This window comes from Azospirillum ramasamyi (assembly GCF_003233655.1).
GTDB classification, from domain to species: domain Bacteria; phylum Pseudomonadota; class Alphaproteobacteria; order Azospirillales; family Azospirillaceae; genus Azospirillum; species Azospirillum ramasamyi.
Genome location: NZ_CP029830.1, coordinates 480,172 through 535,969, shown reverse-complemented (window position 1 = coordinate 535,969; position 55,798 = coordinate 480,172). Strand labels below are relative to the sequence as shown.

Below are 55,798 nucleotides of genomic sequence, written 5' to 3'. Positions count from 1 at the left end.
GGCGCGGATGGCGGCCACCACGTCGGCGGTCGAGGATCCCATGCCAAGGCCAACGGGGATGGTGCTCTCCACCGTCAGGTGGCCACCCTGGTCATGCAGGCCCAGGCTGTCCAGCGTCAGCCGCGCGGCCTCGGCCGCCTTGAGCTTGTCGTCCGGGACGGTGACCAGATTTCCCGGTGCCGGGCGGAAGACGGCGGTGGATGAAACGATGTTGCACGGGAGCGTGACGAGACCGCGGTGCAGGCGGCCTGCATCGTCCGGGAAGATTCCCTGGAGGATCTCGCCGTGATGGCCGTTGACTTGGCCGAGACCGTGTTCTTTTCGCTGATTTCCCCTGGTGCCAAGGCGCACGGAGGAAAACCGAGAGATCACATCTCCGGGCATTCGAAACCTCTTCGCTGAATGGGTCAGTTTCTATTGTTGATGTTTAGGCGAGTGTCCCCGGCCTAACGGGGATAATTAGCTACTATTGGGAGGCTGTTTGCGCCGCGGCGCAGTTCATTGCGTCGTGATGAGCAGACTGTAGCGCCATCTTGACGGCATGAAATTTCTAATTCTGCCACCCGGTTTGTCACGATGGAAAAATTGACGGCGCAAGGCGCGACACTCATAAGTGTGAAATCGCCTTAAACGAGCAGTTGCCCATGCCTGACATCGAACTCGACCAAATCGACCGGAAGATCATCAACCTGCTTCAGGGGAACAGCCAGATCACCAACCTGGAGCTCGCCGACGCGGTTGCGGTGTCGCCGCCGACCTGTCTGCGCCGGGTCCGCCGGTTGCGCGAGGCCGGGGTCATCGCCAAGGATGTCGCGATCGTCGATCCCAGCAAGCTCGGCAGCCACATCCAGCTGATCGTGACCGTCGAGCTCAAGGGCGACGACCGGGTGCTGATGGATGCCTTCGAGAAGACCATCCACGCCCAGGACTGCGTGATGCAGTGCTATCTGGTCACCGGGTCTACCGACTATGTCCTGGTGGTCTGCGTCAGGAACATGAGCGAATTCGAGAAATTCGCCCGGGCGACCCTCTACACCAACCCATTGATCAAACGCTTCATCACCCTGACGGTGATTAGTCGGGTCAAGTACGAGACCAGGATCCCAATCGACGGCTGACCGGGTGCTGGCCTCACCGGTACTTCCACATTCCCACCCGTTCGGTTCGCGCTGCCTGTTCCTGGAGTTCGTAGAACCCTGCGCTCTCGGCCCGGTCGTCCGTCGCCCATCCCGAGGTGATCATCAGGTTGCCGAGGTCAGCGCCGTCGACCGAGCATTGGGCGCTGACCGGCTTGTCCGGCCCGCTGTCCTTCACGATGCAGATGACCTCGTCCTTGCCGATCAGCGCCTCGAGCAGGCGGTGGGACACCCTGGCGCACGGTTCCCCTTGGCCATTTCCATAGCATAGGGCATCGGCCTCCGGCGCCCGGACGCCCCAGAGATGGATGTCCCGTCCTTCCACTTCGATCCGGTCTCCGGCGATCACGGAGATCTCGGCCGCGAGGGTTGCGTGACCGGCCAAAGGCATCATCATGGCGGCAAGAGCAATTAGGTGAAATCCGCGGAGCGCTGCGGATGGCAGGTTCATGCGCCTACTCATGAGGGAACGGCTGTAGCTTAATGCTACCGAACAGCCACGTCTTCGTCATGCAGGAATTTCCCCTTCCCGCCAAGCGCCCGCCGAAAGGTCGCTTGCTTGGCTGCCGGGGCCTGTTCATTGTCCAGGCGTGCATTTTCGCGGGGTCTGCTGGTGTTCGTCGTGAGCAAGGAGATGGCTGAAGCCGTGCAGATGGTCTTCCACGAGCAGGGCGAATGGCCCGCCGTGGCGGAACTGCGCCGCCACGTCCACATCGCCGACAACGCCAGCGCCTTGCAGGCGGTCAGGGCCATCGCCTCTTGGCGCACCCTTCCCGCCGATCCACCGGCCCGGCACCATGAGGCGAAGGACGTCCGGGCAGACACGTAAAGCAGCTATCGTGTCAAAGCCCCCTCGGCATGCAAAACGACGGGGGCTGGGTGATGGATTGTGTGAGTATCCCTGTATGCATTCGACCTAAATGCGCTCTTAAACACAGATTTTCGCCGTTTTTCCCGGGATTTTGCGCCAAGGCCACCGGGTTCCGACCGCTTCGTTGTGTTCCATTGGACTCCCATACGCTTTATCCGACGCCAAACCTGCTTGAGTGCCTTGTTGGCGGTCTATCGGAGCGTAACTCATCAGCTGCTTTGGCCTGACAAGGTGGTGTGCGTCGTCCTCGGTTAGGCCTGTCAACTCATGGGCGACTTTCCATGGCCAGGAATGTCAGGAGCTCCCGGGCAAGCTCCTCCGGCGCCTCCTCGGCCATATGGTGCCCGCAGTCGAGACCACGACCGCGCAGGTCTGGCGCCCATGGCTGCCAGACGGAAAGGACATCGCCATAGAGCGCTTCGAGGTCATCGCGCAGTGACCATAGAGCCAGGGTCGGGCAGGCGAGGGTCCGCCCCGCCTGCCGGTCCGCTTCGTCATGCTCCCGGTCGATGCCGAGGCCAGCGCGGTAATCCTCCATCATGCCGTGGATCGTTTCCGGGTCATGGATGGCCGCCCGGTAGTCGACGTAGACTTCGGCCCCCATTGCGTCAGGCGAGCCGCCGTACCAAGCGTCTGGATCGGCAAGGATCGCCCGCTCTGGCTTGTCCGGCTGGCCATAGAAGAACCAATGCCACCAAGCCTGAGCGAAGCGGGCATCGCAACGTCCGAGGGCCTCTGCGATGGGAACACCGTCCAGCACCGCCAAATGCGTGATCGCCAGGGGATGGTCCATCGCCGTGCGGAAGGCCGTGTAGGAACCCCGGTCATGCCCGACGATGGCGAAGCGGTCGAAGCCGAGATGACGCATCAGCGCGACGCAGTCACGGGCCTTGGCACGCTTGGATGATCCTTCATGATCCGGCGTATCGGCGGGCTTCGACGACTGGCCGAAGCCACGAAGGTCCGGGCAGACGACGGTGTGATTCGCCGTAAGCAGAGGGGCGACACGGTACCATGTGGCATGGGTGCGGGGATGTCCATGGAGAAGCAGCACAGGCGGGCCATTCCCACCATGGCGCACCCGTAAGGTCGCCTCCGGCAGATCCACCATCTCGAGACGGAAGCCTTCGAACATCGACGTCTCCGATGGCATGCAGCGTGGGGGTCAAAGGATGCTGTTTCCCAGAACAAGCACCAAGCTGGCCCGTTCCGGTTTGGGACTGACTCGCGAGCAGCCAATACGTCCAGGTGGACAGGTTCATCGAAACTCGGTGAGTGGTTTGCGGTGAACAGGATGTCTATGGCCGAGAGGAGGGCGAGGGCGATCCGTCCCGGTCTATTTTCCTCGGACCAACCGCTTATCAGTGAGCAGCCAAACGCAGCCGCAATCGATCTCCAGCTAGCCAGGAGCTTTTCAGACCGTTCTTGCGGATCAGGGAGTGGGCAGCCAAGATGTTATGGGACTCCGGAACTTCAAGGATGTGATGCGGTGGCGGACGAACCGATCAAGGGACCTGCGTCTTACTTTCCATCCATCGAGAAAAAGTATGGTCGCCCCATTGCCGAGTGGCAGGACATTGTCCGAAAGCACCTTCCGGCAAAGCACATGGAATTGGTTGCCATGTTGAAGAATGACCATGGGATGGGGCATGGCCACGCGAATGCGGTGGTTGCACACACTCTAGCCGCAGATAAGGGGTAAGAGCCCGCCCGGTTGTGGTCCATCGTCCGTGCTGAAGCCGTTCATCGTCTGAGGGGAGCGACCGCTGTCCAGGGATCGAGTGTGGAGGCCAACCCGGGCTTGATGGCCTCGACCGATGGCACTTCGCACCACCACGGCCGCCCGACGTTTGGCCACCTCGGGCAGGATTAGCAGCCGCTACCGGCAGGGATGCGGCCGTCTTCGAAGCACTTGATTTTATCAGCCTTGCGATGGGAACGGACTCTCCGCTTCAAGCATATTGCGCGACGCCGTTCCCGAGCGACCAATTTTCCTTTGCCACTTCGACGATGTTCACGAATACATCCTGTGGCCGGATGCCGGGGTTCTCGCCGAGCAGTTCCATAATCCGCTGGAACAGCGCCTTCTTCTGCTCCGCGGTCCGGGTGTTGTTCGCGGTGATCTGGATGTAGACGAGGTCATCGCCTCGGTTGACCCCAAGATAAGATGCACCGTAACGGAAGTTCGCTGCGTCGTGCTCAGTGATGGTCATGAACTGATCGTCTTCGGGCACGTTGAAGGTCTCGTGCATGGCGCGGTACAGACCATCGAAGATTGCCTGCCGATACGCTTCCGGTTTTCCAGCGCGCAGTGAGATGTGAACGAGCGGCATTGTAAGTCCTTTCCGTTATGTCCGCCTTGACAATAGCTATGGGTCAGTCATTTTCATATGCTATGAGTTTCAATATCTGAGATAACATCCTGAAATGATTCAGCCGCCTCTCGACCTTGATGCGGTGCGGGCTTTCGTACGCATCGCCGAACTTGAGAGCTTCACGCGCGCGGCCGAGGCCATTGGGACGACGCAGGCAGCTGTCAGCTTGAAGCTGAAGCGCCTTGAGGATCGGCTTGGCTGCCGTCTGTTCGAGCGGACGCCACGCTATGTGCAGTTGTCAGCACGCGGCGCCGCTTTCCTGGATCATGCCCGCGACCTGTTGGAGGCGCATGATCGCGCGCTGGCGTCGCTGACACGGGGGCGGCAGCGCATCGCCATCGGCATCAGCGACCATGTGGCGGGACCGGAGCTCCCCGCGCTGATCGCCCGGATGAACGCACAGGATCCGCAGTTGGTGATCGAGATCCGGATTGGATCATCGGGTGACCTGCTCCAGAGCTTCGACCGACGGGAGCTCGACACGGTGATCGTCCGCTTGCACGCCGAGCGTGATGACGGGGAGCTCATTACCGAAGAGCAGTTCGGCTGGTTCGCGGCACCAAGCTGGCAGCATCGAGCGGACGAACCGCTGCCGATCGCCACCATGGCCGAACCTTGTGGAGTGCGGGCGTTGGCGGGACAACTCCTCGACGCCGCAGGCATGCCGTGGACGGAGATTTTCGTCGGTGGCGGCGTGACCGCAGTGGCGGCAGCCGTCATGGCCGGACTTGGCGTCGCGGCATTGTCGCCACGCATGATACCGTTCGGCGCCGTCGACGTCGGCCTGCGGCTGGGGCTTCCAGTCCTTCCGCGCCTGCCCGTGGTTCTGCACACCAGGGTCAGAGATGGACAACCGCGTGCCGCGCTCGCTGCCCTGTCGGCAGCCTTCAAGAGCGCTGTTCGAGGCTGATGGGCTCCTTCAGCAGCGCACGTTCCATTAAAAGGCCCGCCAGTCGTTCGATCATACGGTCAGCTATGGGCTGCGATACTCGCTGATGTGGGGGCGGTTCACATCCGAGGCGGGAGCCCTCTCGAGAGGGTACAATCTGCCTGTACGGCGGCGAGGAAGCTGCTACCCTTTGACGTCCGATCTGATGCTCCTGGGCCGATGAACGATCCTGACGCCTCTATCCGGCTTGCAGCCTTCGAGCGCCTGCGCCTCTTGGCGCCGCTCCACGGGAACGCATTGCCTTGGAGCGCCATTCAGCAGGGGTTCTCCTGCGGCCAGGAGCACATCCTGTTCGCCAGCGCCGCGCAAGGAATCTTCAAACCGCGCCAGATGCAGGGTGTGCTGAGTGTGAAGACGGTCGTTCCGAAGCCCGGCGGCCGGGTCTGGTATCATGACCAGTTGGAGTCTGATTCTAAGCTGCGGACGGCCACCGATACGCTCGACTATGCCTTCAAGGGATCGAACCCGGACGATACCCAGAATCGGCTGCTTCGGGGCGCCATGGAGCAGCAGCTTCCGCTCATCTATTTCTACGGCGTCTCCCCAGGCTCCTACGAGCCGATCTTCCCGGCCTACGTCGTGGAGTGGGACCACAGATCGCTGTCCGTAAAGCTGGCTCCGAAGCCTCTCGCGGAAACTGCCACCCTCTGGACGCCGCCAAATCCGGACGAGCGCCGGTACGCGCTGAGGCAGGTCAAGCAGCGGCTGCACCAGTCAGCGTTCCGCGAGCGCGTGGTCGCGGCCTATGGCGGCCGGTGTGCGCTGACCGGCTTGCCCGAAGTGAGGCTGGTGGACGCCGCCCACATCATTCCCGACGGCGACGTCGAGCGTGGGCAGCCGGACATCCGCAATGGCATTTGCATGTCGAAACTGCATCACGCCGCCTACGATGCGGATTTGATCGGCATCGACCCCGACCATCGCATCCACATCTCCGAACGCCTGCTCGAGCAGCATGACGGGCCGATGCTGGAGCTCGGGCTGAAAGCACTCAAGGGACAGGTGATCCGGATGCCGCGCGAGGACCTGATGAAGCCCGATCCTGACCGGCTTGCGGTCCGGTTTGAGCGGTTCAGGAAGGCAGCCTAGCCATGACATCTGCCCGCCAGCGTTCCACGGCGACCGTCCAGTGAATCGGTTTCCATCCTCAGTTCCCGCCAACCCAGATGGCCGCTCGCAAATGGGCTTGGCGGCCACGGCCCGGATGGCGCGTCGAATGATGGTCGCCGGGCTTTCGGTCGCCATAGTCGTGACGCCGTTTACCGTCTCGCTGACCGATACCGTTCCGACCGATGCCGATGTACGGGACGCTCTCATCACTATGCTGAAGCAGGTCGCTCCCAAGGAGCGCCTCGAGCAGCAGATCGTGTCGGCGTTGGACCGTGACGCACCCGAGGAGGCCGAAGACTATCTCGACGTCGCCGAGCTCCTCCAGGTGCCGGTCGACCCCGCGCTGCGCACCCGTTTCGCGGACGAGAACTCGGGCCTGCGGGCTGCGGAAAGGAACATCTGGCGGGCCGCAACGGGGTTCGTAACCGGCGAAGGGGAGGGGACCGTTGGAATGGCCGCAGCGATCGCCTCGGATTTGACGGTGGTCGGCGACATTCGTGACCTGACGGAACAGGCGTCCCGCATCGTGCGGGACGAGCCGGTCGATGATTTGGTGCTGGGGCTGTCGATAGCCGGGGTGTCGATGTCAGCGGCGACCGTGGTCACGGCGGGAGGCGCCTTGCCGATCAAGACGGGCCTCTCCCTGGCTAAGCTGGCAAGGAAGACCGGCAAGCTGACCGCCCGGTTCCAGGATGAGCTTTCCTGGATTGTCGCCCGGGCCGTCAAAACGTCGGCGTTCCGCCAATCGGTGGCTGGGATCCCCTGGTACCGCGTCGACGATCTGGCGAGAGCCGCCCGCAGCCACGCCGCCCGTGTCGATACGAGGGAGGTGCAGAGCGTACTCGCCTCGGTGGCTCAGGTCAGCAGGGTGACGTCGCCCTCCCGAACCCTTGCCATCCTGCGCCATGTCGACGACGTCAAGGAATTGCAAGATGCAGAGCGTGCGGCAAAAGCCCTGGGAAAGCCGGTAAGCGGCGCGTTCCGCCTTGCCGGGAAGCGTGTGTTTTCTGCGATGGCCCATATCGTGAAGATCACCGCAAAGCTGATATTGGCCCTGATCGCCGCCATCCTCGGCGCGATATCGCTCTTGATCGGCCTCTTCATCAAGGTGAGATCGGCGATGCGCCTATGGCGGGGGCTCCGCTCGAGGCAATCTTCGGCGAGGGCTAAGGCGGCATGATCCGGCACCTGCTTTCCGTCGGCCGCGGCGAGCCGGATGGTTCCGCGTCTCGGCAATGGTGTCGAGGCGACTCCCACTTTCCTTGCCAGCACGGCAGTGTTTGGTCATGACCGATCCTCACCCGACAGCACCGGAGCATCTCGATACGACGCCGAACGGGGACACCGTGGCGGCATACTCGCGGCGCGCCCAGGAGTTCGTCGCCCAGTACGAGACCGTCGCCTTCGAGGAGCTCTACGCCGACGTCCTCGACCTGATGCCGTCCCAGCCTTCAGCCGTGCTGGATGTCGGCGCCGGGTCCGGCCGCGATGCGGCTTGGCTGGCGGGCCGCGGCCATTCCGTTGTCGCCGTCGAACCGGCGGCTGGAATGCGTGAGGAGGCCGCCCGCAGGCACACGGCAACCGGGATCCAGTGGATGGATGACCGGCTGCCGGGACTGGAGCGGGTCCACCGCACCGGCATGGTGTTCGACCTAATCCTGCTGGCTGCCGTCTGGATGCACGTGCTCCCGGCCGACCGGCGGCGCGCGTTCCGGAAACTGGTGACGCTGCTGAAGCCGGGTGGCCGGATGATCGTCAGCTTGCGGCATGGGCCGAGCGATCCGGAACGGCCGATGCTCCCCGTCAACCGCGCCGAGATCGAGCGCCTCGCGGCCGAGCATGGCGCAATGGTCAGCCGGGTCATCAAGACGCCAGACCGCCTCGGCCGGTCGGACGTCAGCTGGGAAACCGTCGTTGTCCAATTGGCGGATGACGGCACCAGCGCGTTGCCGCTGATCCGGCATATCGTCCTCAATGACGCGAAATCCAGCAGCTACAAGCTGGCCCTGCTGCGCGTGGTCGCGCGGGCGGCCGATGCCTCCCCCGGTCTCGCCATGGCCGACGGCGATGATGGTGTGGTTCTCCCGCTCGGGCTGATCGCCCTCTACTGGATCAGGATGTTCCTGCCGCTGGTCGCGGCTGATCTGCCGCAGACGCCGACCAGCCGGAACGGGGGCGGGCTCGGCTTCGTCAAGGAACCCTTCCGACGGCTTGCTGGCGCCGCGCCGCCCGAACTCCGGGTCGGCGCAGAGTTCCTGGGAGATGCTGGCCAAGCGCTGGCGGGGGCCATTCGGGACGCGGCGAGAACGATCGCCGAGATGCCTGCGCACTACATCACGTACCCGGGCAGCGATCGGCAGGTGTTCGGCGCCGTGACCCGGCGCGGCCCCCGGATCGGCGAACGGCTGGTGCTGGACGCGCCCTATCTGTGGTCGGTTGGCGACTTCCGGATCCCGCTGAACGTCTGGTTCGCCTTGACGCGCCTGAACACTTGGATCGAACCCGCGCTCACCATGGAGTGGACTCGGCTGATGCAGCAGTACCTTGCCCGTCAAGGTCGCTCCGTGGCTGAAGGCCATATCGCCGAGGCTCTCGCTTGGCTCGATCCCCAGCGCGGCACGGCCGAGGTCCGGCGCCTCACCGCCGCCATGTTCGATGCCGGGCAGCCGGTCTACTGCGTGTGGACCGGCCGGAAGCTGCGCCAGGAGGGTCTGGACATCGACCATTGCCTGCCGTTCTCCGCATGGCCCAATGCCGACCTGTGGAATCTGATGCCTGCCGACGCCCGCGTGAACAGACACCGAAAGGCGGACCGTCTCATCACGGCCGATCTGCTGGACCGGTGCGGCGACCGGATTACGGACTGGTGGGAGCGGGCATATCTTCGGGACGGCGATGTCCTGGCGCGCCGGTTCGGTCGGGAAGCGGCCGCGTCGTTGCCGGTAGAAGCGGTACTTGATGGCGTGGTTCGCTCGGGGCCAGTCCTGGAGGCCGTAGCCGCGAAGCGGTTGATGCTCAGGGCGACACAGCAGCTGCTGGAGTGGAATGGCCAGCTGACTCCTCGGCAGGGCGTCGAGGAACCGCCAGCGTCGTTTCCTGCCTGACGGAGTCCGCTAGGGGGAGAATCTTCGGATTGAGGCTCGAAAGCAGCATCAAGGCGTTCAGGCGCTGCTTCGGGGACATGCCATTGCCGCTCCCGGCGGAGGCGAGATGGCAGGCGGCGTCGAAGGAGATTGCGTCCGCCGCATCCTGGGACAGCGTGGACCAGAACGTCGTATCCGATCTCACTGCCTGATAGGCCAACCAGCAGGTCCCACCTTCCAAGACGCCGCCATACACCTCTTCCGCCATCAACCCTGTGCCCGGCAACTCCGCGGCCAGCGCCGCGAAGCGCGGAGGAAGCCCTCCAGTCCTTCAGGGACCGCATCGGCATGAAGGACTTACGCGGAGATCTCGTGCCGGTTCAGCGACAGGCACTCGATTCCGTCGGCTGTGAGGAAACCACCGGCCGCGAAATCGAAAGGGGCGTCAACCCTGTGGATGGCCCGGTGATGGTTTGGGCAGATCAGCACCATGTTGGTCAGCGCATCATCTCCCCCGCGGCTGAGCCAGCGCACGTGGTGCCCCTCGCAGATGTCGGCACCGTACCGCGCCCGGGGCGCCCACTCGCAGATCTGGCACCTGCCATCATACAGGTCGCGCAGGGCCTCCACATGCTGCCGATCGCGCCGGACGGCCTCCGTTGTCAGGTAACGTCGCCGCTCCTCGGCCAGGCCAGGCTCCTCGTCGCGTATGAGGACAGCCACGGCCTCCTCATCCCCGGCGAGCAGAAGGGCTTCAAGTCGTTCCTCGGGGACCAGCCGCGCACGTGGCTCGCGTGGGAGCTTGGTTGCATACGCAGCCAGCAGCTGGTGATCGGCTTCTGAAATCCGGCGAACGGCGGAATGTCCTTGGAAAGCCCGGCCGAGCACGTCACCACCGGCCCGGATGGACAGACTGCGGATCTGCATCGTGACATCCGGCTGGCCGTCGGCCTGGAAATACCGGGATCGCCGCAGGTCGCCCCAGAGCCGGTAGGGACCATACCGGTAGCCCTTGGGGTTCAGCGTCTTCGCGGACGCGACCAGTTCGGCCACCAGCACGTAGACGCCGTCCCGTCGCCGGGTGAAGGCCCAAAGACTGTCGCCGAGATCAATCTCGTGGAGCAGTGGGTTTGCTTGGTTCAAGTGATAGGCGGTGCCAAAGTCTAGATCGCGAGCGTAGTTGTCGCCACGCCAATAATAGAGAAGCGGCATATGTTTTCCGTTAGCCCTTATTGTTTCCTACCGTCTTCCGTGAAAACACTCTCAATTGAATCCGAGTATTAGGGAACAAGAAACATCCCCCATAAGCCATGCACCGGAAACATACTGCGACCGGCCTGGGCATCGCTAGAGCATCGGCTCCTTTTGGCGACCTCGAAGTTAAAAGGCTGTCTGAGATCCAAGGCACAATTATGCACGCCGTATGCAGAAGCCGGGCAACCAAAATGCCTCAGGTCCATGGGTGACCCCGAGGGCCGCCTGCAAAGAAGCGTATGGATGGGCAACCCCATAGAGTGGGCTCCTGCTCGTCCCCATCTGTCTTCGACGGGCAATGGAGACATGATATGCGGTTCTTGCCGTCGGCGCAGTTCATCGAGCAGTCGCAGGTGGCTGACGAATTCGTCGCACCTGCGGCTGCGCTGGCCAACCGCCTGTTGAAGGCCAAGGGCTTGGGCGGCCTGCCACCGTGCAGCGTCAGCTATTTCATTGAGGAGCTTCATCGGCCGGGCGCTGCGATCGGTCTGCACAGCAAGGGCACGGCAAACGTCCGACTGAACTTGGCTTGGCTCGTGTAAAGGCCGAATGAAGTTTCCTCAGAACGGTCGGTTGAAAAATCCCCAGATGGTTTGAAGGGCTATGGATTGGCTTCGGTGTCGGCGCTCCTCGCTTTCGGTGGCCGGCCTCGGCGTCGTGGTGCCGGCGGTGGGGCGGTGATCGGCCTGCTGCGGTTGTTGTCCGGCATCAGTTCGGCGTGGCGGCGCAGGCGGTAGCTGGCGCCTTCGATTTGCACCACCACGGCATGGTGCAGCAGGCGGTCCAGCAGGGCGGAAGCGACGACGGTGCCGCCGAAGACATCGCCCCATTCGGAAAAGCCGCGGTTGGAGGTCAGGATCATGGCGCCGCGTTCATAGCGGGCGTTGACGAGCTGGAAGAACAGGTTGCCGCCGCCGGGGATCACCGGCAGGTAGCCGATCTCGTCGACGATCAGCAGCTGTGGCCGACACAAGAAGCGCAGGCGTTCCCGCAAGGTCCCCTCGCGCTCGGCCTTGGCCAGCGAGCTCACGATGTCGGCCAGGGTGGCGAAGTAGACCGAGCGGCCGGCCTTGACGGCCTCCACTCCCAGAGCGAGCGCCAGGTGCGTCTTGCCGCAGCCGGGCTGGCCGAGGAAATGGACCACCTCGTGCCGGTCGACGAAGTCGAGCTGCGCCAAGGTCATGATCCTGTCGCGGTCGAGCGAAGGCTGGAAGGAGAAGTCGAAGCCGGTGAGCGTCTTGATGGAGAGAAGCCGGCCCATCTTCAGGGCCGCCTTGATGCGACGTCCCTCGCGCAGCGTCAGTTCCTCGCCCAGCAGGGCGTCGATGGCCTCCAGGGCGGAGAGTTCGCCGCGTTCCAGCCGGCGCAGGATGTGCTCCAGCGCTTCCAAGGCGCGCGGCATCTTCAGCCCAACCAGATATTGGCGAATACGGTCGAGGGTGGCGGGGCCGGCTTCCAACGGTGTGGTGCTCATCACGGGCTCCCCGGCTGGCCGGCCAAGTGGCGGCCGATGGTGTCGTAGATGGCCAGCGAGCGGGGCGTGACGGTGCCGCCCTGCAGCGGAGGTGCCGGGGGCGTTGCGACCTCCCTGGGCGTCTGGCTGTTGGGCGGTGGAGGCTGGGTCCGGTGTCCGGTGGCAATGCGCCGCTGGCCTCGTCCTTCCAGCGCCGGGTGGGATGCGACGGCTATGCCGTCCTCCAGGATGGTAACGGTGCCGGCGGTGACCTGCACCTCCACCGTCCGCCGGCGGGTGCAATCCGGCACGGAGTAGAGGTTGCCGCCGACCGACACCATGCCGTCGCGGGTGACACGGCGCTCCAGGGCCAGGACGCTGTTGAAGGGGCCGGCCGGCAGCGGCTTGAGGTGGGGGCGCTCCTCGGCGAAATGCTCGGCGACGACCCGCTGGGTGGTGGCGTGCCGACGGCGGTTGGCGAGCTGATCCAGCCACTGGGTGAACTGGATGTTCAGGTCCTCGAGATTGCGGAAGCTGCGGGCCAGGAAGAAGTCCTCGCGCACATAGCGGAAGGGCCGTTCGACTTTGCCTTTGGTTTTGGCGCGGTACGGCTTGCAGGCTTTCGGCAGGAAACCGTAGTGGCTGGCCAGGGAGAGGAGCTTGGGATTGTAGGCGATGCCTTGGGTCGGCTGATCGGGGTCTTCGATCTCGCCCAGCACGGCAGTTTTCATGCGGTCGTAGAGGATTTGTTCCGGCACGCCGCCGAAGCTGTCGAAGGCGGCGATGTGGCAGCGGAGCACGGTTTGCAGGTCCTGGCGGGCGACGAAACGGGCCCACATCATGCGGCTGTGACCGAGCACCATGGAGAACAGCCAGACGATCCGCTCCACCTCGGGCTCGTCGGTGAAGGTCGTCTTGAAGAAGGCGAAATCGACCTGGGCCTGCTTGCCGGGCGGCGTCTCGAAGCGACGCTCGAAGGACGGTGACGGGGTGGGACGGATGGCACGAACCACCGCTTTCAGGATGGTATAGCCGCCGGTGTAACCGCGCTCCTTGAGTTCCCGCAGCAGGCGGCGGGCGCTGAGATCAGGAAAGGCCCGCAGGCGCTCCCGCAGATAGGGCTCGAAGGGTGTGAGCAGCGTCGGCCGAGCCGGCCGAGGGGTGTAGGCGGGCGCCTCCAATCCGCGGGCGATGTATTTGCGGATGGTCTTGCGATCCAGGCCGGTGCGGCGTGCGATCGCCGACACCGACAGGCCCTCGCGGGCGAGATCGAGAATCATGACGAGTTCCCCAAGTCTGACCACCGGCCCTCTCCCTCCGCCTCGGAGGGTGATCATGGGCGACGGGCGGTCGCAGGGCTCCGGGGCGTACGCCCCGGAGCCCTGCCGTTGCGTTAGCCTGGGGAATTTTCAGCCGCCCTTTCCGGGGAGTATCCAATCGGCACTGACAGCTCGCTGCCCTGGCGCAGTGGGGCGTCGGGTCTGAGCAGGAGATCGCCTTCGTCATCCTGCATGAATACGCCCATTTCGTTGTCGAGCTTCTGGAAGCCCAGGAAGCCAGCCCCGGCGCGGTGCGCCGAGGTATCGAGGCCGGACACGCTGATTTTCTGCGCCGGATGAACCACCTCGGGTGGCTCGCCGATCCGGTATCGCGCAAGCTCCTGTCCAACCACAATGCCATCGCTGAGGAATGGTACTGCGACGCCTTCGCCTATTGGGTCGCGGGTACCTTGCCGGAGCCTTACGCCGAGTTCTTCGACGAGCTTCTGGCAGAGGTGCGCGTCCCTCCAGCCGGTTAAAGGTTGAGTTCTTCGCATACTACGATATGCTCGCAAGAGTTACGTGGATGCAGGCTGTCTCTCAAAAATAGATTGAAACTGGGTCTGTGCTTTGACAGGCTGGGCTACCTCTAATGGATAGTGCGCCAGCTACGGTTCTTAGCCATGCCAGCCTCCACCGTCACCCAACCATCGGATGTCCCGCGAGGCGCGGCGTTCCCGTTCGATTTCACGGTGTCGGTAGACACGGCGATCTTCCCCAGGGAAGTCGTCCTCCGCACCTGCTACGTCTTCACCGACCGGTGCCACTGCTGGCTCGAGTCAGAGGAGGGCGTGCGCATCTTGGTCGGCTTCAGGCTCAAGGCCCCATCGGCTGACCCGGATGCCATCAGAGGCGAGTTCGGGAACGCGCTGATCGACTTCGGCCTGCGCGCCAGCATCGAGGAGAAGACACGAGCCGTCCGCGAAGCCATCGTCTCCGCGGCCCTGGCCGAGGCCAGCGCACCCGCACCGGCGAAGCGGTAGGAGGCTAGGTTGGCAGGGCGTCTCCCCTTTGCACCGCTGGCTGACTTTCGTCCGAAGGAACCGGACTATCAACTGATGCCCTTTCGGTTCGCGCGCATCCCCGGCGTCGACGGAAAGGTGCTGGTTACGTCCGAGGTCGGCGAGTTCGAGTTCTTGGAAGACCGGCAGATCGTGGAGGCGATTGAGGAGCGCAATCGGGTCGAGGGTCGCGTCATCACCTTCTCGATGACGTCGACCCTGCACCAGGTCGACGGCGAGGTGCTGGAGTTCCTCCGGCCCTACGATTTCCAACTACCAACCCATCAACACGGTTCGGAAGCCCTGTGCAAGATAAATGGGCCACGTTCCATTTATGTATGCGTACTTTGATAGAGCGGAGCGCCAATGTCCTTCCTTGTAGTTCCTCCTGGACGACTTCCCCAAGACGCAAGAGGTCTCATCTTGCGTCAAGATTACTGGAACGATTATGGATTTCAAACTCAGTATCAGCTTTATTATTCTGTGGATGACGAGCAGCCACAACGTATTGGTGACGTTAAGATTCTGCGTAAAGGGCAAAGTAGAAGTGACGGGTTGCAGCTAGCAATCGGTCGCATTACCTCTCTTGGCTCGGAATTTTGCTCAGTAGGACAGAGTTTAGATTATTATGAGAGGCTGGCAAGCCTTGGTATCGATATAAGAAACGAGGCCCTTACCGGCTTGCGTGATATTGTACAACTTCCTTCAGTTGTTGCAGATTTTGAGCAAGAGGAGGGCTGGAGAATTTCTCTCTTCCGCAATTTTCAGCAGAATGCGGAATTCCTAGTGACAGCCAAAGCTATTGTAGAGAGAGATTACGATGCCCTTCCCGGCAAGGATCTAAAATTTTCTTTTCATCCAGCTGGATGGGTTGAGCCACTTGTATTGGATTTTACACCGCCGGACTCGAAGCTCACTGAAAATACACTTTCAGATGAAAATGAGCCTATAAGACTTCCTGGGCGCATTGCTGTCCTCGTCGGAAGAAATGGTTCAGGAAAGAGCACACTTCTAGCACGAATAGCTCGCGTAGCTCATGCATCTTCTTCGGATCGCAACCGCAATATCCTTCTCAAATTAGGACGAATTACGCCATCTGGAATGGGGTTTACTCGTATTCTTGCAATAAGCTACAGCGCATTTGACAGCTTTTTGGTGCCTGGTCTGACCCTAAATGAGAAGAAACAAATTGCTCGCGAGATCCTTGAGGGAACTGGTCGTTACATGTTCTGCGGCCTACGGGATATAGGTTTGGAGACGGAAGAATTCATAAAAGATCAAGATGACAATGAGCATATTGATCCGGATAAGCCCACTATTTTGCTAGAACGTCTACCAGCAAATCGCATTAAATCATTGGACAGGCTCACCGATGAATTCGAAACCGCAATAGACAGAATATTTTCAAAAAAACGCGGCAGAATGCTCAAGGTATGTACGGCCCCTTTGTTTAGGGATCCTTCGCTGTATTCTGGAGACGGTAGAGACATCAGCGAATTCTATGGCGATAATTCTCGCGAAAAATTTCATAACTTAAGCACAGGCCATAAAATAGTTCTTCACTCAATTGCGTCAGTGATTTCTTACGCTGAACGCAAATCTATCATTTTATTCGATGAACCGGAAACACATCTTCACCCACCTTTGTTAGCTGCACTAATGCACTCACTGCGGCTAGCTCTACATGAGCTCGAGGCTTTTGCTATTGTAGCAACTCACTCTCCCGTCGTGGTGCAAGAGACCCTGTCGCAGCAGGTGCATAAAATTACCCGTTACGGAGATATAGGGCGCATATACAGTAGCGAAATTGAGACATTTGGTGAAAGTATTGGTGCAATAACAAATGAGGTCTTCTCTCTCTCTGCTTCCTCTACTGATTATCATGTTGTGCTGAAAGCTCTAGCTAATGCGTATGATGATCTGGACTCTATTGAGAATTTGTTCGAAAGAGGCTTGAGTGTTCAGGCGAGAGCTTTTGTAATGAGTTTGCTGGCTGCGCGAAAGAAGGCTGCTTCCTAATGTGGACTTTGATTCAACCTGAAATCAACGACGTTGCGGCTCAGTTGGATAGGGCGTTGTCACGTGATCGTGGGGTGGCACCATACCAACTCACAGATGCGGAGCGCATAAAAGTTCTAGACCGCTATAAGGAATTTGATTCTTCCGGTGGGCTTGGCTCTCAGAAACTTCAAGAAACAACTCTTAATGAAGCACTACTGTCTGCGTTGTATGATTCCTATTCTCAGGTCCAGTTGGGCGCTCGTCTCGAAACGCTTCGCAACAAACTGATTAGCGCGGCTAGGCTATGTCCTTACTGTGGCGCTCCGTCTGTTACTGATCTCGACCATTATCTACCGAGATCTATTTACAAAGATTTTGCGATATACCCTCGCAATCTCGTACCATCCTGCCATCCATGCAATAATGTGAAGAGAGCCTTTACTCCAGGTTCGCTCTCTGAGAACTTAATACAGCCATACTATGACTCCCTGCCTGATTGCCCGTTTCTGGTTGCAGAAACTATTATTCCTGAAAGCGGCGGAATCGTGGTTACATTTTCAATAGATATGAGCATTAATGCCGATCCAATTTTGCTAAAGCGTGCTCAGTCCCAGGTTTCAAAATTTGAGCTTAATACAAGGCTTATTGCGTCTATAAACGTTTTTTTGTCAACAATTAGGCCATCAGTAGAGATGGCCTTTGAATTTGGTAAGGCGCAATCTGTAGTTCAGTTTCTGGAAAGGGCAATTAGAACCCACACAAAGGATTTTGGGATGAATGATTGGAGAGTAGCACTCCTCCGCTCATTAGCTCAGAACCACGATTTTTGTGATGGAGATTTCCAGAAGGCGCTGGGCAACATCAACTTGTCAGAAGGCGTTTCATAGCGAAGGGGCTGTTATACAGATGGACGCCTCGAAAAACTGTGGCGTGTTCGACGTTCTGGTGATTCCCTTGTCCTGAAGGCGAGGCGGGACGGAAGCATGGCCGGTCAAGCAGGGCTGTTCGATCTTCAGGATCGCTATGTGGAACTGAGCAAGAGCGGCGATTCGCTGGAACGTCTGTTGTTGGTGGTGGACTTCGAGGTTTTCCGCCCGACATTGGCCGCTGCCTTGGGTCGCAAGGATCGCTCTAGGGGTGGTCGGCCGTCGCTGGACGCGGTGACGATGTTCAAGATCCTTGTGCTGCAAGCGCTGTACGGCCTGTCGGATGAGCAGGCGGAGTATCAGGTTTGCGACCGTCTGTGGTTCATGCGGTTCCTCGGGCTGGGATTGGGCGACCGGGTTCCGGACCGCACGACGATCTGGCTGTTCCGCGAGGCGCTGGTGAAGGCGGGTGCGATGGAGGGGCTGTTCGCCTGCTTCGATGAGGCTCTGAAGGATCGTGGCTACTTCGCGCTGGGCGGCCAGATTGTCGACGCCTCCATCGTGGAAGCGCTCCGGCAGCGGCTGACCCGGGAAGAGAAGCGGCAAATCCGTAACGGTGAAGACCGGCCCTAGCTACCGGCCAAGGCGCGCCAGAAGGACACGTAGGCACGCTGGACGGTTAAACGGGGGCGGGTCAAGGCAAAGCCGGGGCCGACGCTCGATGGATCGGAGGCACGCATGGTGGAGGGGTTGCTGATCCCGGCCTTCGGCTACAAGTCGCACATCAACATCGCCGGAAGCGGCCATTGCGGCGGCGGGCCGCCGCAGCATGGTGCATTTCCGCAAGCCGAAGGGGCGGCCGATGCCGAAGCCGCACCAGCGCGCCAACCGCGCCCGCTCGCTGGTGCGTTCCGCCGTCGAGCATGTGTTCGCTGACTAGAAGGCACGCATGGCGCTGTTCATCCGCACCATTGGCCTTGGTCGCGCGGCGGTGAAGATTGGCATTGCCAACCTCGCCTGCAATTTCCGACCCCTGATCTGGCGTGAAGGGTGAACTGCCCCCGTATAGCGCCAAAAATGCCGCACACTCCCACATTTTCAGTGAAGATCGTGAGTTCTGCCCCCAAAGAACGCCGCTTCTCCTCACGTGCGGCCCATTCGTCGCCCTCAACGCGCGTACAGAGGTGGTTTATCGAAGTGTTCTACTAGTTATGAGTCTGGACCCTAGGCGTTGGGATTACGGCACCGGGCTGCCATGTAATCCACAAAGGCGCGAACGCGGGCGGGCAGCGGGCTGATACCTCCGAGATAGACGGCGTGGATGTCCTCGCCGTCGCCGGGGTTCATGTCTTCCAGCACCGGCATCAGTGCATCGGCGGCGATGTCGGTCTCGACCTGGAAGAGCGCCAGCCGCGCCAGCCCGACGCCGCGCAGCGCGAACAGGCGCGCGGCCTCCCCGTCACTCGCTCGTGCGATGATAGGCGGCATGTGCTCCTTCATCCCGTTGTCGGTACGGAAGGGCCAGCCGCCGATGGTCCGCGGGAAGGTCCAACCGATTCCCTTGTGCCGGGCGAGGTCGCCAGGGTGTCTCGGTGTCCCATGCTGCTCCAGGTAGGCCGGAGAAGCGACCACGACCATGCGGGTGCTGCCCAGCTTGCGGATCATCAAGCTGGAATCGTGCAGCGGTCCAGTCCGGATCGCGACATCGGCCCGCTCCTCCATCAGGTCGACCACCGCATCCGACAGCACGAGGTCGAGGGTGATACCAGGATGGTTGGCCAGGAACTCGGGCACCAGCGGTATCAGGTAGCGCATGCCGAAGGGGACGTTGCTGTTGACGCGCAGGTGTCCACGCGGCGCCGCACCGGCCGAGGCTTCTCGCTCGGCCTCCTCCATCTCTCCCAGGATCCGCACTGCGCGGGCATAGAACGCCTGACCTTCCGGCGTCAGGCTGAGGCGGCGCGTCGACCGGTGGAGCAACCGTGTGCCGAGCCGTGCCTCTAACCGCGTGATGAGCTTGCTGACACCCGACGGGGTGAGGCCGCAAGCCTGGGCCGCCGCGGTGAACCCACCGAGATCGACGACCCGCGCAAAGACCTCCATCTCGGCCGCCCGGTTGACATCCATCCGCGTCATAACGATGACCCCGCGTCACAAGTCCTGAGACTGGAGGCAGCCTAATTCACAGCTGTTCCGTTAGCTATATCCTTGGCAGGCGGCCGAAGCGAGCAGATGGCGGCGGTATCGACACCCGTCGCCATCGGCACAACCGCGACAGCCTCGATCACGGAAGGACAGGACATGGAGTACCGGACACTCGGTGCCTCGGGCCTCAAGGTGCCCGCGCTCAGCTTCGGGACGGGCACCTTCGGCGGCAAGGGACCGCTGTTTTCGGCTTGGGGGAACAGCGACGTCGATGACGCCCGTCGGCTGATCGACATCTGCCTTGAAGCTGGCGTCACGCTCTTCGATACCGCCGACGTTTATTCCGACGGCGGCTCGGAAGAGGTGCTCGGCGCCGCGATCCGCGGGAGGCGCGATAAGGTGCTGATCTCGACCAAGACCGGGTTGCCCATGGGCGACGGGCCGAACGACGCAGGCGTCTCCCGTCACCGGATGATCGGCGCCGTGGAGGCGGCGCTCCGGCGGCTTGGGACGGACTACATCGACCTGCTCCAACTACACGCCTTCGACGCCTTCACCCCGGTGGAGGAGGTCCTGCACACGCTGGACACGCTCGTCCGTGCCGGGAAGGTTCGCCATGTCGGCGCCTCGAACTTTGCGGGTTGGCAGCTGATGAAGTCGCTCGCCGTCGCCGACCGCCAAGGGTGGCCGCGCCATGTCGCGCATCAGGTCTACTATTCGCTGACCGGGCGTGACTACGAATGGGAGTTGATGCCCCTTGGCCTCGACCAGAAGGTCGGCGCGCTCGTCTGGAGTCCGCTCGGCTGGGGCAGGCTGACCGGCAAGATCCGCCGTGGTCAGCCGATCCCCCAGGGTAGCCGCCTCCACGACACCGCACAGTGGGGGCCGCCTGTCGAAGAGGAGCGGCTCTACCGCATCGTCGACGCGCTCGACGCCGTGGCAGCCGAGATCGGGCGCAGCGTTCCTCAGGTGGCCCTCGCTTGGCTGCTCGCGCGGCCGACCGTCTCCTCGGTGATCATCGGCGCCCGCAATGAGGCGCAGCTGCGGGACAATCTGGGTGCCGTTGGCTGGAAGCTCGAACCCGAGCAAATCACTCGTCTCGACGCGGCCAGCGACGTTATGCCTGCCTATCCCTATTACCCGTACCGCACGCAGGAGGGGTTCGCCCGGCTCAATCCGATGCCCGTCTAAGGTATTGGGATGCTCCTGGCGGCGTCTTCCGTTGGAACGGTGCCGACAAGCGCAGACCCCGCGATGCGCGTCCAGTGCGGATGCTCTCCGGCCGCCAACAGCAGCGCACCGGTGGTCACCGAGGCCCGCAGTCGAGTCATGGCGATCAACTGCTGCGTGCTGTACGGACGGCCAATCCGAGGTTCTGCCCGCAAGGAACGCGCTGCATCCCTGTTGAGGTTGGGGCGCCCTCGCCAACCGCCTTTACCGAAAACAGTCGTCAGGAGCACCCCCATGTCCAAAGAAGCATTGAAGGATCTCCTCATCGAGGAGCTTCAGGACGCATACAGTTCCGAGACCCAGATCCTCGAGGCGCTGCCTGCGATGGCGGACGCGGCGTCATCTCCTCAGCTGAAGCAGGCATTTCAGACCCACCTTCAGGAGACGGATGGGCAGGTGAAGCGCTTGGAGCAGATTTTCCAGATCCTCCAGGCCGACCCCGCTGGCAACACCTGCGAGGCAACCCAGGGGCTGATCGAGGAAGCCGAGGAGATCATGGACCAGGGCCTCTCGCCGGAGGTTCTCGACGTCGCCCTGATCATGGCCGCCCAGAAGGTCGAGCATTACGAAATCGCCAGCTACGGCTCCCTCAGGACGCTGGCGGAGACATGCGGCATGACGGATGTCGCCAAGCTGCTCGATGAGACGCTCAGCGAGGAGAAGGCAACCGATGAGAAGCTGACCCAGCTTGCCGAGGGCGAGGTCAATCAGCGCGCCTTCAAGGCGGCGTAACCGGTCGGCGGCGGCCGTGCTAATGCGCGGCCGCTGCTTCCCACCATGAAGCCCTGCTCAGCACAGGGCGGCTAAATGGGGCGCGCAGGCGATCGGTCAGTCTCGCGGTGGCCGGACGACCAAAATTCAAGCTCTGGCTGATGTGTCCGGCCGCGCAGACGTCCACCTGGCGATGTCCTCCGACTTTCCAGCGACGTAACGACTCCAGGGGTAACTTGGGCCGAGGCCTCGTTCGTGGAACAGGCCGCAACGATGCCATGCTGTCTTGATCGGATGGCAGGCCTTTCCAAAATCTGCATGCATAGCAAACCCGGAAGACGGGCAACCATGTACGCGCTCCACCTTAATGAACAGGAGCTTCGTCGACACAAGCTCCGCAACGTGGTGCAGTCCATCCTGCTGGTGGGAGGTCTGACTCTTCTCGCCGCGACCATCGGCTGGTTGCTCTTTGGAGCGGCGGGGATTCTATGGGTTATTATCCTCATCGCCATGGCGCTGGCGTTCAGCCCTACCATCTCACCCCAAGTCATCCTGAGGCTCTATGGCGCCCGCCGTCTTCGTCGATCCGAGATTCCAGAGGTCCAGGAGAGCCTCGCGGTATTGGCCCGGCAGGCCGGGCTGCCCAGCATCCCCGAACTGCATTACCTCGCGACGCCGGTGCCGAATGCGTTCGCCGTAGGCTCCGCGAGCATTAGCGCCATCGTCCTGACGGACGGCCTCTTGAGGGTCATGAACCTGCGGGAACTCGTCGGCGTCCTGGCCCATGAGGTGAGCCATGTCCGGAACCATGACCTATTCATCATGGGGCTGGCCGACATCATCAGCCGGGTCACGGGAGCTATGGCAACCAGCGGCATCATCCTGCTGTTCTTCAGCCTGCCGTTGATACTGGCGGAGCAGGACGGGTTCCCCTGGCTGTTGATTGCCCTGCTCCTCGGGGCACCCACCATCAACACGCTCATCCAACTCACCCTGTCCCGAACACGGGAGTTCGACGCGGACCTGGATGCGGCGGCGATCACCGGGGACCCTGCGGGTCTGGCCTCCGCTCTGGCCAAGCTCCAGCGCTACGATCCCGGCTTCTGGGAGCGCATGCTGTTCCCTGGTCGGCGGAATCCCCACCCGTCCGTGCTGCGCACCCATCCGGCTACCGAAGAGCGTATCGAGCGCCTTCTCTCGCTTCAACAGGTCGCATCCCTGCGACCGGCTTATGAGGCACGGTCGATCACGGTCCCTGGTCACCTTGCGCCGCCCACCCATCGGCCGCGCTGGCGTGCGTCCGGGCTTTGGCATTGACCGCCGTCCTTCTCTTCCCCGCGCCATAAACCGAACAACACGGTCTTGTGCGGCCATGGCGCCGGGCCCAGGTGTGAAGCGCTTGAACCCTGAAAGGACTCAGCCCTCGTCATGATCGACCTGCACCGGCCCTGCCTCGACTGCCAACCCTCATTGAGGTGCGAGACGACGCGGGCGCAGACACTGTGCTGACGGGACTTCCGGATTTCTCGGGCTACGGAGCCGCGCTCGCGGCCTTCATCGAAACGCACGCGGACTGGGCTGAGGTCATCATCTTCCTGATGGCCTTCGCAGAGGGGCTGACACTCGTCGGGCTTCTCATTCCCGGCGTCGTCATGCTGACCGCGAGCGGCGCGCTTGTTGCCGCGGGTGTTCTCGATTTTTGGTCGGTCTATCTGGCGATCGCGGGCGGCGCTGTGCTGGGAGACGCCACGTCCTACTGGCTGGGCCGACGCTACGGCGAGCGCATGTTCCGCCTATGGCCCCTCAGCAAGCATCCCGAACTGCGCGGCCGTGGCGAAGCCTTCTTTCTCCGGCATGGCAGCAAGAGCGTGTTCCTGGCACGCTTCATCGGCCCGCTGCGTGCGGTGGTGCCGACAACGGCTGGGATGATGGCGATGCCCCATCGGAAGTTTCAGACGTTCAACGTCCTGTCGGCCGTAATCTGGGCGCCGTTGCTGATGTCGCCGGGCCATCTTGCCTGGACCGGTTACGACATGAGTGGAGTAAATGGCCGTGCCACACCGGCTGCCGATGGTAACGTGGGACATGGTGCAGCAAAGTCCTGCGCACCCGCTCCACCCGTCGAGGGCTCGCCGGAAAGAACAGGTTGTTAGCCTCCATCCTTCGGTCTCGCGACGATGCTCCTGTTCGAGATCGGATCGCTGCTTTCGGCTGCCCAACCTTAACTAAGCCGATCACGGTTTAGAGTGCGTAACAAAACCGGCCAGGAACGGTTGGTAGGGGCATGGCAGCCCCTCTTGTTTCCGACGCCTTGTGGGCGATCATCGAACCGCTGATCCCGCCGGAGCCGCCCAAGCCAAAAGGCGGACGGCCCCGGTTGGACGATCGTGCGGCGCTGACCGGCATCCTATTCGTGCTGCGCACGGGTATTCCTTGGGAGCTTCTGCCGGTGGAGATGGGCTGCGGCTCGGGGATGACCTGCTGGCGGCGTCTGCACGAGTGGCATCGGGCTGGCGTGTGGGAACGGCTGCATCGTGTGCTGCTCGACCGGCTCGGCTATGCCAACGCCATCAACTGGGATCGTGCAGCGGTGGACAGCGCCAGCGTCCCGGCAAAAAGGGGGGTGAGGAGACCGGCCCGAACCCGACGGATCGCGGCAAGCCGGGCTCCAAGCGCCACATCCTCGTCGATGCTAACGGCATCCCGCTCGCCCTGAGGATCTCGCCAGCCAACCGGCACGACAGCAAGCTGCTGGAGGCGCTGGTCGATGCCGTGCCGGCGATCCGCCAGTGTGCGGGCCGGCCCCGGCGCCGCCCGGCCAAGCTGCACGCCGACAAGGGCTACGACTTTGCACACTGCCGGCAGGCGCTGCGCCAACGAGCGATCATTCCGCGGATCGCCCGGCGTGGCGTCGAGAGCAGCGAGCGTCTTGGCCGACACCGATGGGTGGTCGAGCGTACGCTCGCTTGGTTTGCCCGCTTCCGCCGCATCGCCGTCCGCTACGAACGGCGCGCCGACATCTTCACTGCCTTTCACCATATCGCGGCCAGCCTCATCTGCTGGCGCTTCGTCCAGAGATGGTTCTGTTAGGCGCTCTTAGGCGACCTATCGAAAGTCCCTCGTCTGCGGCTTGATACCAGACCCGAGCCGCAGATCAGGATCGTACATCTCCTTTGCCTGCGGCATCTGCCGTCCGGCTATTCCTGTTCCGACCTCGTCGGACCGGCACGGCCGCAACGGCATCGGCTCCCCTCGGTTGCCGATGGACCGCAGCAGGTCCGTCTGGTCGGTCAACCGCTCGGCGATCAGGTGGATGACCTCGCCCTCGACCTGTACATGGCCCTTCACCGCCATCATGCTGGCGCCCAGGACGACCCGGCGCTCCTGCTCGAAGAGCTTCTTCCAGACGATGACGTTGGCGATGCCGGTTTCGTCCTCGAGCGTGATGAACAAAACGCCATTGGCCGATCCCGGCCGCTGCCTGACCAGCACCAGGCCGGACACTGTGACCCGGCGTCCGTCGCGCGTGCGAGCGAGGTCAGTGCAGGGGATGATGCCCTGGCGGCGGAGATCCCGGCGCAGGAACGACAGCGGATGGCTGCGCAGGCTCAAGCCCGTCGTCGAGTAGTCCTCGACCACCTCGCTGCCCGCGCTCATGGGCCTGAGGGCGACCTCCGGCTCATCGGCATCCCGTTCGGCTCCGGCGGCGGCGAAGAGCGGTAGGGACTCATCCCGGAGCGCCCGGATGGCCCATGCCGCCTCCCGGCGCCTGAGGCCAAGGCTTGCGAACCCATCGGCGGCGGCCAATTGGCGCAGCGCCGCCACCGGCACACCCGCTCGGCGCCACAGGTCCTCGACGCCGCCATAAGGCCGGTCCTCGCGGGCGGAAACGATCCCGGCCGCGGCGGCGTTGGCCAGCCCCTTGACCATCCGGAAGCCAAGCCTGACAGCCAGCCTGCCGTCCGCCATCGGCTCCAAGGTGCAGTCCCATCGCGAGGCGTTGACGTCGACCGGTCGTACCTCGACGCCGTGCTCCCGCGCATCCCGGACGATCTGGGCGGGTGCGTAGAAGCCCATCGGCTGCGCGTTAAGCAGGGCGCAGGCGAACACTTCGGGATGGTGGCACTTCATCCAGGAGGAGGCGTAAGCGATCAGGGCGAAGGAAGCCGCATGGCTTTCCGGAAAGCCGTAGCTGCCGAAGCCTTCCAACTGCTTGAAGGTCGCCTCCGCGAAATCATGGGTGTACCCGCGCGCCACCATGCCGTTGACCAGCTTGTCGCGGAAAGCCGAGACGCCGCCGGTGAACTTGAAGGTGGCCATCGACTTGCGCAACTTGTCGGCTTCGCCGGGGGTGAAGCCCGCGCATTCGATGGCGACCCGCATCGCCTGCTCTTGGAAGAGCGGGACGCCCAGCGTCGGTCCGAGGACCGCCTCGAGTTCCGGTTTCGGGTATTCCACCGGCTCTAGTCCCTCGCGACGGCGCAGGTACGGATGCACCATGTCACCCTGGATCGGGCCAGGGCGGACGATGGCCACTTCAATGACCAAGTCGTAGAAGGTTCGCGGCTTGATCCGCGGCAGCATGGCCATCTGAGCCCGGGATTCGATCTGGAAGACACCCAATGTGTCGGTCCGCCGGATCATCGCGTAGGTCGCCGGGTCCTCGGCCGGGATTCCTGCCAAGTCCATGCGGATGCCCTTGTGCTCCTCCAGGAGTTCGAAGGCCCTGCGCATGCAGCCAAGCATGCCGAGCCCGAGAACGTCGACCTTCATGATGCGGAGGACGTCGATGTCGTCCTTGTCCCATTCGATAACCTGCCGGTCCTCCATGGCGGCGGGCTCGATAGGAACGAGTTCGTCGAGCCTGTCTTGGGTCAACACGAGACCGCCCGGGTGCTGCGACAGGTGCCGTGGTGTGCCCATCAGCTGCCGGGCAAGCTCCAGGGTCAGCCTGAGACGCCGGTCCCCCAGGTTGAGCTTCAGTTCGGCCGCGTGCTGCTCGTCGACGCCTTCATCGGACCAGGCCCATATCTGTCCGGCCAGGGCGGCCGTGACATCCTCGGTGAGCCCCATGACTTTGCCGACGTCGCGGATAGCGCCACGAGCCCGGTATCGACTGACCACCGCCGTCAGAGCGGCACGGTGCCTTCCGTAGGTCTCGTAGATCCATTGGATCACAATCTCGCGGCGATCGTGCTCGAAGTCGACGTCGATGTCGGGCGGCTCTCTGCGCTCTGCCGAGACGAACCTCTCGAAGAGGAGGTTGTGGCGCTCGGGATCGATGCTGGTGATGCCCAGCACATAGCAGACCGCCGAATTCGCCGCCGAGCCCCGCCCTTGGCAAAGGATGCCGCGCGACCGGGCGAACCGGACGATGCTGTGGACGGTCAGGAAGTAGGGCGCGTAGCCCAACTGGCCGATGAGCCGCAACTCATGCCGGAGCACCGCCTGGACCTTCTCCGGCACGCCATCGGGATAGCGGTCGGCAACGGCCGACCAGGTCAGCTGCTCCAGCGACGCCTGGGGCGTCATTCCCGGCGTGCAGACTTCCTCGGGATACTGGTATCGGAGCTCGTCCAAGCTGAACCGGCAGCGCTCCGGAATCTCCAGAGTACGCGCCAGCGCCTCGGGATACCGGGCGAACAAGCGCGCCATCTCGGCCGGGGGTTTCAGGAAGCGATCGGCGAAGCGCTCCTTCTTGAACCCGGCATCGTCGATGGTGCAGCCCTCGCGGATGCATGTGACGACATCCTGCATGATCCGGCGCTCCGGCGCGTGATACAGGACGTCGTTGGTCACCACCGTCGGCACGCGCAACGCGGCGGCCATTGCCGTCAAACGATGCAGGCGCATGGCATCTCCTGGTCGCCGCCGGAGCGTCAACGCCACATAGCAGCGGCCGGGAAAGATCCGGCGCAGGCGCTCCAGCTGCCGGGTGCAGTGCTCGTCCGCATCGTCCGGTGCCAGGATGGCGAGCAGTCCCTCAGCCCACAATGCCAAATCCTCCCAGGTGAGCTCGCAGGCTCCTTTGCCAGCCCGGGCCTTGCCGATGGTCAGCAGGCGGCAAAGCCGCCCGTAGCCCGCCCTGTTCATTGGGAACAGCAGCAGGGCCGTGCCGTCGGTCAGGTCCACCCGGCAGCCGACCACCAGCCGTACGCCGGTCTGCCGGGACCCCTCGTAGGCGCGCACGATGCCCGCCAGCGAGTTCCGGTCGACGATGCCCAGCGCCGGGATTCCCAAGGCCGCGGCCTGTGCGAACAACTCCTCCGCGGATGAGGCGCCGCGCAGGAAGCTGAAGTGGGTGGTCACCTGGAGCTCCGCGTATGCCGCATTCGAGGAGCCAGGACGACAATCCGCCCCGGTCATCCGAACAGCCCATGGATGAACCACCGCATCGGACCGATGTCCGGGGATCCTTCCCAGGACCTGTAGAGCCAGAAGCGCTCGCCTGCATGGTCCTCGACGGCGTAATAGTCGCGCGCGGCCGCCATCTCGCGATCTCGTCGCCACCATTCGCCATGGATGCGCTCTGGGCCGTCCGCCCGCTTGATGAGCCGACGAACTCCCCGCCAAGTGAAGGCCATTGGAGGGTGATCGGGCATCAGGGCCAGCGTCTCGATGGGTTCCGGCGGCGTCAGCAGCCTTCCCGGCCGCGGCCACTGGGACGGCCAACCGGCTGGGATTGGTGGCGCCAGAGCCGGGACGCGCGTGACTGACCTCTCGGGGACGTCGCTCTCCAAGGGTGCGCACCGATAGAGCCGGTCATGGCCGATCCGGTTGCCCAGGACATCGATCAGTCCGGCGATGGTGGCCGTATCATCGGGGGCGGTAAGGTCGGTTCCGGTGCCGACCAGGCGGCCGACCTCCTCGGCCGTCAAGGGCTCGGCAAGCGTGGCCGTAAGGGCGGCGACCTCGATGCCGAACCCAGGGTCGACCTTATCGACGCGCTCGGCCAGCAGACGGGTGAGGTGCGCCGCGCTGCGGACCGGTTTGGCCGTCCCGACCCGGATGGCCTGCATCGTGCCGTCAACCCGATGCCAGAGCAGGTCCAGCGTTCTGACGCCCAGCCCCCGTTGCTCCAACTGCCCGCAGAGGTCCGTTACCAGAGCCCCGATGACGGCTTGGAGTGCCTCAGCCGTGCTGATGGGTTCGACCAAGCTGCGGCGCGCCTGGACGGCTTCGGTCGGGATGACGGGCACGATCGGTTCGCCGACACGGCCGAAGATCTGGTCCAGCCGTCGGCCAAGCGATGTACCGAACCGATGGGCCAGCGGTGCGCGTGGCGTTGCCTCCAGGTCGCCGATGGTCTCGAAACCCAGGCGTCGAAGTTCCATGGCCATCTCCGGCGGCAGCCGCAGGGCGGCCAGCGGCAAGGCGGACACGGTCTCCAGCGCATCGTCCACCACGCACACAGGCCGGTGGCCGAAGCGTGCGATGGCGTTGGCGGCGCCCGGCGTACCGGCGACCGCGGCCCGCGCGGCGACGCCCATTCCGGCGAGGCGGCCGACCAAGTCGTCGAGCAGCTGGCGTTCACCGCCCATCAGGTGGCTGGCGCCGGTGACGTCGATCCACAGGCCGTCCGGCAGGTCCACGGACACCATCGGGCTATAGCGGAGCGCCCACAGCGCCAGCCGGTGCAGACCCTCGGCGTCGGCCTCGGGATCCGCATCGGCAACCGTTAGGTCCGGCACCATTGCCCGCCCATGGGCGAGCGGGATGCCCCGGCGTAGGCCGAGCCGGTGGGCGGCCATGTCCACGGCCGTGATGACGCGCTGGGCGCCGGTCGACGCGACGACGAAGGGCTTGTCGGTCGGCTCGTCGGCGTCAGGCGCCGATCCGGAGCCCGACCCGCCGTAGCGGTTCTTCGACGCGCGTGCCCTGGCGCGAAGCCGATCCGTCGGCCAGGTTGGCAAGTAGACCGAGACGACCCTCCTCATCGCAGCCCTCCATGTCCCACTCACCGGTCCCACCGCCACGACACCGCACCAGTTCCACCCGCCATCGCCTTCGGCCGATACCCGGCGCTGGCAGGGGGCTGGATGGCAGGGCCGAGATACGCCACCGGGTGACAGCGGCCGTCGGTTGGCCAACCTCGGCGGCAGCGGTGGCCGGGCTGCGCCACCGGCGCAGGATGATGGCTGTGACCCCAGAGTGCTCCGCCGCGATCTGCATGCGTCTGGACGCCACCATGGGCAGCTTGGCGAGCTCGCCGACCACGGCTGCCAGCCCGCGGTGGCGCAGGCCTTCCTCGACCAGCAGGGGCAGCGTCTTCTCGTCCGGCGCCTCGGCGTAGATGACCCGGTTTGGATCCAGGCCGACCTGAGACAGCGCCGGGGCGAACAGGTCCGATGCCCGCAGGCACCAGAGCACCGGCCCCGTCATCCTGGACAGGATGCCTGCGACGAACAAGGTGGCCGCCGCAGCGTGGATCACTCCCAGGTCGCCGCCCTCGGCCACCTCATGCACGGCCCCCAAAGCCAGTCCGCCGCTTGGCAGCCGATCGTCGATCTCGCCGAGCTCGAACGGCAGCACGCGCATGACGCGCTGCCCGCCGCGTTCCAGCTGGCGGATGCGGTTGCGCAGGTCCTGAAGGGCAGGTCGAGGGGACTGGTCAGGATACATGTCTCTTGAGACAGGCCAGGAAGGATTATGTTCCCTTTTTGTTCCTCAGAAGCCGGACATAAGTCAAGACCAAGCCTGCCTCGGCCAAGTTTCAGGCAACCGAGTCAGACTCTCCCGCATCACTGGGGATGAACATGGAGCCACCTTCAGGAGCAGAATCCCGGCGCGAACCTCCAGATATCGAGCAGGAAGCCGGTGGACAGGCGTCCACGGCGGATGCGGGAGAGTCATCTCACGCGACGATGCAAGGCGAAGAGAGGGCTTGGATCATCGCGGACCGGTTGCCAGGTGCCGAGCGACTCGGATCCAGCCTTTTCGGTGGTCAGCTTTTCCTTCGATGCGACCTTCGTGGCCGCTTCATGCGTGTTCTTAGGGTGCGCTGCCGACCATGGTCCTGCTCGTTGACGGTGAACTCGTGCGAAAAGGGTGCAACCGTCTAAGAGGGTAGGGCGGCCGAAATGCCACAGTGTGTCGCCGCCTCCCGGTGAGTGGAGGCAATTCCGTCATCGAACCGCCATGTGAGTTGAGATCGCATTGACGGGAGGAAGGAATGGCCGATTGTCTGGACATCCTGGTTGCCGAGGACGATCCCTGCATCGCCGCGATGCTGGCCGATATACTGGATGAACTGGGTCATCGCGTCGTTGGTGTCGTGGACACCGCCGAGGCTGCGATCGACCTCACCGCCGGTAAAGTCGTTGACGTGGCGGTGATCGACGTCTGGCTGGCCCATGGCTCCAACGGCCTGACCGCCGTGCGGCACCTGACCGCCCGGAACGGCATTCCCGTGATTGTGTGCAGCGGGCATGCGGCCGCCCAGGACGCCTTGGCCGCCGGTGCCATCGCCTTTCTGGAGAAGCCGTTCCGGATCACTGATTTGGAGCGTGCGTTGGAACTGGCGATGGGGTCCGGTGCGCTGGCAGATGCCACGGCGACCGCTGCGAGGGCAAGGATGCTGGCAGGCCACGCACTGTCGCCTGCTGGTCGGTAGTCAAGTCTCAGGTGTATCGCTGATTGGACGCCGGTCAAACCAGGGCCGGATCGCGTCTGTCTGGGATCGAGCAGGTCTCCATGAGGCCGGTGCGGGTCAAATTCAGCCGATGATTGAACCGGGCACACGCCCCAAGCGTTCTACAGGTCCTCCTCCGGCTCAGGAGACCATGATTGCAGACAGATCTGAACCCGCCCGCGCCTTCAGTGGACAGTGCTGATCGCCGAACCCAGTTGGCTGCCGATCGAACCGTCTTCGCGGCGGAGCGGACCTACGCCGCATGGGTCCGCACGGGTCTTGCAGGCTTGGCCAGCGGCGTCGGGGCCAAGAAGCTGCTGGAAGGTGTCGTCCCTGAATGGATGATCTGGGGAACTGGCTCCATCCTCGTCGCCTTCAGCGCGTTCTGTTTCGGTGCGGCCGTATGGCGCCAACTGTTCGCAGGGCCGCCGCCTCCGCACCCTGACACGCCACGCATTCCGCCAGCGCTGCTCATCGCGGTGAATGGATTCCTGATGCTCGTTGCCTTCAGCGCGCTCGTCGGGATCTGGTTCGGAAGGACCGGTGGGGATTGAGCAGCATGCAGTTCCCGGCCGACATCCGGCTTCCGGAAGGCGGGGCCGGACCGGCGCAATGACATGAGCCTCAACGCACCGGGGCAGACGGGCTGCCTTCACCAGGCTTTGGCCTGCAAGTGCCGGAGGCCAGCCGTCGACAAGGCGGCTGGCCTCCCACGATTCAGGCGGCTTCCTGATCCCGCTGGCCGCCCTCACCCCGTCCACGCTTCCGGCCGTTCGAGCGTCCCAGGCCGATCTGGAGTGCCAGCTTGCTGCGGCTCTCCGCGTAGTTTGGCGCCACCATCGGGTAGTCCGACGGCAGACCCCATTTGGCCCGGTACTCGTCGGGTGACATGCCGTAGGTTGACCGCAGGTGACGCTTCAGCATCTTCAGCTTCTTGCCGTCCTCGAGGCAGACGATGTAGTCGGGCGTGACGGACCTGCGAACCGGGACGGCCGGGGTCAGCGGCGCTTCGGCTTCGCGGCGTTCCGGCTTGCTGACCCCCGCAAGGGCAGCGTGAACGGCCTTCACCAGGTCCGGGAGCTCCTGCACCTGCACGTGGTTGCTGCCGACGTAGGCGGTGATGATCGCCGACGTCATCTCCAGAAGACCGCCCGGCGCTGGCGTGTTCTCGTTGATCTGGTTCATGATCGATATTCCGTGCTGAGAGTTTGCGCCGAGTATGAACGGTTACGATGGTTTCGGTGGATTACGCTCACCGCCACCCCGATAGACCGTCGATGTAACTATGGTCGATCAGACCGTAGAGAAGCGCAAGAGGTTATTTGTCGATGATAAAACGAATATTTCGTGGGACAATATAGGCCAGAATGAGACCGGGTAAGACGTTCTGGAAGACCTCTCTATACGTCCCGCAAGGGCGTAATGCGCCACCTGTCGCAGAGGTGCTCCTAGTCAGCGGTTCAGGTTATTCGGTCCGGAGACTGCGAAATCGTGCTCCCCTCAACCAGTACGGCAAGGCTACATGGACCTCCGTCGGCCGCGTCCCGTCGGACATGCCTTGGCATAGAGGAAAGGCAGGCGGGGCATTCGCGCGCCAGCCGTCGAATGGGATTATTGCCAGCTTCCTGGGGGGTGCTCCCCGAGCGGTCGTGGCAGACCAGGAATCATGTCATCGGCAAGCTGGTATTGCGCTCCGGCTCGTGGCCGAGGGCGCCCGGAAGCCCTTTAGAGTCAATGATTCTACCGGTTTTCTCTGACTAAGTGACTGAAAAGTCGTGATAAAAAGTGAGTTAATCACAAATGCGCGCCCAGCCTGACGACGGTACAGGCTGATTTCGCAGGGCGCAGAACAGGGCAGCCGAGAGGCCAGGAGGGGCGACAGCGCCGAGATGAAGCGGTCGCCCTCGGCCACATGATTGCCGCAGGCAGGGGCTACAGGGACCTGCGGTGGAGGGCAGCCGTGCCGGGCCCCGGCCAGAAGTGAGCCACGCTGCCGCCAAACTTGAAGAAAGGGAAGAGCCCGACGAGGAAGAGGATGAACCCAGCCTGTGCGGACCCTTTGTCGCCGGTGGCGACGGAGAACGCGATCAACGCGGCGGCGACAATCAGCAAGCCGAAGGTGAGGCCGAGCGAGACGTGCCAACTGCTGCGGATCAGATCGATATCCGAGTGGATGGGGCCGCCCTGCTCCTCGAGCGCGTAGATGAGGAGGTATCCCTTGAGGTGGAGCGTCACCCGGCGTCCTTCCTCCGGGCGCTGGAGGAGGCGGCTCAACGCGGCCTCGACGTTCCGGTAGGCCGTGATGGCTGGGACGTTGACAATCTTGCCGTTGTCCTGCCTGAGCGTGATGTAGTTGTACTTCATCCCACCGCGATGGGAGACCGATGGGCCGTAACCCTCGAGAATTCCGGAAATTCTTTTCACGAATGACCTCTACCCGATTGCGGAGTACCTGCGTCTCTTTGAATCATCACCAGTAAACAGCGAACGGAAAATTACTCGGGCATCCCGAAGCGCACCCGCGGCCTCAGGTCTGTTTCCTTGACGTAGCCGCTCTTGTCCTTGTGATCTGCGCGGAGCCAACCCTTGGGCAGGCGGCAGTCCTTCTTGGTTTCCAGCACGGCAACGGCGGCGACCGGATCGATCTTGGTGACGACTGACGCGCCGTCCCGCGGTTCCGCGTACAGCTTCGCGCCCCTGGTTCCGTCGTAGATTTCGGCGCCCCTGCCGACAGGGCAGTCGAAGGCTAGGGCGGGAGCGGACACCACGCTCAACGCCGCGCAAAGAACGATCCTACGCACGCCAAACTCCTGGCTGATCTTAAGCCCGAGCTTGCTACCACAGGATTCCTTTATGAAACGTAAGGACACCTGTATGGACCGAAGGGCCTGGGGCGCGGCAAACCGGTCCCATGCAAGGATTCGGTCAAAGATTGCGGGCGCGTGCCCAGGCGCTGGGGCTGAGCGACGCCGAGGTTGCACGCCGAAGCGGGCTCAGCGAGCAGCGCTATGGCAACTATGTCCGTGACGCTCACGAACCCGACCTGGAGACGCTTGTCACCATTGCCAGGACCCTGGGGTCAACGCTCGACAGTCTTCTCCTCGGCAGCCAAGCAGACCAAGGATTGGATCCGGTGCGCGCCTCGCTGGAAACACGACTGATTTCCGCCTCGCGCGCCTTGGACCTTGGTGATCTGAAGATTGCCGTCGGTCAGATCGAGTTGGCAGTTCAGCACCGTCGGGTTGACCCCGATCCCAGCTAACGCGGGCATACCTTCTGCCGAGGCGCTGCGACGAGTTCTTGTCAACAATCCGTCGGCTTCGATGAGCGTGGCGGCTATTGGAACAAGGAATCCTGTAGGGCGCCGGAGCCGTTTTGAGGCACCGGCGCTCTCCAGCGCAGGAACACCGTTCGACCCGCTACAGAAGAGCAGCTGCCGTCACGGCAAGCGCGGCCGCCAAGGTAACGGCTGGCCAAGCGAGCCGCGGATGTTTCGGGCAGGCCCAAGACTGCCAATGCTCGGCGGCGCCAACAGCGATCTTGCCGACGCAGAAGAGGGTCAGCAGGAATCCGGCTACCCCGATCACGCAGAGCAACAGGACGTCGTTGTGCGAGGGCGGCAGGCCGGTCGGCATGAAGATCGGCGCGATCATTGAGCCGAGGACGAGCATGGTGCCCCAGGCTGCGGTGAGCATGGCCGCCGACGTGCCGCCGGTCCAGGCAATGCAGCGGAGGAGAGGGGACGTCGTCATGGTTCAGCGCTCCGCAAGCTGATGGTCACGATCCAGGTAGGCCCGCGTCGGCGCGCTGGCCGCCGTGCTCCGGGGAACTACGAGCACCTCACCATTTATCCGATCGGCCGCTTCAGGTGCGCAAGCCTGCTGATGCGGATCGCCCAGGCGCGTTCAACCTCCCACGAGGTTTCCCCAAGAAGGGCTTGCAGCTACGCGAGGACCGCGTGGTCACCTACCCTTCTTTAGAGTCAATGATTCTACCGGCCATGGTGACTTAACCATCTGATACGACACGAATAAATTCATGCCCCTGGATCGATCGGAATGACTTAGCCCAGGCGAACCATCGAAGGACGTGCTTCGTCCTGCCTATCAGCTTTTGCCCCGCTGGCTTCGAGTAACAGGTGACCGAGGATAAGAAGCCAGAAGAGTTAATGGGCAGGGTTATGCATAGATGCAAAACCGTACAGGCAATTGTGCATTAACGATTTTCAATTACGCCGCCGTAAAATTTCTCCAGCAACGATGGAGAACGCTCATGGCATACGATGATTTCATCAGATCACTGATCGGCGACAAGCCGAACAATCCAGGTAGATCGAGCGCGAACTTCAGCGTCGTCCGAAATGGACTGCGCTACCGTGCTGTGAGCATGGATGAGGTCGCAACATACAAGTTCGGCCGTCTCGACGATTTCGAGTGGGTCATGGAAATCCTGCATCGATCGGAGAAAGGAGCCTTCCTGCTTGTCGCCGAAGGTGGGCCGTCGTCGCCTTGGCGCGCCCGCGACGACGACGGTTTTCGAAATGGCCATGCCTACATTCCGCTCACGCCCGATCAAGCGCAGCGCTGGCTGGAGTTGCGCGGGCTGGATGAGGATCTCGACGCTCTCTTCGGCGAGGGCCTGGAGGACGCCTGAGGCAAGTACTCGCCTGCTACCGGCGTAGATACCTGCTCGACCCCCGGCGAGCCGCGCTTGCGGTGCTGACCCGGGGGTTTCGCGTTGCACGAAGTTTGATCGCCGCACCGGCCGCGTTGCCTTTAGGTGGAGACTGGCGGGGCGGCGAGCAAGCCAGCCCCGCAGCTTGCGAGCCCGAGGGAGGCAGGCTGTTGCCCCGATAGGCCCGTGCCAGCCGTGGGGCGCCATCCGGTCCAGGTATGCGTCGGCTTCAGCTAGACGACGAGGAGGCCCACCAACGAATCAGCACGGGTTACGCCGGATCGCCCGCTTGCCGCGGGTTGGTTGGCCCACGCGGGCGGCGCGCACGCCGCCCGGCCATATGGCTGTACAACAGATCCAGGGCCGCGCGAACGGGTGCTGCATAGGCAGCCGCGGCAGCCGCGTCACCAGCTGAAAGTGCCTGCTCGAGGCCCGTGACCGCGCCGCGAAGTTGACGGATTGCGCCGTGCCGGATCGCGGCTCGCCGCCAGATCGTCGTTGCCGCAGCAGCGGGGGATCGATGGCCGCCCTTCAGATAGCTCTCGAAGGCAGCCTTGTAGGAGTCGGCAGTCCGCTCTGACGGCTTCGGCTTGGTAGAGTAAATGTTGACATGGGCTCGCGCCTCTCCAAGCAAAGTTAACAAATTATCCATGACGAACCTCTGACAAATTGTTTCGATCAACTGTATTGCGTTTTTAGAGTGCGTCACAACAAGATTGATAGGAGGTCTATCTCAATTTGACGTGGAGGGCGCCGTGAAAGTGAATACGTTGACACCGGCCATCTCGCATTGGCTTGCAGGGATCGCCCGTGGAGCGTTCCGCGACGCTTCCGTTGCGTGCCTGCTGTTCTGTGTGCTGATGGCGTTCGTTCTCGCCGCCAGCGGCGACCGTGGCGCGCGCGTGCTGATGGTCGCGTTCGACGTCTCCGACGGCGCGGGCGTCATCGGCCTGGCGCGCCTTGCGGCTATTGGTGCCCACGCGATGCTTGCCCTTCATCTCACGGTCGTGGTGGCCATCACCTCCGCTTTCATCCGGGGCGCGTGGTCGCCCCTCATCTGGCTCGTGGGCCGCGGCGCCAAATCGCTTGCCGCCCTTCACAGGGGGGCAGCATGACCACGGGATTCCTCCGCCGCGGACTGGCCGCTATCTTCCGCCCTGCGAACCTCGTCGCTCCGATCGCCGCCGATGCCCGGGAGGCAGCCCGCGGCCTCGATGACATCGCGTCGATCGCCCGGGTGGCGCTATCCCGTGAGCCGCAGCCGCCGGAAGCGGCCGATCTACGGTCTATCCGCGACGACGGCGAACGCTTCACCACCGCGATGATCCAGGCGGGGATGTCCGAAGCGGATCGTAAGCATCCGCTGAGTGCCGCGGTCAGGCAGCTTTCGTCTGCTCGCGGATTGCCTTCCATTCCCAGGGGAGGAGTTCGTGCAGGCGGGTTTGGGGGATGTCGTTGATGCGGGCCAGGACGTCGGCGAGCCATGCCTGGGGATCGACGTCGTTGAGCTTCGCCGTGGTGATCAGGCCGTACATGATCGCCGCCCGCTGCCCGCCGCGATCGGAGCCGCAGAACAGCCACGCTTTCCGGCCCAAAGCGATCCCGCGCAGGCCGCGTTCGGCGGCATTGTTGGTCAGGCACAGCCGGCCGTCGCCGAGGAAGCGCGTGAAGCCGTCCCAGCGCGTCAGCATGTAGTCCATCGCCTTGGCCACGGGGGCATGGCGGGAGAGCCGGGCGCGCTCCGTCCGCATCCAGTTCTCCAGCGTGGCCACCAGGGCGACGCCGTGCTCCTGGCGGGCCGCCAGCCGCTCGGCCGCGGGCTTGCCGTTCAGGGCGCGCTCGAGATCGAAGAGGGCGTCGATGTGGGTCACGGCTTCCAGGGCCAGCGGTGAGATCGGCGGGGCATCCTTGCCGCGTCTGGTGTTCGCGGCGATGTCGGCCAGCTTGAAGAAGCCGCGCCTTGCATGCGCCCAGCACAGTGCGGCGCTGATCGGCCCCGGTCGGCGCTCAGGTTCGTACAGCCGGTTATAGCCGGCGAACGCATCGGCCTGCAGCCAGCCCGTGAAGCCGGCCAGGTGCCGTTCGGGATGCTCGCCCTTGCGGTCTCGCGAATAGTGGAACAGCGCTGCCGGTGGGGCTTGGCCGGCAAACGGCCGGTCATCACGCACATACACCCACAGCCGCCCGGTGTCGGTCTTGCCTTTGGCCAGCACGGGCACGGGCGTGTCGTCTCCATGCAGCCGCTCGGCTGCCAGTACATGCGCGGCGATCAGGTCGTGCAGCGGCTTCAGCACCGCGGCGGCGGCGCCCACCTGGTCGGCCAGGGTGGACAGGCTGAGCGGCACGCCCTCGCGCGCAAAGCGTTCGGCCTGCCGGTTCAGCGGCTGATGCTGGCCGAACTTCTCGAACAGGAGGGTGGCCAGCAGGTTGGGGCCGGCCCAGCCCCGTGGGGTGGCGTGGAACGGCGCCGGCGGCTGGCTGATCGTCTCGCAGGCCCGGCAGGAGAACCGCTCGCGCACCGTCTGGATCACCTTCCACTGGCGCGGGATCACCTCCAGCGTCTCGGTGATCGTCTCGCCCAGCTTGCACAGCTTGTCCGAGCCGCAGCACGGGCAGCTCGCCGGTGCCGGCACAACGACGCGCTCGCGCGGCAGGTGGTCGGGGAAGGGCTGGCGTGATGGCCGTTTGCGGGTAAAGGCCGCCACCGCGGTGGTTTTGGCAGCGGCCTGCTCGGCCGCCAGTTCGTCCTCGCCGGCCGTCGCTTCCAACTCTTCGAGCTGGAACTCCAACTGGTCCAGCAGACGCGCCTTGCGCTCGGAGCGCGTCCCGTAGAGTTCGCGCCGGAGTTTCTCGATTTCCAGCTTCAGGCCGGCGATCAGCGCCTCGGTGTTCGACGCCATCGCCTTGGCCCGCGCCGCTTCGGCTTCCGCCGCATCCGCCCGCGCCTCGGCCTGCGCCAAGGCAGCGCGCAAGTTGGCGACGTCGTCGGCCGAGGTGGAGGGGAGCGGGGCGGCGGTCATGGCGCCAGTTTACCTGGGAACGCGCCGTTGAGCCGCCACAATCACCCCTGAACCGGTGCGTCGATTCACCGTGTCGCAGTCACCCCGCGGCCTCGGGGCGCCAAGTCTTCTGCGGGTTGCGCCAGTCGATGCCCTCGAGCAGATAGCCCATCTGCCCAACCGAGATCGACACCGCGCCGTCCGCCGGCGTGGGCCAGATGAAGCGGCCCCGCTCCAGCCTCTTCATGAACAGGCAACTGCCCTGGCCGTCATACCAGATGATCTTCACCAGATCGCCGCGGCGCCCGCGGAAGATGAAGAGATGGCCGCTGTGCGGGTCTTGGGCGAAGCGTTCCTGCACCAGCAGCGCCAAACTCGCCCAGCCTTTGCGCATGTCGGTGTGTCCGCTGGCCAGCCACACCCGCACGCCACTCGGCACCGGGATCATGCCAGGGCACCGACGACGGCCGCCGCCAGAGCCGGATCGACCGGCCCTTCCAGACGCAGGCGTGCCCCGCTGGGCAGGATGACCTCGAGGATCGCCGGGCTCGTGGTCGGACCCGCTGGAGGCGGCAATGGTTCAGGGGGCTCCAAGACCGGCGGTTCTGTTACGGTCGGCTCCGGCGTGATGGTCACTGCGACGAAGCTGGACGGTTCGGCCACCGCGCTCCCGCTCGCCTGCATCAGCCCTCGCCAGCGGTATAGCAGACTTTCGTGCACGCCCAGCCGGCGGGCCGCTTCCGTCACCACCACGCCGGGGCGGAACGCCTCCTCGACCATTCGGACCTTCTCCGCCGGCGTGTAATTTCGCCGCCGCTCCGTCCCCGTCAGAACCTCGACCCGCTGATAAGCCATGACGTTTGCAACTCGTTTGCGTCCGCGCAATGACGCGCCACGCAAAACTCAGACGTCGGACCCTATTTTGCCAAGGCGGCACTCACCGGAGGCGTACAGCGGATCTGCCCCGCCTCGAGGGGAACCTGCGGCGGCGACTGACCGGCTGGATGGTCTTTCTGGTCCTCAGCGTGCTCCTCGCCATCGTGGCCCCGAAGGCGGACCTGATCGCCAGAACCGGTTTCCCGGTCCTCGACCACGCGCTGCCCTGGGTGTTCGCCGTCTGGGTGGCCACGCGCGCGGCCCTCGCGAGCCTGCGTCTCTTTCAGGTTCAGGCGCGCGCACTGGTGAGCGTGTGGGTCTGGCTGCGTGACCCGGCCGCGTGGCTCGGCGCCAAGCCGTCGAGCGCCGCCGCGCTCGTGGTGGCGCTCGCTTTCCTCTTCATGCCCGGAAACGGCTTGGCGGCGGAGCCCGCGGGCTCCGCCACCGCGATCGCGGACATCGTCAGCAACGCGATCGCCGCGACGCATGCAAACGATCTCTCACTGGAATGGCTCAGGAGGATGTTCTCGGGAGCAGGTGTCGTACCGGGTTCGCCGCCGTCGGGATCGGACGCGCTGGTACCACTCTTCACCATGTTCAACAGCGGGCTATTCTTTCTCGGCACCTTGGTACTGATGTGGCAGACCCTGTGCGGCCTGGTCTATGCCGCGCACACCGGCAAGGTCTTCTCCGAGGGCAGCAAGTACCACGTCACCTGGGCGCCCATCCGGCTCTGCGTCGGCGTGGCGGCGATCGTTCCGATTAAGGGGTACTGCGTTGCCCAACTCCTGGTGATCGGTCTCTTTTCGGGGGGCTATATGTTCACAAACGCCCTGTGGTCGCTCTACGTCGATCGCATGCTCTCGCCGACCAGTTCTGCGACCGTGGTTGCACCCCGCCTGGACCCCGGCCGCAATCTAACTGCCCAGATCCTCCAGCTGGAGACCTGCGCTTTCGTGGTGAGGGCGGCAGAGTACGAGCCGGGCTGGTGGGATCGCTTCAGCCTCGGCATGTTCCGTTCCGCCCGTCCAGTTTTCGCGCTGCCGGAGCCCGCCGGTTCCGCTGCCGGTTCGGGTACCGTCTGGGACTACGGGCAGGTGTGCGGCTCCCTCAAGTTGGACGGCATCGCCACTTCGGCGGCGTCCCTCGTCGGCGGGCAGGTCGCCTCCGCGGCGATGACATCCACCACGGAGAAGGCGGCCTACGAAGCGTTCGACTCCGCCCGCGTACGCGCGCTCGGAACCTTCGTCCAGGCGGTCCGGAACTCCAGGGTCGCCGAGATCGTCCGTGACAGCGTCACCCCGAACCCGAGGGAGCATGGCCCCGGCCGGGGTGAGTTTGGCGGCCGTCTTCAGCAGGCTCTTGCGGCGGGAACCGCGTACACCGATGAGATGAATCGGGCGGCGAGGGACCTGAGCGCCAAGCTCGACGAGGAGGGTAGGAGGAACTTCCGGATCACGGCGGCTGAGTTGGGCTGGGCTGGCGCGGGCTCGCTGAACTTCACCCTCACGCGGATTTCCGCCGGTGTGATGGCGCGTGCTGCCTCCGGCATGCCGGAGATTGTCGCCCCCAACCCCGAGCGCCTGACGGAGGAAGTGCAGAGGCGTCTCCGCACCGCTCTTGGCGAACTCGGCCAGTCGATCATCGACGCCCGTGAGCGCGATTACGTGTCCCGCAACGACATCTACGTGGCCGAGAACCGGTCTTCCTGGAACCCCATCTCCTGGCTGCTGAAGGAGCCGTCGCACATGATCGCCCGCGGCATCGCCAACGCCGCCGAACTCGACGCCGTGAACCCGATGGCCTCGATGACCTCGCTGGGGAACGCCACGCTGATGGCCGGTGAGGCCCTGCTCATCTCATGGGTGAGCGCCAATGTGGCGGCGTCCTCGGCGGACGCCACGGCCGAGAACGCGGGAATATTCGGCTTCGCCGGAAGACCGTTCACGGCGGCCGGGAAGGGCCTCCTCGATGTCGTCGCGCCCTGGATGGTCATGTTCATCAGCGCGCTGCTCACCTTCGGCGCGCTGCACGCCTACGTGCTGCCGATGGTCCCGTTCATCATGTGGTTCTTCGCCGTGATCGGCTGCGCCGTCTTCGCCTTCGAGGCGGTTGTGGCCATGCCGCTCGCCGCCTTGGCTCACATGCGGATGGATGGCGACGAGTTGATCGGACAGCAGCAGCGGCCGTACTGGGTGCTGGCCTTCAACGCGGCTCTTCGTCCCTCGCTGCTGCTGTTCGGCTTGATCGGCAGCAACATCCTTTTCGCGGTGATGGCCGGGTACCTCAACAAGACCTTCGCGCTGGCGATGCTCTCCAGCATGGGCGACAGCATCATCGGCTTCGTTGGGCAGATCGTGATGCTCGGGCTGCTGCTCTACCTGCATTACCAGATCGCCATCCGCTGCATGGGCCTGGTCCACCAGGTTCCCGCAATGGTCTCCCGCCTGCTCGGTGCGGACGACGGCGAGCGCGGCGAGCGCGACGCGACCAGCACCATTGTCGCGGCCGCGGCGTCCTTCACCAAGAATGCCGGGGCGGCCGCGCTCCGGGTCGGCGGACAGGCCAGCAAGGCCACGGGCGAGGAGCCTGGCCAACAACCGGGCGCCGACAGGAAGAACGAGAAGATCACCAAGAGGCCGGAGGCTCAGGAGGCGGGGACCAGCACGGGCCGGGGACCGTAAGCAGGCGAGGGGCGGGGCGCATTCGGCGCTTTCCGCCCCTCTGCGGACGGGCCAATGTTTCAGTTTTCGCGGCGAGCCGTCGGGTTGGTGATGCCGAGTCCCAGGGCGGCTTTGTCGAAGGCCGCCTCGAAGATCATGCGCGCCATGCTCTTCGGGCTCCCATCGCTGTAGTGGTTGCCGCTCTCGGCCAGCAGGGGGCTCCCCTTGTGGGCTTCGGCGAACGCAAAGACCTGGGCGGCGCGAGCCTCGGCCTCAGCCCTGCACACCGCCAGGGCGTCCTCTAGTTCCCGCACCCGGGTTTCCAGGGTGTGGGCATACTCCTCCCACCGCCGACCGAGTTCGTTCGCGCGCCGGGCGGCAGCCGCGTTGGCATTCGCGGTGGCCATGTTGTCCAGAGCCAGCCCAACGACGTTTCCAACACCGTTGCCCTCGAACATGACGTACCCTCCCGCTTGAACTCGGAGACGCAAAGTCCCCGTCACCACGATCGACGCCCGCATCTTCTGATCGCGCAGGCTGCGGCTTCCTATTGGGACACAATCCTAGATCGAAAGTCCTCTCTGATCAAGCGGAATATACAGGAACTCTTTGTTAACATACAGGAATCCTTGCAGACCCAGATTTGGCAAGGATTTCGGCGGCCCCTGCACGCGAGGAAGCCTAACCCGCTGCCGCTGCGAGCACCGCTGCCGCCCGCATCCAGGAGATCCCCTGCGGCCGCCCCGGCGCCCCTGGTGATCCGATCCTTGAGCAGGGTATCCGCTCTCGAGCGGGGTGATGACGCTGAAGGCGCTGCTCGCCTTGGCCGAGATGGTATAGCCGTAGGCCGCGGGAGCAAGATGAGGGCCCCAATCCAGCGTTAGGCCGCACTTGACGGCGCGCGGGAGGCCGTGCGTACGATGATGAGATGGAGGCTTTGCCGGGGCAATGGTGCTCAGGCGGCCTCCACCACAGGTAGGCCCGATGTCTCGCCGAGGCGAACGACGCACGGGCTGCCGCCTGGGTAGGCGGTAGCCGATGGCCCGGCGGCCGGATCCCCGATCCAGCCGCAGGCCACTCGCAGCCAACCCCGTCAACAAATTTTCCTCGTCTCCGCAAACGGCTTCACGCAGGACCGCTTCCGCCCGGCGGCGCGCGGCGGCAGATGCTCTGCTGCTCTCCTCTCCGGCGTCGGCGTCATGGGCCGAGCGGTTCACCGAACGCTACGAGATTCACCGCGAGCTCAACGCCTCCGAACGTATGGCCCGGCGGGGCCAGGCAAGCCGCGGCGACGGCGGGATCGAGCAGGCGGACTCAGCGGCGGTCGAGGACCGGCGGCAGTTCGTTGAGCGCGCCCGGGACACCACGGCGCGCGTCGACGCCCGCCCCGGATCGGCTTCCGCTGGTTCGGCGGCTATATCAGCGGCAAGCCCGGCCGAGGTGACCGGGGGTACTGGCGGTCGGCATTTATCCATCAGGGTCTGGTCAGCACAGAGCACCCGATCCTGCGGTTGTTCGTGACCAAACTGCACAAGGCCCGGCGCCTGCTGACGGGCAACGACAAGGGCGCGGTGACGGCGGGCGGGCCGAAGGTGTTGGCGCTGGACGATGCTTATGTGCATGCCAACGCGGACATGCGTGGCGTGCTCCGGGTCGAACTCGATCGCGATTTCGCATCCTGGGACCAACTTCGCCAAGCCATCCTGACCTGCGGCGTGCCGACGCCGAACATCGTGGTGGCCCACATCCATGAGGTCACCGGTGCCGTCCAAGCGCCGCACCTAATCTGGTTGCTCGAGAACAGCGTCTGCTTCACCGGCCGCGGACGGGCCGGGCCGCAGGCGGCATTCCGGTCGGCCTTGCAGCGGTTGACCGTGGCGTTGGCGACCGCCGGTGCCGATCAGGGTGGACGGTCCAACGCCCTGAAGATGAAGAATCCGCTGTCACCAAGATGGAGCCGGGCGATTTGGGCCGAGGAGCCCTATCAGTCGCTGGCTGCCGTCTGCGCCGGGCTGCCGGAAGCCCGAGGCGGGACGGTTGCCGAGGTGGCCGGGAAGGATGATGCGGCGGAGGCCGAGGGATCGAACAGCTTGTTCCAGCGGCTTCGGGCCTTCGCCTTCGCCAACGTCGGCCGCCACCATCCCGACGGAGAGGGGGCGGGCAGCCGCGGCGAGTTCGAGCAGGAAGTCGTGACCCATGGCTACGAGATTGCGGACGCATGCGGCGTCTCGGAGAAGCAGGCCAGGGCGACCGCGATGAAGGTCGCTCGGTATGCCTGGGAACATTTCAATGGGGAAAGGTGGAAGATGAAGCAGAATTGGGGCGTCTGCGCCGCGCAGACCAAGGGATTGACCGTGGCCGAAGCAAAGGCGGTCGGTGGACGGTACGTGGCGGCGCGGCGGCGCGAGGCGTCGGTGGAGAAGCTGGTGGCAGCGTACCGTCGCCTGGCGGCGGTGAGCACGGAACCTTCGCGTGCGGCCGTGGCCGGGGAGGCGGGCTTGTGCGTGCGGACGGCCGAACGCCGGTGGGACGAGGTCGTGCAGGCGGTCGCTCTGGCTGACGCGGAGCCTGCTGTCGAGGTCTCGACACTCGCTCCTTTAGATAAAAAGGTCATCCCAGCGGCAGGCCCAGAAAATGCCGCAGGCGAGCGGCCGGGAGCAGCCGACGACGCTGAGCAGATGGCGATCGCGCCGATCCAGCTGGTGATCGGAACGTGCGAACCGGATCTCCCGCTCCCGGCGGGCGGCGGTCGGGGTGCCGGAGCCAAACATGTGGACGGCAAGGGACGGCTCCAGCAGGGTCGTCATCCGGACGCATGGTTTGCCGAGGGGCAAAATGGCCCAGGGACGCGAGCCCGGCTTGCACATGTCGGCGAAGGCTGTGCCTCCGAGCCAGTCACAGCATCTTCGGGGGACCGTAGCGGCGGTCGGCCTGGGATCGTTGTCCGGAGCGTGCGGCGACGGACGATGACGCCTCACGTGTCGCCGACCGTCGTCGTCAGGACGACCGGGCGGCCATAGCGCCAGCGCCCGGATGGCCGACAAGTCGAGCTTCGGCTGAACCTGCTGGCAGCCTCACCGGCATCGGTCGCGCCCAACGGCGCTCCCAACCGGCCTGAGTTCCACTTGTTGGGTGAACCAGTGGGTCGATGACGTTGCCGACTTCCGCTCAGGCTTGCCCCCTTGGCGGTTGAAGCAGGTTCCAGGTGCCCTGCCGCAATTTTTTCTGACAGAGAATATTGATTTTCCTCTGACAGAGATATATGTTGGGTTCAGGCATCAACGAGAGGGCAAGACCATGGCAGAGATCACCGAGCAGCAGTCCCGTCGTCGTGGACGCCCGAGGCTCGACCCGGCGAAGCGCAGCCAGTCCAAAACGGCCACCTTCTACCTGACGTCGGAGATGGAATCCGCCCTGGAGAGCCGGGTCGCGATGTACCCCCAGGGCCGCAGCGGCGCCCTCCGCCATGTCCTGAGCCAGGCGACGGCCCTGCTCGACATGGCCTTGCCGCGCCTGTCGCTCGATGAGTGGGAGTTCGTGCTGTTCCACCTTCAAGGACTGCTCCCCGTGAGCCTCACCGAGGTTTATGAGGATTTGTCGGCCACCAAGCGGGCCACAGACCTGTCCTCCCAGGATCAGGAGTTCTCGCCGTCTGTCGCGAGGCAGGCCCTGGTCGACGCCTTGCTCGAGGAAGGCGCCGTCAGCGGGCTGAATGACGTCGCCCGAACTCTCGAACGTGTGAGAAAGCTCAGCGACGCATCGATGATCGCGGTGGGTGACCTGGCCCTGCGGTACTGGGTCGCCAACAACCGCTGGGCCGCCGCCAGCTACCTCGGGCAGGAGGTAGGCGAGGAGCCGATGGCCAAGGACATCGTTCCGGCCGCAGCCATCAGCAAGCGTGGCGCGTGAAGTCCAGGAATGCCTGAGGCCGGGACGGCGAGCCCGGCCATCACGGCAGGCGAGGTTGGAGTTGCTCGTCCGAGCTCATGCCGGACGATCCATTCAAGCGGCGACACCGGTCATGGATGCGGCGACTTTCCCGGTGACGTCGAGCATCAGCTTGTGCACGCGACCTTGGAGGGGATGATGTTCGGGCAGGCCGACATGGGCCACCTGCGCTGCCAGCGCCTCGGCCCACTCGTCGGCGTTCGCCGGGCAGGTTCGGCCTGGTCCGGAGCGGTCGCCGGTGAAATGCAGGAACAGCAAGCGGGCAGGGTGCCCGTGCTCCATCAGGAAGTGCAGCACGGCGATGCGGTTGCAGAACTGGTAATGCCCGTTGAGCCAATCGCGCTCCGGCGCCACTCCCAGCGCTTCCTTGGTCCGGTTCAGGGTCCGCTCGATGAGTGGGCGTCCGCCCTGCGGGCTCGCCTTGCAGGAACTGCGCATCTCCTCGATGTTGGCTTTGGCCTCCACCAGCAGCCATTCACGGCGGCCTTCCACCGTCACCCGGCCAACGGCATCCCAGTTGGGTGGGTTGCCCCGCAGAGGCCAGACCCTCGCCCAAGCCGGACGGGCCGGGTCATCGTCGGGCAAGAAGTCCACGCCCCTCCATTCGCCGTCTAACCAGGTCCGGCTCCCGTCGAAGGGCGCGTCGAGCCACTCGACCTCGCTGCCTCCCGTAGCATCCAGGACGGCAGCATTCAGCAGGCTGCGGTGACGGCCCATGAAGCGCAGAAGGTGGCATTCGCTGCCGTATCCGTTTCCGATCTCCGCCATCAACCCCTCTCTGCCGAATGGCGCCACCCCGGCTTCGGCGCACGGACGGATGGCTCGTCGGTAACATTACGTTCCCCGGAGCTCCTGCACCTTATCATCCGTCCACTACGTGGAAGGCATTCTGTCGTCCGGTGGCTTCCATGCTGGCGGCCATCAGAACACCATGCATCTCGTCGAAAGCGGGAACCCCGTTCGGGAGCATCACCGTCGCAATGAACTCACGCATGGTTGCGATGGGGTTTTGCCAGCTGTACTCCTCGACGGCGACGTTTTGCGACCTGCTCAAGGACCTCAGGATCGGTGTGTCGACCCAGCAGGTCCAGGTCGTCTCCATTTACCTCGCGGCGTTCGAGGCGGTGTTGATGCTAATATTTTTCTACTAACTACTCAATATAATCTGTTGTATAAAAATGGACACTTGATAAATATATGTTGCATGTCTCAGATTATTAGAAGAGGCAACGGGCGGACCATGAGCGGCCCGGATTTAATCATCCGGTGGTGGCGTCCCGCCAATGGCGAAGCGTGGCATGGTTCTCGAACATCCAAGCGCGCAGTGTGGCAGCCGCACGGAGGCCGGTGAGGACCTTCTCGGCCTGCTGGGAGACAGACTGGCGGTTGTCAAGGCGAGGAGTATCGATTACCAGTCCAAGGCTTTTCTTGGCGGCCCTGATGTAGATGGAGGTGTTTCCGAGGGTGTCGGCAGCCTGACGACGGAGTGTCTTCTCGTGAGTGCCCCATCCAGCGATCATGATCTTCACGCTGGCGGAGGGCGCAGCTTTGTCCTGGCATTGGTGCGAGAACCGAAGCGCAGGAAGGAAGTCGTACGATGGAAGGGTCCTTCCAACATCGAAGTAGATGGTGTGTGAGCCTGATGGGCGACCATTCCCGGCATTTGGGCACGGCTTCACGATCAACTCCGGCGTATGGCGCCGTGCGAGTTCCCTATAGCCCTCGAAGAACCCAGTGACTTCAGGAACGGGATCGGGCTCGTAGGGCATCTGGAACCGGGAAATTGCGTCTAGGATTGTCGATCGGTCCCCATCAATCAGCCACTCGGCAACGGCTTCATAGCTGACCCGGGCATGGAAGGGTTCGGTTAGGCGTGATCGGCCGAGATATCCGGCCGGAGCGCAGAGCACGGCCAAAGCGGGCCGAGATACCATCGACATCGCCGCGGCCGACGTAGCGTAGCGCTCGGGCTGGTCCGGGGTGAAGCCACTGTCGATTTTGTTCTCAAGCAGGATACGTCCGCATTCACGTCCGGCGAACCACAGGTGTAGCAACAGGTCGATTGTTCCTGTAGCCCCGGCATGCTGAGCCTGCCTCTCAACGGTGATGGCATCGAACTGGAGCAGTTGCTTCATCTTGCCCGTTTGGAGCGCGACATTGCTAACAAAGGCATGAGCAAATGAAAGATCGGCTTGAAAACGACTGGCGAGAATGGCGTCGATGTCTTTCTCAAAAACCCGTGGCCTTGAATGGCAAATTGTTTTCATTGCCTTGTTCCTATAGTCGGATGCTCAGTAGGCCGTTGACCGTTCGCGTACAGAAGAGCCAACTAGCGTGATCTGCCCCTCACGACCGATCTTCGCAGGAGCATGCTTTCTCACTTTCTGGTCATCGAGTGCAACGGCTGCGAAGGCATCGGGGAAGACGGTGCCCAACGTCGATAGCGCCGCAATTAGGGCAGCGGCCCTGTCATCGCCGTCTAGCGCCTTCGGGCCGTACTCCAGCGCGCTCTCGATCAGCTTGCGCGGCCTATCGACCTGATCGCCGACCATGCCGCGGAGCAGGCAGCGCACCGCATTGTTCGCCGCCGCGTTCCGAGCTTGGCGCAGGAACTGGATCGTGGCACTCGGAAACGCCTCCAATGGTTCGGACCCGTCTGGTCCGCCCCCAAGATAGTCTCGCCAGCCGCTTTCACGATCCTTGTTCGGTAACCGTCCGCCGAGAACAGCGAAGGTGGCCATCCCGAACATGATCCATGACCATCTGGTACCGCCGTGGGGTTTCCCAATGTCGAGCGACGGCGTCATCTGGGCATAGATCTGGCGAGCCCCAGCGAAGCCGAATGGGGCGCGGGTCTTTTCGGTGCGGCGGCCGTGGCCGAAGGTATTTCGCGCGAAACCGGACGGAGAATCGATCGCGATCAGGGTGGGGGGAATGGCTTCCAGCTTTTCCCGCAGAAGCGGCTCCAGGTGATCTACGACCGGCATGGTTGCCTGCGCCAGACCGTCGATATCCCCGCGGGCGATGAAGGAGCGCGGGATCTGTAGATCAACCACAGGACACGCTCCGTGGCTCGCAGAACACCTGTAATTGGCGAGCGACACCGTTTCAAACATGACCTCGTGGGGGCCATCCGTAGATGGCCCCCACGTGATCCGGGCCATGTGCAGCCCCTTCTCGCGACCGTGAACGTCGATGCCGACGGACGTCGCCAAAGCCATCAGGCCGTTTCCATCGCAGGCGCCTCTTCCAGGCTGCTGCGGATAGCCTGGAAGGAGGTCATGGCGCTGTCGACGAGTTCACCGCTCTCGGTCAGCACCGGCGTGTCGATGAGTTTCTTGACCAGCTGCGCGAACTTGACCGCCTTGAACACCGTGTCGCGCTGAGTACTGTCATAGGTCGAGTAGTCGCTCCCGGCATTCGAGAGGACCGCTCGTAGATCATCATTGCTTCGCACCATGCGACTACGCAGGTTCGTAAGAAGTTCGGAAGCCGTCTTGGAGACGGCAATGATTGCCTTCAGCTTGGCAATGACGAGATCGACCTCTGTCACGTAGGTTTTGGCCTTTTCCATATTCGCTTTGGCTTCGTCTAGCTTCTTCGAAGCCTGCGCTCCAAATACGCTTCCGAGGACCAACAGGGCGGGACCTGCGACGAGAACGCCAAGCACCATCGTACCACCGGCGACGCCAAGTCCTCCGGCCGCCAGGGTGCCGCCGCCCAGCCAGGCCAGCGTCGCGTTCGTCGCGGCGACCCCGCCCAGGGTGCTGATCGCAGTGCCTGTTCCGGCCGACGCCAGCATCATCGTACCGCTGTACGCCCCGAACGCCGTGATTGCTCCGGCGCCAACCCCAGCCGCGGTGCTGGTGGCCAATTCCGCAGCAAAGGCGCAGGAGTGGCGTAGATCGCCGAGCGTAACCTCAGTGAAGTCACCGACCTTGAGTCGCTCGAATTCAGCCGAGTGGGCCAACTGGACATTCTTGATCTGGCCGAAGAGCTCCACGAAGTTTGCGATCTCCAGTTGGAGAGCCTGGATCTTCATCTCGCCGTAGCCGCGGAGCGCATTATTGCACTCGTCTCTTCGTCCGTTCAGGGACTCCTCTGCCTTGGCAGCGAGATCCTGGGCTGAGCGTCCAATGTCGTTGGCTTCACTGGTATCGATGGCTGCCTTTACGGCTTTCCCGGCACCGAAAAGGCCAAGGGCGCCCAGGGCGATAGGGACGAGGAGAGGCAGAGGCATGATGGTCCTTTCCGATCGAAAACGTTAATAGGCGGGCATAGCGCCCGGTCGCAGTGCCTCACAGGACGAGCGCGTCGTCCGTGGCCATGAAGTCGTTGAACTCTTGGATGTTCTTGAATTGCAGGGTATGCCCGATGCATTCGGCCAGTGCGTTAGCAGAGCGGGCGAAACCGTCGACGTCACCCAGCGCAGCCGCATCATCCATGGCAGAAAGGCAATCCGCGAAGGCGGCGCGGCCTTCGGTCAGGTATTCCTCGAACAACTGATTGAACTGAAGGCGGTACGCCTCCATGCTGGTCCGCGCCTCCTCGCAGAGCGCCTTCGTGTGGAGATACTGCTCGCGGGCCTGTTCCGCTTCCTTGAAGGCGGTGAGCGAGTTCTGGTACAGCAGCGAACTCAAGGTGTAGCCGACCATGCTGCCGATGACGCCGCCGACGATCGGGATCGGAATGGCGATCTGACCCACCACGGTTCCCAGGCCGGACGACAGCATGTTGCTGCCCTTCTGTCCGATGAGTTCCATGAACTCGGTTCCATCGATCTCACCGCTTGCATAGAGCTTTACGGCGGCGGTGAGTTCCAGACAGACCGAGACAGCCATGGCTGGCAGCGATGTCTTGGAAAGGGTGCGCGCGGTGGCGTTCGCCGACTGCTGCATTGCACCCTTCAAGGCGGACCCAGCGAAGGCCGTGCCATAGCCAACGGCGGCCGCCTTGCCGGTACTGACGGTGGTGTCAAGCAAGGCGGTCTTCAAATCCTTGTCGTCCTGACATACAGCAATGATGTTAGTGACGATTGAGACTGCACCTCCGACGACGGCACCGGCCTTTGCTCCTTGGACCCCTGCTTCGTGGCTGATGCCTATGATGTCCCGGACCGTCGCCGCCAAGGGGTCGGTACGGAGGTGGATTGCCTCCTCTCTGGTCATGCCGCTGTCGCGAATGTTGCCACGCAACTCTTTAAAGTTGTCAGCATCCTTGCGGAATTTCTCTGCAAGCTCAGTCTTTCCCAGCTTTTCGACAGTATCCGCCTGCGACCTGAGAGATTTTGCTTGCTGCGTGCAGAAATCCTTTGCGTCGTTGACCTGATCGGAGGGCAGATCCAACTTAACCCCTTGGTATCGCGAGAGATCGCGATCGCTACCGCTGCCATCCCCGCGAGCAATTTTCGTCAGCAGATCATCCGGCTTGGCGACGAACTTCATCTGCGATCCGGAGCCAGCAACTACCTTACCGCCATCTACTTCGACATGGTCATAGACACGATTGTTATGCCCAAATTCCTTTGGTCGGTCGTCAGTGCGCTCCAAGCGGACGGTGCTGCGGTCTATGATATTGCGAGCGTTCTTCTTGGAAACTGCGTGGATCTCCGCCGAGAAGCCCGCTTGCTGGGGAATGTTCCGTACTGGGTCGCTTACCTTGTGCTCGCTGATCTCTCTCAGGCCCTTTGCGAACTTCCTTCCGGTTTCGTTATCGATACCGGTGTAACCCTTGATGAACTCGGCGTTGGCGCTGCCGAACCGATCCACGATCTCAATCGTGCTGGCCGTCGCGGCGACGTCTGAAAGTTTGGAAGCCTGGGGTGCTGACTTCTTTTCGCGTTCCATGGCGTGCGTTCGAGTCCCGTCGAAAGGATGGCAGGGCAGGTGGAAGGTCAGCCACAAGGGTACGAGATGCACCCACTTGGCAAGTCACAGGAAAGCTATGTGTAACTCTGCGTGCATTCATGTAAATAGAAGAAACTTATATAGTCTCCTATCAATTTTTATCCAACGTGTTAAGAACAATAAAATCGAACTTTCGCTATTGTAAGACGAATTCCAAGATATTATCTTTCATGACCAGATATATTACTAAGTCAGGCTATGTTGTTATCATGAATGGGCCGCAGCATTGTTTTTATTTTCATCACAATCAATTATTTTAGCCATTCCGCCAAAGCTCGATGTCCAGGCGTTAAGTTCTTTCTCACTGGTTGTTGTGAGCGACAGGATTATGCTTCCGTCCTCTTGGTCCTCAATGGATTGGTCATCGCTCCACACTCGGTCACGCACATAATCGGCGGCTTCGGCATTCACATGGATCCTTGCTCGTCGGGGCTCATGCCAACCCAGCCCAAAGGCCCGAGCCTCTCTGTCGGCGGCATTGAAATTGAAATACTCCCCTGTAGGCGACATCTCCGCGATGCGATGAATCGAGAAGGTGGTTGGACGATCCCTGAGAACCGATCCGTCAGGCATTCGATATCCCTGCACATAAAGTGTCCCGCTCATGGCGACCAAGCGCCCGGGGGCATATCTGTAGACGCTCACCGTCTGACGGCCGCGAGCACGGTAGACGATGCGGCACACCTCCTTACGCTCGATGGCTTGACGCAAGGCGGTGATCACCGGGAAGTGAGGGGTGTAGTCAATGAACCCCTTGCTGCGAAAACCAATTGGTTGTCCGGCGGCCGGTGGTATTCCTTCGGCCAAGTGCACGGCAACTGCTGTGACGGTTTTGCTGATGCGGTCGACCACGCTCTCCGGCAGGAACTGGCTAGCTATGTCACGGCATGCGGCAAGGCAATGTAGCTCTTCGAATGAAAAGCCCAGCGATCGTTCTTCTTTCTTGGACCGGAGGCGATAGTAGCGCCGTCGGTTCTCCAAGCCGTTCTCAACATAGGCATCTCGTCCCAGACTGCCCTCAATGATGGCGATCAACCGGACGACGGTCTGGGCGGAGCATGAGAGGTCACGGGCAAGATCGCTCTGAAAGTGCTTCTTCCCGTCGAGAGTCAGGCGCTGATACAGCGCCAGCAACTTCTCACCGGGCAAGGCATCATGGTGCTTGCGAGGCATTTCAGGCTTGTATCCCCAAACCGAGTAGCGACGCGGGTTCCCGCTTGACCAATTTTTGGATCAAGATAGATTAACGTTCAACTAACGATAGATTGCTCAATTATCGACCGCCATAATTGGTGCGGTGAAATTAGCAACATTCCGTATTTCATATGCTTTCATTCACCGTTCGCGTCCAACACGACATGGTTCTGGATGAACTGCGACAGGCCGTAAATCGCAAAGCCGCTGATGGTAACCCACCCAACAAAGCGCACCATGTTGATCTCCATTCTCGTGTTGGCGTTGACGGATCGAGGAGTGATCCGCCGTCAGGAGCTACGATACGGAAGCGTCCCCCCAGATTCTGACGAGCGTTTCGCATTTTTAAACTGAGCAAAGCATGTGAAGGGAGCCCTCTGGAACGGGATGTAGCCGAATGCAGGCTTAATGCCTTCCAACTGTGGCTTGGCATGCTCATGCGGACGGCAATCCGAACAGATGCATAGCAACCCTACCGGCGGCGTAAAGGCTCACCTTGGATTTCGCACAGCTACTAAATGATTCTCTGTCACTCCTTGAAGACAAATTCCAGGCTGTAGTCGTCGGGATCGCGAACCCGCGCGGCGTAATAGCGCGGGTCGTAATGAGGCCAGCCTCCCGGCGGATGGCTCTCCTTCGCACCGGCAGCCAGCACCGCCGCATGAGCCGCATTTACCTCAGCTTCGAAATGGGCGACGAAGCCCACATGGACGGCGCTGCGCGCAGGATACCCTGCCGCAGCCAGAAGAAGGCCCGGCCTCCAGCGCCGAAGCCCTTCAGGTCGGGATGGCCTGGTGGGCCGTCCTTCCCGTCGTAGTCGTGCCGCACCCCGATGCCGAGGTAGGGCAGCACCGCCTCGTAGACGGCTACGGAGCGGTCCAGGCCGCCGACGGTCAAGGTTCCGTTTGTCCATGAACGAAGAGCATCACGACAAACATTCCAGCCTCGGTCGCCGAGAAATTGAAGGATAGCTTCAACGACTTGAGGTCAGCATATCCCCTTGCGAGACCAGCTTGCCGTCCTTGATTGCGGCTTCGATAGCGGCGCTCAGCACTTGCCGCAACTGGGCGCTAGTTGCCTTGAAGCCGAACAGCCGCGAGACCCCGGTCAGAACTTCCTCAAGGGTCGCCCCGAGATTTGCCGTCACGAACGAGACCGCTGCCGCCTTGATCTCCGCAGGCGGGAGCATCTCCGGCTTCCGCAGGCCGGTCGAGGCTACCTCGCTCCTATCCCGGACGGTCAGCGTAGCGTCTGGGCCGATGAGGAAGCCATTATCTTCAACAATCACACCCGCTTTGACGGCGGCTGCGATTCCACGGTCAACCGCAGCCTGGACGCGGCTTCCGGCACGGCCCAATCCCCACATAGTCCGCAAACGGGCCACCACCTCGGCTTCGTGTACTGGTCCCTCAATCTCGACCACCTGCCGCACGAGATCGGCCATCAATCCGATTGGCACCTCTTGCAGCTGCATGTTGGCCGGGATAGGGAAGGACGCCTCTCGGTAGGGCGAACTGGCCGACGCGGGTTCGGCGATTTGGAGCCCAACCTCAACAGCGTCCTCACGCTCAACCGTGACGATTTCCAGCGGCACGGCTCGGCTGAACCCCGTCGACTTCTCGTCGTTGGCGGCAAGCTCTGCTTTGGCCGCTTCGATGGCGGCGATGGTCTTCGCCAGCTGCTCCTGGGGCCGGTTGAACCAGTCCGTGCTCCAGATCCGGTGGATGGTCCAGCCGTGGTCCTCCAGAACCGCCTGCCGCAGCCGATCCCGATCGCGTGCCGAGCGGGAACTATGGTAGGCGGCGCCGTCGCACTCGATGCCGATGATGTACCGGCCCGGCCGCGCGAAGTCCGCGATGGCAAGATCGATGAAGAACCCGGCCAAGCCGACCTGCGGATGGACGTCGTACCCATGGGAAAGCAGAGCCGCGGCGACCTGCTCCTCGAAGATGCTGTCATGCTCCCGGTCAGTACGGGTGCCGAGGCTGAGCTTGCCCGTGCGGGCAAAGTGCAGGAAGAGCTTGAACGCGAGCACGCCCTTCCCCTTGCCGCGTTCCAGGTCGATATCCTCGTCCGTGATGGAGGCGAAGACCTCGCAGCGGCGCTTCGCGCGACTGATGAGGACGTTCAGGCGCCGCTCGCCGCCATCGCTGCTGAGTGGACCGAAGCGCATCGCCATATAGCCATTCGGATTTTTGCCATAGCCCACCGAGATCATGATGACGTCGCGCTCGTCGCCCTGCACGTTCTCGAGGTTCTTGGCAAAGAACGGCTCGGCAGAATGCGCGGTGAAAAAGCCTTCCACGTCCGGGTTCAGACGGCGCAGCCGCTCGAGTTCGTCGACGATCGCCCGACGCTGCTTGGTGGAGAAGGTGGCGACGCCAAGTGAGAGCTCCGGGTGCT

The 55,798-nt window shown here is 63.2% G+C and carries 54 protein-coding genes and 3 pseudogenes (2 of these 57 running past the window's edge); 28 read left to right on the top strand and 29 right to left on the bottom strand.

Annotation, left to right across the window (positions count from 1 at the left end; all coding sequences use genetic code 11):
• On the bottom strand, positions 1–351 hold the 5' end (the start) of the coding sequence (locus tag DM194_RS14955; protein ID WP_162630062.1) for a GHMP family kinase ATP-binding protein. It extends 582 nt beyond the left edge of the window; only the first 351 of its 933 coding nucleotides appear in the window; its start codon is at positions 349–351; its stop codon lies off the left edge, out of view.
• Between the two features lie 293 nt (positions 352–644).
• On the opposite strand from DM194_RS14955, the gene DM194_RS14950 reads away from it, so the two are divergent.
• Positions 645–1,118, top strand: coding sequence for an Lrp/AsnC family transcriptional regulator (locus DM194_RS14950; RefSeq protein WP_111068357.1), 474 nt, complete (start codon positions 645–647; stop codon positions 1,116–1,118).
• A gap of 13 nt (positions 1,119–1,131) precedes the next feature.
• Here the strand turns inward: DM194_RS14950 and DM194_RS14945 are convergent, their stop codons facing one another.
• Entirely contained in the window at positions 1,132–1,587 is a 456-nt protein-coding gene (locus DM194_RS14945) for a thermonuclease family protein (protein WP_162630061.1), read from the bottom strand.
• 183 nt (positions 1,588–1,770) lie between these two features.
• On the opposite strand from DM194_RS14945, the gene DM194_RS14940 reads away from it, so the two are divergent.
• The gene (locus DM194_RS14940; RefSeq protein ID WP_162630023.1) at positions 1,771–1,965 is read left to right on the top strand and encodes a hypothetical protein; all 195 of its coding nucleotides are present in this window, start codon (positions 1,771–1,773) and stop codon (positions 1,963–1,965) included.
• A 307-nt stretch (positions 1,966–2,272) separates the two neighbouring features.
• Here DM194_RS14940 and DM194_RS14935 read toward each other — a convergent pair whose 3' ends face one another.
• Positions 2,273–3,142, bottom strand: coding sequence for an alpha/beta fold hydrolase (locus DM194_RS14935; RefSeq protein WP_111068691.1), 870 nt, complete (start codon positions 3,140–3,142; stop codon positions 2,273–2,275).
• A 354-nt stretch (positions 3,143–3,496) separates the two neighbouring features.
• Here DM194_RS14935 and DM194_RS14930 point away from each other — a divergent pair, with 354 nt between their 5' ends.
• Positions 3,497–3,709 carry a DUF4287 domain-containing protein gene (locus DM194_RS14930; RefSeq protein ID WP_109096119.1) on the top strand — a complete coding sequence of 71 codons (213 nt, stop codon included), beginning with the start codon at positions 3,497–3,499 and terminating at the stop codon, positions 3,707–3,709.
• A gap of 250 nt (positions 3,710–3,959) precedes the next feature.
• Here the strand turns inward: DM194_RS14930 and DM194_RS14925 are convergent, their stop codons facing one another.
• Complete coding sequence (locus tag DM194_RS14925) at positions 3,960–4,340, bottom strand: tautomerase family protein (RefSeq protein ID WP_111068354.1); 381 nt, start codon at positions 4,338–4,340, stop codon at positions 3,960–3,962.
• A gap of 94 nt (positions 4,341–4,434) precedes the next feature.
• On the opposite strand from DM194_RS14925, the gene DM194_RS14920 reads away from it, so the two are divergent.
• The 4 genes from DM194_RS14920 (at position 4,435) to DM194_RS14905 (ending at position 9,545) form a co-directional block, all read left to right on the top strand.
• A complete protein-coding gene (locus tag DM194_RS14920) occupies positions 4,435–5,292 on the top strand; it encodes a LysR family transcriptional regulator (protein WP_111068353.1) in 858 nt (285 codons plus the stop codon).
• Between the two features lie 198 nt (positions 5,293–5,490).
• A complete protein-coding gene (locus DM194_RS14915) occupies positions 5,491–6,420 on the top strand; it encodes an HNH endonuclease (RefSeq protein WP_111068352.1) in 930 nt (309 codons plus the stop codon).
• A gap of 127 nt (positions 6,421–6,547) precedes the next feature.
• On the top strand, positions 6,548–7,621 hold the full coding sequence (locus tag DM194_RS14910; RefSeq protein ID WP_111068351.1) for a hypothetical protein: 1,074 nt from the start codon (positions 6,548–6,550) through the stop codon (positions 7,619–7,621).
• Positions 7,622–7,727: 106 nt separating this feature from the next.
• Positions 7,728–9,545, top strand: coding sequence for a class I SAM-dependent methyltransferase (locus DM194_RS14905; RefSeq protein WP_162630060.1), 1,818 nt, complete (start codon positions 7,728–7,730; stop codon positions 9,543–9,545).
• Between the two features lie 336 nt (positions 9,546–9,881).
• On the opposite strand, the gene DM194_RS14900 is transcribed toward DM194_RS14905, so the two are convergent.
• Positions 9,882–10,736 (bottom strand): HNH endonuclease, encoded by an 855-nt coding sequence (locus DM194_RS14900; RefSeq protein WP_111068349.1) that lies wholly within the window; start codon positions 10,734–10,736, stop codon positions 9,882–9,884.
• Positions 10,737–11,089: 353 nt separating this feature from the next.
• On the opposite strand from DM194_RS14900, the gene DM194_RS14895 reads away from it, so the two are divergent.
• Complete coding sequence (locus DM194_RS14895) at positions 11,090–11,320, top strand: hypothetical protein (RefSeq protein WP_111068348.1); 231 nt, start codon at positions 11,090–11,092, stop codon at positions 11,318–11,320.
• 59 nt (positions 11,321–11,379) lie between these two features.
• Here the strand turns inward: DM194_RS14895 and istB are convergent, their stop codons facing one another.
• The 3 genes from istB to DM194_RS14880 all read right to left on the bottom strand — a co-directional run bounded on the left by istB (position 11,380) and on the right by DM194_RS14880 (position 13,828).
• Positions 11,380–12,252: an IS21-like element ISAzs30 family helper ATPase IstB gene (gene istB / locus DM194_RS14890; protein ID WP_111066583.1), complete on the bottom strand. Its 873-nt coding sequence runs from the start codon at positions 12,250–12,252 to the stop codon at positions 11,380–11,382.
• Complete coding sequence (istA, locus tag DM194_RS14885; protein ID WP_111066584.1) at positions 12,252–13,535, bottom strand: IS21-like element ISAzs30 family transposase; 1,284 nt, start codon at positions 13,533–13,535, stop codon at positions 12,252–12,254. The genes istB and istA overlap by 1 nt, the downstream gene beginning before the upstream one ends.
• An 89-nt stretch (positions 13,536–13,624) precedes the next feature.
• Positions 13,625–13,828 (bottom strand): hypothetical protein, encoded by a 204-nt coding sequence (locus DM194_RS14880; protein WP_111068347.1) that lies wholly within the window; start codon positions 13,826–13,828, stop codon positions 13,625–13,627.
• 18 nt (positions 13,829–13,846) lie between these two features.
• Between DM194_RS14880 and DM194_RS14875 the strand changes: the two genes are divergently transcribed.
• The 6 genes and pseudogenes from DM194_RS14875 (at position 13,847) to DM194_RS14855 (ending at position 18,472) form a co-directional block, all read left to right on the top strand.
• Positions 13,847–14,029 (top strand): hypothetical protein, encoded by a 183-nt coding sequence (locus DM194_RS14875; protein ID WP_111068346.1) that lies wholly within the window; start codon positions 13,847–13,849, stop codon positions 14,027–14,029.
• A gap of 144 nt (positions 14,030–14,173) precedes the next feature.
• Complete coding sequence (hxsD, locus tag DM194_RS14870; RefSeq protein ID WP_111068345.1) at positions 14,174–14,533, top strand: His-Xaa-Ser system protein HxsD; 360 nt, start codon at positions 14,174–14,176, stop codon at positions 14,531–14,533.
• 9 nt (positions 14,534–14,542) lie between these two features.
• The gene (locus tag DM194_RS14865) at positions 14,543–14,902 is read left to right on the top strand and encodes a hypothetical protein (protein ID WP_162630059.1); all 360 of its coding nucleotides are present in this window, start codon (positions 14,543–14,545) and stop codon (positions 14,900–14,902) included.
• 72 nt (positions 14,903–14,974) lie between these two features.
• Positions 14,975–16,570: an AAA family ATPase gene (locus DM194_RS14860; RefSeq protein WP_162630058.1), complete on the top strand. Its 1,596-nt coding sequence runs from the start codon at positions 14,975–14,977 to the stop codon at positions 16,568–16,570.
• Positions 16,570–17,439 carry an HNH endonuclease signature motif containing protein gene (locus DM194_RS28145; protein ID WP_162630057.1) on the top strand — a complete coding sequence of 290 codons (870 nt, stop codon included), beginning with the start codon at positions 16,570–16,572 and terminating at the stop codon, positions 17,437–17,439. Before DM194_RS14860 ends, DM194_RS28145 begins: the two co-directional genes overlap by 1 nt.
• 96 nt (positions 17,440–17,535) lie before the next feature.
• Positions 17,536–18,472: pseudogene (locus DM194_RS14855) on the top strand (transposase).
• A gap of 170 nt (positions 18,473–18,642) precedes the next feature.
• On the opposite strand, the gene DM194_RS14850 reads toward DM194_RS14855, so the two are convergent.
• A complete protein-coding gene (locus DM194_RS14850; RefSeq protein WP_111068342.1) occupies positions 18,643–19,554 on the bottom strand; it encodes a LysR family transcriptional regulator in 912 nt (303 codons plus the stop codon).
• Positions 19,555–19,719: 165 nt separating this feature from the next.
• Between DM194_RS14850 and DM194_RS14845 the strand changes: the two genes are divergently transcribed.
• The 5 genes and pseudogenes from DM194_RS14845 to DM194_RS14825 all read left to right on the top strand — a co-directional run.
• The gene (locus tag DM194_RS14845; RefSeq protein ID WP_111068690.1) at positions 19,720–20,754 is read left to right on the top strand and encodes an aldo/keto reductase; all 1,035 of its coding nucleotides are present in this window, start codon (positions 19,720–19,722) and stop codon (positions 20,752–20,754) included.
• Between the two features lie 273 nt (positions 20,755–21,027).
• Entirely contained in the window at positions 21,028–21,525 is a 498-nt protein-coding gene (locus DM194_RS14840) for a YciE/YciF ferroxidase family protein (protein ID WP_111068341.1), read from the top strand.
• 327 nt (positions 21,526–21,852) lie between these two features.
• A complete protein-coding gene (locus DM194_RS14835) occupies positions 21,853–22,821 on the top strand; it encodes a zinc metalloprotease HtpX (protein ID WP_162630056.1) in 969 nt (322 codons plus the stop codon).
• Between the two features lie 185 nt (positions 22,822–23,006).
• Complete coding sequence (locus DM194_RS14830; RefSeq protein ID WP_111068339.1) at positions 23,007–23,657, top strand: DedA family protein; 651 nt, start codon at positions 23,007–23,009, stop codon at positions 23,655–23,657.
• A 131-nt stretch (positions 23,658–23,788) separates the two neighbouring features.
• Positions 23,789–24,507, top strand: a pseudogene (locus DM194_RS14825) (IS5 family transposase); the annotation flags it as partial.
• Positions 24,508–24,609: 102 nt separating this feature from the next.
• Here the strand turns inward: DM194_RS14825 and DM194_RS14820 are convergent.
• From DM194_RS14820 to DM194_RS14810, 3 genes are read right to left on the bottom strand one after another with little or no spacing between them, the layout of a single operon-like run.
• Entirely contained in the window at positions 24,610–27,870 is a 3,261-nt protein-coding gene (locus tag DM194_RS14820) for an error-prone DNA polymerase (RefSeq protein ID WP_111068338.1), read from the bottom strand.
• Positions 27,867–29,441, bottom strand: coding sequence for a Y-family DNA polymerase (locus tag DM194_RS14815; protein WP_111068337.1), 1,575 nt, complete (start codon positions 29,439–29,441; stop codon positions 27,867–27,869). The genes DM194_RS14820 and DM194_RS14815 overlap by 4 nt, the downstream gene beginning before the upstream one ends.
• Positions 29,329–30,126 (bottom strand): ImuA family protein, encoded by a 798-nt coding sequence (locus DM194_RS14810; protein ID WP_111068336.1) that lies wholly within the window; start codon positions 30,124–30,126, stop codon positions 29,329–29,331. Before DM194_RS14810 ends, DM194_RS14815 begins: the two co-directional genes overlap by 113 nt.
• A gap of 550 nt (positions 30,127–30,676) precedes the next feature.
• Here DM194_RS14810 and DM194_RS14805 point away from each other — a divergent pair.
• Positions 30,677–31,117 carry a response regulator gene (locus tag DM194_RS14805; RefSeq protein WP_111068335.1) on the top strand — a complete coding sequence of 147 codons (441 nt, stop codon included), beginning with the start codon at positions 30,677–30,679 and terminating at the stop codon, positions 31,115–31,117.
• Between the two features lie 173 nt (positions 31,118–31,290).
• Positions 31,291–31,689 (top strand): YidH family protein, encoded by a 399-nt coding sequence (locus DM194_RS14800; RefSeq protein ID WP_111068334.1) that lies wholly within the window; start codon positions 31,291–31,293, stop codon positions 31,687–31,689.
• 163 nt (positions 31,690–31,852) lie between these two features.
• On the opposite strand, the gene DM194_RS14795 is transcribed toward DM194_RS14800, so the two are convergent.
• The 3 genes from DM194_RS14795 to DM194_RS14785 all read right to left on the bottom strand — a co-directional run bounded on the left by DM194_RS14795 (position 31,853) and on the right by DM194_RS14785 (position 33,936).
• Complete coding sequence (locus tag DM194_RS14795; RefSeq protein WP_246024336.1) at positions 31,853–32,320, bottom strand: Ros/MucR family transcriptional regulator; 468 nt, start codon at positions 32,318–32,320, stop codon at positions 31,853–31,855.
• Between the two features lie 747 nt (positions 32,321–33,067).
• Entirely contained in the window at positions 33,068–33,499 is a 432-nt protein-coding gene (locus DM194_RS14790; protein ID WP_111068333.1) for a hypothetical protein, read from the bottom strand.
• 131 nt (positions 33,500–33,630) lie between these two features.
• Entirely contained in the window at positions 33,631–33,936 is a 306-nt protein-coding gene (locus DM194_RS14785) for an SH3 domain-containing protein (RefSeq protein WP_162630055.1), read from the bottom strand.
• A gap of 131 nt (positions 33,937–34,067) precedes the next feature.
• Between DM194_RS14785 and DM194_RS14780 the strand changes: the two genes are divergently transcribed.
• Positions 34,068–34,397: a helix-turn-helix domain-containing protein gene (locus tag DM194_RS14780; protein WP_111068688.1), complete on the top strand. Its 330-nt coding sequence runs from the start codon at positions 34,068–34,070 to the stop codon at positions 34,395–34,397.
• A gap of 157 nt (positions 34,398–34,554) precedes the next feature.
• On the opposite strand, the gene DM194_RS14775 is transcribed toward DM194_RS14780, so the two are convergent.
• Positions 34,555–34,887 carry a hypothetical protein gene (locus tag DM194_RS14775; RefSeq protein WP_111068331.1) on the bottom strand — a complete coding sequence of 111 codons (333 nt, stop codon included), beginning with the start codon at positions 34,885–34,887 and terminating at the stop codon, positions 34,555–34,557.
• A gap of 520 nt (positions 34,888–35,407) precedes the next feature.
• Between DM194_RS14775 and DM194_RS14770 the strand changes: the two genes are divergently transcribed.
• A complete protein-coding gene (locus tag DM194_RS14770; RefSeq protein ID WP_162630054.1) occupies positions 35,408–35,788 on the top strand; it encodes a hypothetical protein in 381 nt (126 codons plus the stop codon).
• Between the two features lie 292 nt (positions 35,789–36,080).
• Here DM194_RS14770 and DM194_RS28140 read toward each other — a convergent pair whose 3' ends face one another.
• Positions 36,081–36,461 carry a hypothetical protein gene (locus DM194_RS28140; RefSeq protein WP_162630053.1) on the bottom strand — a complete coding sequence of 127 codons (381 nt, stop codon included), beginning with the start codon at positions 36,459–36,461 and terminating at the stop codon, positions 36,081–36,083.
• A 103-nt stretch (positions 36,462–36,564) separates the two neighbouring features.
• On the opposite strand from DM194_RS28140, the gene DM194_RS14765 reads away from it, so the two are divergent.
• Complete coding sequence (locus tag DM194_RS14765; RefSeq protein ID WP_162630052.1) at positions 36,565–36,924, top strand: hypothetical protein; 360 nt, start codon at positions 36,565–36,567, stop codon at positions 36,922–36,924.
• 261 nt (positions 36,925–37,185) lie between these two features.
• On the opposite strand, the gene tnpC is transcribed toward DM194_RS14765, so the two are convergent.
• The 3 genes from tnpC to tnpA form a co-directional block, all read right to left on the bottom strand.
• A complete protein-coding gene (gene tnpC / locus DM194_RS14760) occupies positions 37,186–38,829 on the bottom strand; it encodes an IS66 family transposase (RefSeq protein ID WP_111068036.1) in 1,644 nt (547 codons plus the stop codon).
• 79 nt (positions 38,830–38,908) lie between these two features.
• Complete coding sequence (tnpB, locus tag DM194_RS14755; protein WP_111065522.1) at positions 38,909–39,256, bottom strand: IS66 family insertion sequence element accessory protein TnpB; 348 nt, start codon at positions 39,254–39,256, stop codon at positions 38,909–38,911.
• Complete coding sequence (gene tnpA, locus DM194_RS14750) at positions 39,253–39,663, bottom strand: IS66-like element accessory protein TnpA (protein WP_111068035.1); 411 nt, start codon at positions 39,661–39,663, stop codon at positions 39,253–39,255. The genes tnpB and tnpA overlap by 4 nt, the downstream gene beginning before the upstream one ends.
• 149 nt (positions 39,664–39,812) lie before the next feature.
• Between tnpA and DM194_RS14745 the strand changes: the two genes are divergently transcribed.
• Positions 39,813–42,368 carry a DotA/TraY family protein gene (locus DM194_RS14745; protein WP_111068328.1) on the top strand — a complete coding sequence of 852 codons (2,556 nt, stop codon included), beginning with the start codon at positions 39,813–39,815 and terminating at the stop codon, positions 42,366–42,368.
• A 59-nt stretch (positions 42,369–42,427) separates the two neighbouring features.
• On the opposite strand, the gene DM194_RS14740 is transcribed toward DM194_RS14745, so the two are convergent.
• On the bottom strand, positions 42,428–42,805 hold the full coding sequence (locus tag DM194_RS14740; RefSeq protein ID WP_111068327.1) for a hypothetical protein: 378 nt from the start codon (positions 42,803–42,805) through the stop codon (positions 42,428–42,430).
• Between the two features lie 1,059 nt (positions 42,806–43,864).
• On the opposite strand from DM194_RS14740, the gene DM194_RS14735 reads away from it, so the two are divergent.
• A complete protein-coding gene (locus DM194_RS14735) occupies positions 43,865–45,367 on the top strand; it encodes a replication initiation protein (protein ID WP_162630051.1) in 1,503 nt (500 codons plus the stop codon).
• 277 nt (positions 45,368–45,644) lie between these two features.
• On the top strand, positions 45,645–46,256 hold the full coding sequence (locus DM194_RS14730) for a hypothetical protein (RefSeq protein ID WP_111068325.1): 612 nt from the start codon (positions 45,645–45,647) through the stop codon (positions 46,254–46,256).
• 93 nt (positions 46,257–46,349) lie between these two features.
• On the opposite strand, the gene DM194_RS14725 is transcribed toward DM194_RS14730, so the two are convergent.
• Positions 46,350–47,063 carry a hypothetical protein gene (locus DM194_RS14725; RefSeq protein ID WP_111068324.1) on the bottom strand — a complete coding sequence of 238 codons (714 nt, stop codon included), beginning with the start codon at positions 47,061–47,063 and terminating at the stop codon, positions 46,350–46,352.
• 140 nt (positions 47,064–47,203) lie between these two features.
• Here DM194_RS14725 and DM194_RS28135 point away from each other — a divergent pair, with 140 nt between their 5' ends.
• The gene (locus DM194_RS28135) at positions 47,204–47,446 is read left to right on the top strand and encodes a hypothetical protein (protein ID WP_162630050.1); all 243 of its coding nucleotides are present in this window, start codon (positions 47,204–47,206) and stop codon (positions 47,444–47,446) included.
• Between the two features lie 108 nt (positions 47,447–47,554).
• Here the strand turns inward: DM194_RS28135 and DM194_RS14720 are convergent, their stop codons facing one another.
• The 7 genes and pseudogenes from DM194_RS14720 to DM194_RS14690 form a co-directional block, all read right to left on the bottom strand.
• Positions 47,555–48,562 carry a PD-(D/E)XK nuclease family protein gene (locus DM194_RS14720; RefSeq protein WP_111068323.1) on the bottom strand — a complete coding sequence of 336 codons (1,008 nt, stop codon included), beginning with the start codon at positions 48,560–48,562 and terminating at the stop codon, positions 47,555–47,557.
• Between the two features lie 24 nt (positions 48,563–48,586).
• Positions 48,587–49,516, bottom strand: coding sequence for a hypothetical protein (locus tag DM194_RS14715; RefSeq protein ID WP_111068322.1), 930 nt, complete (start codon positions 49,514–49,516; stop codon positions 48,587–48,589).
• Complete coding sequence (locus DM194_RS14710; protein WP_111068321.1) at positions 49,516–50,535, bottom strand: hypothetical protein; 1,020 nt, start codon at positions 50,533–50,535, stop codon at positions 49,516–49,518. Before DM194_RS14710 ends, DM194_RS14715 begins: the two co-directional genes overlap by 1 nt.
• Positions 50,536–50,593: 58 nt before the next feature.
• Positions 50,594–52,141, bottom strand: a complete 1,548-nt coding sequence (locus tag DM194_RS14705; protein WP_111068320.1) for a hypothetical protein — start codon at positions 52,139–52,141, stop codon at positions 50,594–50,596.
• Between the two features lie 267 nt (positions 52,142–52,408).
• Positions 52,409–53,374 carry a helix-turn-helix transcriptional regulator gene (locus DM194_RS14700; RefSeq protein WP_111068319.1) on the bottom strand — a complete coding sequence of 322 codons (966 nt, stop codon included), beginning with the start codon at positions 53,372–53,374 and terminating at the stop codon, positions 52,409–52,411.
• Positions 53,375–53,924: 550 nt separating this feature from the next.
• Positions 53,925–54,292: pseudogene (locus DM194_RS14695) on the bottom strand (VOC family protein).
• Between the two features lie 76 nt (positions 54,293–54,368).
• Positions 54,369–55,798: the 3' end of a DUF3320 domain-containing protein gene (locus DM194_RS14690; RefSeq protein WP_111068318.1), read on the bottom strand. The gene runs 3,361 nt beyond the window's last position; only the last 1,430 of its 4,791 coding nucleotides appear in the window; the start codon falls outside the window, past its right edge — the gene reads right to left on this strand; it ends in the stop codon at positions 54,369–54,371.

Excerpts from the sequence above, each read along its gene's own strand:
- DM194_RS14845 (WP_111068690.1), top strand. The coding sequence starts at position 19,720 with ATGGAGTACCGGACACTCGGTGCCTCGGGCCTCAAGGTGCCCGCGCTC.
- tnpA (WP_111068035.1), bottom strand. The coding sequence starts at position 39,663 with ATGGCTTATCAGCGGGTCGAGGTTCTGACGGGGACGGAGCGGCGGCGA.
- hxsD (WP_111068345.1), top strand. The coding sequence starts at position 14,174 with ATGCCAGCCTCCACCGTCACCCAACCATCGGATGTCCCGCGAGGCGCG.
- DM194_RS14915 (WP_111068352.1), top strand. The coding sequence starts at position 5,491 with ATGAACGATCCTGACGCCTCTATCCGGCTTGCAGCCTTCGAGCGCCTG.
- DM194_RS14875 (WP_111068346.1), top strand. The coding sequence starts at position 13,847 with ATGAACCACCTCGGGTGGCTCGCCGATCCGGTATCGCGCAAGCTCCTG.
- DM194_RS28140 (WP_162630053.1), bottom strand. The coding sequence starts at position 36,461 with ATGGATAATTTGTTAACTTTGCTTGGAGAGGCGCGAGCCCATGTCAAC.
- DM194_RS14790 (WP_111068333.1), bottom strand. The coding sequence starts at position 33,499 with ATGAAGTACAACTACATCACGCTCAGGCAGGACAACGGCAAGATTGTC.
- DM194_RS14710 (WP_111068321.1), bottom strand. The coding sequence starts at position 50,535 with ATGCCTCTGCCTCTCCTCGTCCCTATCGCCCTGGGCGCCCTTGGCCTT.
- DM194_RS14835 (WP_162630056.1), top strand. The coding sequence starts at position 21,853 with ATGTACGCGCTCCACCTTAATGAACAGGAGCTTCGTCGACACAAGCTC.
- tnpB (WP_111065522.1), bottom strand. The coding sequence starts at position 39,256 with ATGATCCCGGTGCCGAGTGGCGTGCGGGTGTGGCTGGCCAGCGGACAC.
- DM194_RS14840 (WP_111068341.1), top strand. The coding sequence starts at position 21,028 with ATGTCCAAAGAAGCATTGAAGGATCTCCTCATCGAGGAGCTTCAGGAC.
- DM194_RS14920 (WP_111068353.1), top strand. The coding sequence starts at position 4,435 with ATGATTCAGCCGCCTCTCGACCTTGATGCGGTGCGGGCTTTCGTACGC.
- DM194_RS14945 (WP_162630061.1), bottom strand. The coding sequence starts at position 1,587 with ATGAACCTGCCATCCGCAGCGCTCCGCGGATTTCACCTAATTGCTCTT.
- DM194_RS14810 (WP_111068336.1), bottom strand. The coding sequence starts at position 30,126 with ATGTATCCTGACCAGTCCCCTCGACCTGCCCTTCAGGACCTGCGCAAC.
- tnpC (WP_111068036.1), bottom strand. The coding sequence starts at position 38,829 with ATGACCGCCGCCCCGCTCCCCTCCACCTCGGCCGACGACGTCGCCAAC.
- DM194_RS14745 (WP_111068328.1), top strand. The coding sequence starts at position 39,813 with ATGGTCTTTCTGGTCCTCAGCGTGCTCCTCGCCATCGTGGCCCCGAAG.
- DM194_RS14950 (WP_111068357.1), top strand. The coding sequence starts at position 645 with ATGCCTGACATCGAACTCGACCAAATCGACCGGAAGATCATCAACCTG.
- DM194_RS14940 (WP_162630023.1), top strand. The coding sequence starts at position 1,771 with ATGGCTGAAGCCGTGCAGATGGTCTTCCACGAGCAGGGCGAATGGCCC.
- DM194_RS14775 (WP_111068331.1), bottom strand. The coding sequence starts at position 34,887 with ATGACGACGTCCCCTCTCCTCCGCTGCATTGCCTGGACCGGCGGCACG.
- DM194_RS14770 (WP_162630054.1), top strand. The coding sequence starts at position 35,408 with ATGGCATACGATGATTTCATCAGATCACTGATCGGCGACAAGCCGAAC.
- istB (WP_111066583.1), bottom strand. The coding sequence starts at position 12,252 with ATGAGCACCACACCGTTGGAAGCCGGCCCCGCCACCCTCGACCGTATT.
- DM194_RS14850 (WP_111068342.1), bottom strand. The coding sequence starts at position 19,554 with ATGACGCGGATGGATGTCAACCGGGCGGCCGAGATGGAGGTCTTTGCG.
- DM194_RS14725 (WP_111068324.1), bottom strand. The coding sequence starts at position 47,063 with ATGGCGGAGATCGGAAACGGATACGGCAGCGAATGCCACCTTCTGCGC.
- DM194_RS14715 (WP_111068322.1), bottom strand. The coding sequence starts at position 49,516 with ATGGCTTTGGCGACGTCCGTCGGCATCGACGTTCACGGTCGCGAGAAG.
- DM194_RS14700 (WP_111068319.1), bottom strand. The coding sequence starts at position 53,374 with ATGCCTCGCAAGCACCATGATGCCTTGCCCGGTGAGAAGTTGCTGGCG.
- DM194_RS14805 (WP_111068335.1), top strand. The coding sequence starts at position 30,677 with ATGGCCGATTGTCTGGACATCCTGGTTGCCGAGGACGATCCCTGCATC.
- DM194_RS14905 (WP_162630060.1), top strand. The coding sequence starts at position 7,728 with ATGACCGATCCTCACCCGACAGCACCGGAGCATCTCGATACGACGCCG.
- DM194_RS28145 (WP_162630057.1), top strand. The coding sequence starts at position 16,570 with ATGTGGACTTTGATTCAACCTGAAATCAACGACGTTGCGGCTCAGTTG.
- DM194_RS14730 (WP_111068325.1), top strand. The coding sequence starts at position 45,645 with ATGGCAGAGATCACCGAGCAGCAGTCCCGTCGTCGTGGACGCCCGAGG.
- DM194_RS14900 (WP_111068349.1), bottom strand. The coding sequence starts at position 10,736 with ATGCCGCTTCTCTATTATTGGCGTGGCGACAACTACGCTCGCGATCTA.
- DM194_RS28135 (WP_162630050.1), top strand. The coding sequence starts at position 47,204 with ATGCTGGCGGCCATCAGAACACCATGCATCTCGTCGAAAGCGGGAACC.
- DM194_RS14740 (WP_111068327.1), bottom strand. The coding sequence starts at position 42,805 with ATGTTCGAGGGCAACGGTGTTGGAAACGTCGTTGGGCTGGCTCTGGAC.
- DM194_RS14795 (WP_246024336.1), bottom strand. The coding sequence starts at position 32,320 with ATGAACCAGATCAACGAGAACACGCCAGCGCCGGGCGGTCTTCTGGAG.
- DM194_RS14720 (WP_111068323.1), bottom strand. The coding sequence starts at position 48,562 with ATGAAAACAATTTGCCATTCAAGGCCACGGGTTTTTGAGAAAGACATC.
- DM194_RS14925 (WP_111068354.1), bottom strand. The coding sequence starts at position 4,340 with ATGCCGCTCGTTCACATCTCACTGCGCGCTGGAAAACCGGAAGCGTAT.
- DM194_RS14895 (WP_111068348.1), top strand. The coding sequence starts at position 11,090 with ATGCGGTTCTTGCCGTCGGCGCAGTTCATCGAGCAGTCGCAGGTGGCT.
- DM194_RS14910 (WP_111068351.1), top strand. The coding sequence starts at position 6,548 with ATGATGGTCGCCGGGCTTTCGGTCGCCATAGTCGTGACGCCGTTTACC.
- DM194_RS14820 (WP_111068338.1), bottom strand. The coding sequence starts at position 27,870 with ATGACCGGGGCGGATTGTCGTCCTGGCTCCTCGAATGCGGCATACGCG.
- DM194_RS14935 (WP_111068691.1), bottom strand. The coding sequence starts at position 3,142 with ATGTTCGAAGGCTTCCGTCTCGAGATGGTGGATCTGCCGGAGGCGACC.
- DM194_RS14815 (WP_111068337.1), bottom strand. The coding sequence starts at position 29,441 with ATGAGGAGGGTCGTCTCGGTCTACTTGCCAACCTGGCCGACGGATCGG.
- DM194_RS14705 (WP_111068320.1), bottom strand. The coding sequence starts at position 52,141 with ATGGAACGCGAAAAGAAGTCAGCACCCCAGGCTTCCAAACTTTCAGAC.